A 57671-nucleotide genomic window follows, 5' to 3' on the forward strand; every position below is an offset into this window, starting at 1 on the left:
TCCGGCTTAAGTAAAGGTCTAATTTATGTTTATCAAAGCTGCGATTCCAAGATGCTGCATAAAGGTCTGCAGCATCCCACAAAGTCCCGTCCATATCAAAGATCAGGCTATCATATTTTGTTATTTCCATGTTCTAAAGAAAGGGTGAGCCTCTGTATTTAATACACACTTGTCCAGGTTAAACGCCTTATCCGGAGCAAAAAACAGGTAGCAATATTTCATCGTCTCGGCAAAGAAAAAGCTTTCTAGTGTATCCCATTTCTCCATGGTGTTTACGTCTTTAATCTGTACATATCCATTGTCTACCTGACAATATTTCTCTATAGCCTCAAACATGGTTTTACCTTGTTGGTAGTATTGCTCATCTTTGGTATTATGCCATAGGTAATAAGTAGCTTCAATCGCTTCAGGACGAATCATGTAATAAGGGGCTTTGATCTGCATGGTGCTGTAATCTATAGCCTCCGGCTCCAGACCTTTCAGTGTCCACATTTTATAAATAGAGGTTTGCAATTTCTTTGCAGTTTCCATGTCCTTATCCAGACAAAGCACCGCACCATAAAAACAATCCAATGCACCAAAGATGGTTGCTGTTCTCTTTCCTGAATCCATATCTGCATAACCATACCAGAATCCATTTGGAGTTTGATCGCCAAGATATTTGGTGATACCTACTTTACTTACATCCCACATGTTTTTAAGGTCTTGATCTCCAAAAAGTAACCAACCTTTGAGCAGGTATTCATAATAGGCATCAATGCGACCACTGATATGGGCACTTTTATTTAGCCATTCTCCCGTTTCCACATTAATCTCAGTACCTACCAGGTCAGTTTTACCTCTACGATCATAAACCGCTACAACGCCTTTTTTACATTTCTCGTAATAGGTCGGATTGTTGGTCAACTTGCTCAGCATTCCATATTCCAACAGCATAGATCCAATTTCGCAAGGGTTTGTAGTTACCCCGCTAACCTTACCGGTACGCAGATTTACCAGACGATAAGGCATTCCAGTTCGAGATTCAAAAACCGGCAACATCCTCTTACCCAGATCTTCTGCCAAACTTAGGAAACGTTTGTCGCCATCCAACTGATAGGCTGACAGCAGGCCACCCATAATACGTATGGCTATTTCAAATTGCTGAATCTCCATATCCTTATCAAAATTAAGCTTACTGAAGATAAGCGCTTTGGCTTCTGCCATTTCCTTTTTAAGCCCCATTACATGCATGGTACTAAATGCATCCACAGGGGTCATGAGTAAGGTTTCTGAATACCAGTTATGCCCTTTTTTTGCAATTGGATTAACCGCATCCATCCCTTTGGCATAGTCCATGTACGCTCTCCAACCTTTCTTAAAGGCTGTTTTTACGCGTTCAGCATATATTTTCTTCTCATTTGCTGTTGTTACTTTCTCCTGAGCGCTGCAAAGACCGAAAGTAAAGCAGAAAAGAAGGGTTAAAACTATTTTGTTCTTCATATTGTGTATATTGGTTAAAAAATATTCTTTAAGGATCATTTAAGTAAAGGATTAATTTGCACTTCTCTTGCGGGAATTGGAAATTTTAAGTTTTCTTCTTTAAATACCGCTCCACCTGGCATAACATGGCCAACCACATCACTAAAAGTACTTGTTGCCGGATCAAATATTTTTCGGGTCCGAACAACGTCAAACCAGATTTTACCTTCTGCACACAGCTCCCAATATCTTTCCTTCCAAACTTCGGTAGTGAAATCACTTTTGCTCATGCCACTTAATACTGTTAATCCGGCACGGGTTCTAATGCTGTTCAATGCATCGTAGGCTATTGCATCCGGCGCGCCATCTGCTTCATTCTGTGCTTCTGCATAGGTTAATAATACATCTGCATAGCGAATCATCGGAAAGTTCTTTGCAGAGTTTGGGGCAGTTGTCAAAATTCCCGGATCAAAGAACTTATAAATAGCCCATGGAAAATTGTACTCATTGCCTTTTACATTAATGCTATTAAAGAAAAAGCCCATGTTATGCATCCCTCTAAGGTCGTTGGTATGGTAAGATTTAATAAAATTTGTACTCGGGTAAAAGCCCCCAAACTGAAGTGCATTTACAAATTTCACTTCTTTAGGCAGAAAATAAACCGGAAGCGAACTATTGGCATTGTTTATTGCATAATTGGCCATCCAAATGTGCTCTTCCTTATTGTCGAAAGCAGGATTATTCAACTTGTTAAACCAGGTTAAATTGGCCTCGCTCTGAAACAATTTATGCTTCTGACTGCTGATGACCTCTCCTGCTTTAGTTTTAGCTAAAGTATACTTTTCAGTTTGTTTTAAAGTACCAGCCATACTTAAGTATACTTTGGCCAGCAGTGACTTTGCTGCCGCTACAGAAACCCTTCCGTTTCCTTCTGTAGTAGGATTTAGAGGCTGTGCTTCCGCATACTGAAGATCAGGAACAATCACTTTCTCATAAATATCCTTAACCGATGTTTTGGCAATATTGGCTTCTGAAGGTTTTGAAGTAGGTGTTATTTTCATAGGAACATCTCCAAAAATATTGACCAGGGTATAATAATAGTAAGCCCTCAAAAATCTAGCTTCACCAATTAACCTATTCTTGGTCTCCTCATTCATAGTGATTCCCGGGATATTTGCCATAGAAAGATTGGCAGCTTCAATCCCTTTATAACCTTGCTCCCACCATACCAGGAAATCAGGATTGGCAGCATCATACTTCAGGTTAATGTAATCCTGTCCGTATTGCCATTGCGCTTTACTATCGTAAATACCGGTTACCAGTTCAAGCATCGAATAAGGAACATCATCATAACCAAGTTTATTAAATGGCTGTTTAATGTAGTTGTAAATGCCTGCTACTGCTGCCTGCGCATCACCTTCGGTTTTAAAATACTGTTTGGTAATGATCGAAGATCTCGCATCTTCTAGAAGCTGATCTTTGCATGATATTGCCGATATGCTGATGGACAGGGCGGCAAATAAATATATTTTTATTGTTTTTTTCATGTCTCTGGTGCTTAAAAGGTAAGGTTTAGACCTAAAGTATAGGTACGTGCATTTGGATAACCAAAGTAGTCTACACCCTGACTAAAGGTGCTTCCTGCCGTTACACTGGATAATTCCGGATCATAGGCCCTGTAATCAGTAATCATAAAGAAGTTCTGTGCATTGGCAAATACTTTCAGTGATCTGATCTTGATTTTGCTTAGTGTTAGTTCAGGAAAAGTGTATCCAAGTGTCAGGTTTTTTCCACGGATAAAAGAGCCGTCTTCCACAAAATGACTATCGATGTAACCTGAAGGATAATCGCTATACATAGCATCTGCCTGCGTACGAATAGCAGGAACCATTGTGTTTTGATGTTGAGGTGTCCATGCATCAGCGATTAAGCTGGCATAACTATTTAGATAATATTGTCTGTCTTCAAGTTCGAAGCTGGATGCGTTAACCTGTTTGTTGCCCCTTCTCGTTTGTATGGTAGCGGTAAGGTCAAATTGCTTATAGCGCAACCCTAAATTAAAGTACAGCTCATACTTAGGGAAGATATTGCCAAGTAAGGTTACATCTTTCTGGTCATAAACATAATCCTTGTTTACATCTTCTCTCTTGATGTCGCCAGGTTTCCTGTTGTACTTTGCTGCCTCCGCAGCTTCATTTGTACCCCAGGTTCCTATTCGCTTATAACCAATCAGATCACCTACGGCGCCACCTACTCTTAACACATTGTATACAAGACCACCTGGTACTCTGCCAGGCAGGATGTCTGCATTTGTTTGTCCTAATGCAAGAATTTTGTTCTTATTGGTACTGAAAGCAATACCCAGGTTTACAGAGAAGTCTTTGCTTTCTACCACAGTTCCGTTAACCGAAATTTCAACACCACGGTTCCTTACACTTCCTATATTCTCGGTTACACTTCCGTATCCTGAAACAAAAGATACGGGATTGGCTAAAAGTAAATCTGTTGTCTTCTTTTCATACACATCAGCTGTAATTGTTAACCTGTTGTTGAACATGGCCAAATCTGCTCCGGTATTTAGCTGTGCTGTGCGCTCCCATTTCAAGTCGGGATTTGAGATATTCCCCATGGTAGTACCTACATTACGGATGCCGTTCAGGTAAACAATGGTATTGTTACTCAGCGTACCTAAAGATAAATAAGGGGAAATACCCGAATTACCGGTGATGCCATAACTTCCTCTTAATTTTAATGAAGATATCGCTTTAGCTGATTTAAGAAATTCTTCTTCTGAAACATTCCAGCCAAGTGCTACCGAAGGAAAGAAGGCATATTTATTTCCACTTCCAAATTTAGATGACCCATCGGTACGTCCGGTAACCGTTAGTAAGTATTTATCCTTCAGACTATAGTTAACACGAGCGTAATATGAATTCATGCGCTGACTTGCATAATTTGAACCAGGCGTTCCCGGAACTGATCCGGCTGAAAGGTTATAATATTTAAAGAAGTCAGTAGAGAAACCGGTTGAACCGACATTAAAGCCCTCGCTTGTTGTTCCTGTCCAACTGCTTCCCAATACCGCATTAATGCGGTGAACATCCAGCTGTTTGGTATAGGTTAAAAAGTTCTCTGATTGCCAGTAAAGCGTTCTGGAGTAATCGATGGAAGCTCTTCCACCCACATCTTTACCAATGTCCAGCAATTCCCTTGAAGCGTAAAACTGGTTGTTATTGTCGAAGAACTGCGTGCCAAAGGTGGTTTTAAATTCCAGATCCTTGGTGATTTTAATATTGGCATTAAAATTACCTAGAAATTGATGCTCTGTTCTGTTGTACAAGAGATCTTTAAGTAGCTGTACCGGATTGTTTGCAGTATAAATCCCTGTTTTATAGAAGCCAAGAAAATCATTGTTACTATTGTAATTATATCCGAATCCAAAATCCTGCATAGTACTATACCTGCCATCAGGAAATTTCACAGGCGCAATTGGGATCATTCCTGCCAGAAGTCGGGTTGCAGTCATAGAACCTACACCATAATCATCCGCCTGGTTCTTTTTATTATAATTGTAGGAAAGACTTCCGCCGATTGCCAACCAGGGTTTAAGATTGATATCGGTGGTATAGCGGATAGAGTGCTTTTTATAAAAACTCTCTTTTAAAATACCATTGTCATTGATTAGCCCGAGATATAAGCCTTGCTTGGCTTTTTCTGTACCCCCGGTAATGGAAAGATAGGTATTGTTGGATATCGCATTGCGACTAGACTCCTTTTGCCAGTCAGTATCATATATTGGTGATCCGTCTGCCTTAAAGAGTTCAGGATATAAAGTTCCAAGCTGATTGGTAGGGAAGCTACCTCTTTTAGGATCATATTCCCAGGAACGCTTCTGATACTCCATGTATTGAGCAGCATCTAGCATTTTAAGCGGGCGTGCCATGGTACCAACACCGGCATTGCTGCTAATGGAAACGGTAAAATCTCCAGCTTTTGCACGTTTTGTAGTCACAATAATTACCCCATTTGAGGCCTGAGAGCCATAAATGGCAGTAGCTGAAGCGTCTTTTAAAATATCAATAGATTCAATATCAGCAGGATTGATAGACTGAAATTCGGCACCTATCACACCATCTACCACAAACAAAGGTGAGTTGGAAGCATTGATGGAATTGATCCCCCTGATTGTAGCACTGAAACCACCACCTGGCCTGCCTGAATTGTTGCTGATGTTTAGTCCGGGCACTCTTGATCCTAATGCGGCTAAAGGGTTGGAAACCGGCATGGCTGCCAGATCACTGCCTTTAATAGAGGAAACAGATCCGGTAAGGTCTTTCTTTCGGATTGTTCCATATCCCATCACAACAACTTCATCAAGTCCCTGTTTTGCTTCATTTAAGGTAATGTTGATGGGGCCCGAAACATCAACTGAATATTGCTGTTCTTCAAAACCAATATAAGAGAACACCAGTATGGCGCCTTTATTTGGTACACTTAGTTCAAAGGAACCCTTCGTATCAGTGGTGGTACCGGTCTTTGTCCCCCTCAGGTAAACACTAACCCCAGTAAGTGGGGCCTTATCTTTATCCACAACAGTACCTGTTACCTTAAAGGCCTGTTGGGCAACAGCGTTAAAAGACAGCAGAACACCTGTAAGCAGACAGAGGAGCAGTCCGATTTTTTTTAATTTGATCATAATTTCTGATTAATAGTTGGTTAGTTTATACGCAATAAGCTTCCTGCACCTTTAAAAAAGGCGTATTCATGACTGCCTGCGTTTAGGACACAGGCTGACATTCATTGCAGAAAATGGTTAATTGATTGGTTTGTTTGTTAGTTTATAATTTGGTTCTATCCTTTAACAAATATATCACCCATCTTTAACATAAAAACGACAGAAGTTTAGCTATAAGAGTACATTGTTTATGTTTTAACGACTCAAGCAATAATCTGTGTGGTTTTGCGATATACCGAAGGCGGCTGGTGATAAATCTCTTTAAAGAGATTATAAAAGTGCCCTAGATTTGTAATCCCACAATCCATGCATATGGTTTTGATGGGAACATTAGTGATGGACAGCTGTTGTGCAGCGTAGTTCATTCTCAATTCATTAACCAAAGCAGACAGGGTTTTATTGAACAACCTTTTTACAGTTCTGTTTACATGATCGAGGTGCTTTTCGCATAAACGGGCAAAACCATTTGGACCTGTCTTAAATAATTCAGGCGAAGAAAACTCGTGAAGCGCCTTATTAAGCCATGCAGGAATCGATTCATTCTCTACTTTAACCTTATCGTAAAGACTAATGAAGCGAAAAACACTGAGCAGAATGCTATCTATATAAAGATTAGTTTTTGGGCCTTTCCAATAGTTTTCAGCACGTTTGGAAATCTGATGTATCGTATTCAGATCCATCAGCTTATGAAAGGGAACAACCTCGCTGGTCCAGAAGTAAGAATTGCTGTCGGGGAAATAACGGCTTCCCAGGTGCTCCATGGTTTCGGCCGAAAATGCCAGATTCATAATGGTAATTCCATTTTTATCTGAAGTAAAAGTGTGCTGATCCTGAGGACGGATCATCACCAAATGTCCCGGATGTAGCGCGATTTTGTGTCCATTTACCAAATGCTGCCCGTTACCCTTTTCTACCCAAAATATTTCTGCATAATCATGATCATGCAAAGAAAGATCATTACGGGAGTGAATTGTGGTACGGGCGATATGAAACTTGTCATTTTCCTTGACAAAATTTTCTAAAAGGAATCTTTTGGTTTTCATAAGCATATCAGTTTTAACGGGGTCACCTCACCAAATATAGCAGTATTTCTATATTCTGATTTATAGGTAAATTAATGGATTATTGCCTTTATTTTCGCCTCTGCAGTGGTAAATTTTATGATTTGCATTGTGGGGATGCTCTGGGTTAAGGATAAGATCTGTACTGAAATAGCGCATGGTATACCCGGTCCTCCTGGTGGTACTAGTGTTGGCGTTAGCACCATGTACAATACGCGAATCATGAAGGGAATAGTTACCCTGATTTAGTTCAAACCATACTACCTGACTCTCATCTAAAGTAGCAGAATCTTTAATCTGGATGGTAAAAATCTTATGATCCGTAGCGATCTGCTCGTATTCTGAAGTCTGGTTTTTATGCGTTCCCGGGAAAACGCCCATGCATCCGTTTTCTTTGCTGGCCTTATCTATAGCAAGCCATACGGTAACAATTCCCTCAAAGCTGTTGAAACGTCCCTCCCAATAAGCACTATCTTCATGCCAAGGGGTTTTATTCCCGCTACCAGGTTCCTTGCAAATGAAATGACTGCTCCATAGTCCGATGTTCGGACCAATAATGCCCTGCACAATATCCAAAACCTCATCGGCCATCAGGAATTCGAACAGCCTTTCATCATGCATATGAGGTACATCAAGTTCATCCGGCTTTAAAGCCCCACGGCCAGCCAGGTGTTCTTCAAAAATATCGAACAGTCTTTCAAATTTTACCTGTTCAAACATTGGGGTCTTCGGCAACAGGTAACCATTTTCATGATAAAAGGCAATCTCCTGCTGATTTAAGTTATTGTTAGTAGTTTTCATATGTTAAGTGGTCTTGTAAATAGTTTTTCATGAGTACGTTTAACTCCCATTGCGAGGCTACAGGCATATTGGTAAAAGGTAAACTGTGCATGTAAGGTGTAGAACCAAACTCGCAGGTTATGGTTAAGCGTTCGGCTTTCTTCTCGTTATGCGCTTTCAGAATTGCAGTCCACCAGCTTAGGTGCTGCTGAAGCTCCACCTGATATTCTGGAACAAAAGGATGAGGAACCTGAGGTCCCTGAGCATAGCCTACCCTGGCATGGATATGACTGCAATTGTTAATGGCTCTTAACAAGGTGGCTTGCTGTTGCTCCAAAAGAGACTCAGAAACAACACACCAATGTGAAAAATCGGCAGTTAGCTCCAACTCGGGGAAAGCATCTAAATAGCTGCTAATCATTGGGGCGCAAAAGCTAAACCTGCCCCTATGTATTTCATGTACTACACTAATCTCGGCTGCTTTTGAAAGCTGATTTGCTGCAACTAAAAATTTCAGGTTTTCCGCAAGGCTAAAGTAATCCCGTCCGGTATGGCAATTGACCATCAAAGGTCCGATATCAAGAATACGCTCCAATTTACTCAGGTAATCTGGCAGCATTTCATTTGCGGTATTACCCGTAGCATATGGATGTTGGGCAATCAGTTCCAACTGAAAATCGTCGCATTGCCTTTTAATGGTTTTTATATCCATCAGATCTGGGTTCAATGCGATTTCCACACCATGATAACCCTCTTTTTTGGCATTTTCCAAAAAGGTGGTTATAGGCATAGGGCGCATGCCCCAATAGGGACAGTAAAAGAGGAGTTTAGTCATTTTTTTAGTGAGTGTTCTACTCTGTAAAAATAGAATTTGACACTGATGTTAAAACGACTGAAGATTACTGGAAGTGGCAGTTTTTATTACGCTATAACGATGTTTTAGTGATATCTTTAGATCAGAACATATTTAAAGCCGCTAAACGAATATTTAAAATTGCTTTTATCGATGAAGTACTCCCTCTTTAAAAACAAAAAACCGTATACAGGCTTCCCAGTATACGGATAATTTATTCTTGATGTTATTCTTAAATATTTTCTGCTGCCTTAATGATCATTTCTGCAACAAGTTCTGGTTGAGACATGAATATTACATGACTTCCTTTAATTTCTTTAACAATGGTATTTGAACGACTGTACATTGCGTGTTGAATCTCAGGGGCAATACTCTTGTCTTCAGTTGCGATTAATCCATAAGCTGGTTTATGTCTCCATGCCGCATCTGTAATAGGGGTTACAAAACCTTTTGCATAAAAAGCACCTTGGGAAGCGTACATAAACTCAGCTTCTTCTTTATCTATATCAGCACAGAAACCTGCATGGAATTTATCTTTGTCGTAGTAAACGATTCCCTTATCATCCGGTGGCAAAACACCATTTTCCGGTGCCGGAGGAGCAGTTTGCAACCATTGCAAGGCCGATTCGCCATTATCAGGTTGGAATGCCGCGATGTAAACTAGTGCTGCCACATTTGGATGATTACCTGCTTGGGTAATTACTGCACCGCCCCATGAATGGCCCGCAAGGATAGCTGGCCCACCTACCCTGTCTAAAGCAACGTGGGTAGCCAGAACATCATCCTCTAATGAGGTCAGTGGGTTTTGTACTACCACTACATTGAATCCTTTTTTTGTCAATTCGTTATAAAGTGCTTTATAACCAGAACCATCAGCGAATGCACCATGTACCAAGACAACATTCTTAACATTTAAATTTTCCATCATTTTGATTTTTAATTGTTTAGGATTGATTTAACAATACAAAGATGGGGCTTAATGTAGGCTCAGGGAATGGGATGTCTTCCCAAAATATTGTAATTTTTTCCCTTTTTAACTTATTGCAATTGAATTCCTGATTTTGAGTAAGACTTTATTACTTAACCTTAAGCATATAACCAAGTCCATATACATTTTCAATGGAGATCTCATTTGATGTTTTAAACAACCTTCTAAGGCGGGAAATGAATACTTCAAGGCTTTTTCCATTAAAATAATCGTCGTTTCCCCAAAGCGCCATCAGAATATCCTTTTTCTTCACCACCTGATTCAGGTTACCAACCAAATAGTCCAATAACTCTGATTCTCTCAGGGTGAGAGATACCTCTGTGTGATCAGGTAACAGAACATACAATTGCTTTTTATTGTATTTGATATCTGCAATATTGATAAATTCAGGCTGGTCATTGGATCTATCAAGAGAAGTATTTGATAATTTATCGATAATATTTCCAATTCTCAATACCAATTCTTCAATCTCGAAGGGTTTGGCAATATAATCTATTGCCCCTATCTTAAGACCTCTGAGGCGATTATCTTTCTCGTTGTGTGCTGTTAGAAAGAAAAAGGCTTGGTTCTTATTGATTTTCATAATCTCGGTGGCTAAATCAAATCCATCCAGGTCTGGTAATTGAACGTCAATAATAATCAGCTTATTGGCCAATTGATTTGACAGATAATAGGCTAATGCCTCATTAGCAGTTTTAAACCATAGCACACTAAAGCCTCTTAATTTAAGGTATTCAGAAACAACGTTTCCTAAATCTATTTCATCCTCTATTATAACAATATCATAAACCATACAAAGGCCTTAAGCAAAAAATTACTGGTCTGTTTTTGATAAGTGCTTTGGAATATACACCATAAATTCAGAACCCTCACCTATTTTTGTTTTCATATCCATTCTCCAGCCGTGAATATCCAAACATTCCTTCACGTAATATAAACCAAGCCCAAGTCCGGGAATCGTATTGTCCTGATTTGATCGAAAGAACTTATCGAATATTTTCTCTTTAGCAGCATCTTCAATACCTGTTCCATTATCTACAACATGCAGTACGTAATCACCCTCTTGTTCGTCAATAAATACCTCTACATGCTTAAGCGCACTATTGTTATATTTAAAGGAGTTATCCAACATATTATTGAGCATCGTTGTAAAAACAAACGAATCAATCATAACCAGTATTTCAGCAGCATATGGATCAAAAGTAATATGGTCAGTTTTTTGAAGCTTTACCCTATAATCATTTATGAGTATCATAACAGAATAGTTTAAATCTGTTTCTACCAGATTCACTTTCTTTTTGATAACAGATATCTCCAACATTTGATTAATATGCGATTCCAGTCGGCGAGCCTGCCTTTCCACAATATGCACAAGCGCCTTTACACGATTTCTATCGTTCAGTACACTCTCATCATCCAGACTTTTACTAGCGACTAAAATAGTAGTAATTGGTGTATTGAATTCATGCTTAATACTATTTAGAAAATCAGATTTTATCTCCGCCTCCTTTTTCTGCTTCATCCAATTGATGTATGTATAATAATTAATGCCAACAGTGATAAGAATACATATGGCTACCAATGAAAATGTTGGTAGCATCTGATAAGCCACTTTTAACATGCGGTAAGGATGATCAGCAAACAAACTAAATGTAACCCTGTAATCATAATTCAAATTCCCGCTTACAGAAAGGTTAGTGATCCTATTTTGGGGAGTTGGGTTAGTGAGATTACCGGCTATTACAACACCATAATCAGTTTGATTATTTTCTTTAAGGAACGCGCTGTCCTTTTTACTATCAAAGATGGAAATGTCTCCAATACGGTTGTCGAAGTTTATTTCTATAGACTGAAAAGTTAGCAAATAATGCATATTCGTATCGAGAGCGTTCCGTGCAACGATCGATTTGAAAACGCTATCCATATTACTTTCTTTTCGTAAAACGGTAAAAAGTGTATCACTTATCCGCTTAGCTAATTGATCAAATGCTTTCCTGTCGTTAAGATAAGTATCTCGTAAATTGGGCATATTTCGACTTAAGATAGCGTCAATAATCTTTCCGCCCCCGGGATACACTTTATCAGCAGGAATGCTTCTTCCATATTCATCGTTGAGTAAGGTTTTCTCCTTTAAATTGAAGTCCCTATCCCGCAAAGTGTACGTGTTGTAAATTAACCTCAACTGCACAATGATCAAGATCAAAAAGCTGACTAAAACTATGCTCTTATAAAGGCGACTTGTCATTTCAATAATCCAATTTGCTTTAAAAGTAGGGTAAGTTTTTTTATTTTTCTCGCCATTAAGCTTTTGTTAAGCTTCTGTTATGCTTCTATTCGATAAGTTTACTCCTTACTCGCTTTAAATTTGTATTTGTACCTATTCAATAAATTGATATCAAAACAGAAAAAATGACTATTAGAAGAATTTTAGTTTTCATGTTATTGATTTCAGGGCTATCTAGCTTGAAATCAGTACAGGCGCAGCAAAAAGCGGCAAACAAGGCACTTCCTCAGCTTCAACAGGATTTTGTTGACCTTGGGTTTGGCATGTTCATTCATTATGGAATGCCTACTTTTATGAACCAGGATTGGTCAGACCCTGATGCAGCTCTTTCTCTCTTCAAATCGCCTAAATTTGATGCAGATCAATGGGCGAAAGCTGCAAAGGCAGCAAATATGACCTATGGTTGCTTAACGACCAAACACCACAGTGGATTTCCAATATGGAACACAAAAACTACTTCTTACAATGTAATGAACACCCCTTTTGGACGTGATGTAGTAAAAGAGTATGCCAATGCTTTCCGTAAAAATGGTTTAAAAGTAATGCTATACTATTCTATTTTGGATACCCATCATGGCATTCGCCCCAATCAGATAACGCCTGAACATATTCAAATGATTAAAGATCAAATCACTGAATTATTAACCAATTATGGTGAAATCACCGCTTTGGTTATTGATGGATGGGATGCACCATGGTCAAGAATTTCTTACGATGATGTACCTTTTGAGGATATATATTATCTAATAAAATCACTACAACCCAATTGTTTGGTAATGGATCTTAATGCAGCAAAATACCCTGCAGAAGCTCTTTTTTATACCGATATCAAATCCTACGAGCAAGGTGCAGGTCAGTTCATATCCAAAGAGCACAATAAACTTCCAGCTCTAGCTTGTCTTCCGTTACAGGAAAATTGGTTTTGGAAAACATCTTTTCCAGGAACACCTGTTAAAAATGTAAATGAGTTGGTAAATAAATTTATCGTTCCATACAACAATGCATACTGTAATTTCATACTGAATGTGGCACCAAACAAGGATGGATTGATTGATGATAATGCTGTAGAGGCTTTAAAAGAAATAGGAAAACTATATAAAAAGCCAGAAAAGCTACCAGAAGTTCCAGAGCATACAGCACCAATTATATCCAGTAACATAGCTAAACATGTTAAAAGTAATAGTAGCTGGAGTGACGACATGAACATTATGGACTTTGCTAACGATGATAATTTTGGGAGTTCATGGGTTTCTAATCCTGAAGTAAAATCTCCATGGTATGAACTAAACTTTGAAAAGGCCAAACCTTTTAATATGCTGGTAATTACCCAAGGTAGAAATACAAAAAGCGCATTTACACTCCAATACTTTGCCAATGGAAAATGGTATCCATTAGAGACAAAACAAGGAAACAAAGATAATAAGATCCAGATTTTCCGATTTGATCGGGTTTGGGCAGAAAAGGTAAAAATGACTATCCAATCTTTTGATGGGCCACCATCTATCGCCGAATTTGGTGTATACAACGAAATAAGATAGGATATTTTATTAATTCGGGTGTTCAAAAAGGTAAAATCGTCATTCTGAAATAAATTCAGAATGACGATGATTTATTAGATCAAATTCATATTCTCTGCAATCCGACATGCTTCAAGTGTGTTACTTACCCTCAGCTTTTCCAGTATATTCTGCCGATGCCTGTTTACCGTGTTTACACTGATAGATAATAAATCTGCCACTTCTTTACTCATTTTACCCTTTCGAACCAGTTGCAATACTTCTTTTTCACGAATAGATAATATTTGATCATACTCTTGCTGCTTGGGCGTTATCCTCTCCCCGGTTGCAGAGTTCAGAATTACACCATCTGAGGATTCCGTTATAGCTTCATCATGAGAAAAATTATAAAGACAAAGCGCTAACCATAAACTGCCATTTAATGCACTACGTACATAAAACATACGGTGTTCTACAGATATATAAACGCCAATTTTGTTGCGCATGCGAATTCTGCTTTTAACATGATAATCAGATCTTTCAACAATAGGCAGACTTTTCAGTCTGTTGAAAAATTTAAGCTCTGTCACATGTTTTTTCACAAGATCATCAGGATGTATTTTATTAAAAATAGCATCTTCCCATATAGAGTTTATTTCTTGCAGTAAATTACTTTCATGAAAACCCAACTCCTTCGCTACCCTTCCATTATAAATATAACTTTTATTAGCCTTCATATCGCTTAACACAGCTATAGCATTTTCTATTCGGGAATACATAAAAGCCATATGCTGATATTGAGAAAGAATTACAGCTGCATCCTGCTCTTCTTCAAATGTTTGCGCTAATAATCTTTCATTCAAGGTATTTTGGATACTCATTTCAATATGGTTATTAATCAGTATTGCAGTACTATTTACGGTGTTCTAACTTAGCAACGTAAATATAACGTATGGTTATCAACTCAAAACAGGAAATGAAAAAGATTATTTTAAGCGCAATTGCATTCGTCATTACACAAACAGGATTTGCTCAAAGTCTCGATAAGATGCAGTGGTTTAACGAACCACAAAAGTGGGAAATTAAAAACAATGCCTTAACCATGTTTGTAACACCCCAAAGCGATTATTGGAGGGTTTCTCATTATGGTTTTACTGTTGATGATGCGCCATTTTACTACAGCACCTATGGTGGAGAATTTGAAGTTAAAGTAAAAATTACGGGGAATTATAAAGCACGTTTCGATCAAATGGGTTTAATGTTGCGTACAGATCACGAGAATTACATTAAAGCCGGAATCGAATTTGTTGATGGCAAATACAATCTAAGTGCTGTAGTAACACATAAGACCAGTGATTGGAGCGTAACAACTCTCGATAAAGCACCAGATTTTATATGGATAAAAGCTGTTAGAAGACTTGATGCTGTTGAAATATTCTATTCTTATGACGACAAAACCTACACGATGATGCGAAACGCTTACCTACAGGACAATAGGCCCGTTATGGTTGGGTTTATGGCTGCCAGTCCGGACGGAAACGGTTTCAACGCCAAGTTTGAAGGTTTTACAGTAAAGCAATTACCTGATCAGCGAAGGCAAGAATGGTTGAAGAAAAATACGAATAAATAGAAAGATTTATAAAGACTTATGCATAAACAGGTAGTTCTGCCAAAAGATATGACAAACCTTTATCAGTGCCAATTGTTTTTATTTACTTGTCTAAGTTCGCCCGATATTCTTTTAATTAAACCTTTAACAAAATGAAAACAATTAAAATGATTTCAATGTCTTTGCTATTCGGATTTTTTATGATCCTAAGTGCAAATGTAAGCGCACAAGACCCAATGACAGCTGCTCCGAATTTGTATAAAAAAGTTCTCCTGGAAAATGATAAGATACGAGTAATGCAAGTTGAACTAGCTCCAGGAGATATCACACCATGGCATAGTCATCCCGATCACTTTGTTTATGCATTAACAGATGGAAAAATGGAGATTACTGACAAGGGTAAACAACCAGTTGTTATAGAAATTAAAGCAGGAGAAGCGATGTATTTGACTGCCACAACACACATGGCTAAAAACATTGGAGAGACCACACTAAAAATGGTTGTTACAGAACTAAAAGCAACTAAGACAAAAGATTAATTACCTCAGATTTTTACTGCAAAGATCGCTATACTGGAGATTCCGATAAATTCCACAACTGGTCAAAATAACGTAGAGTCAATGGCCTGCGTTGACGGAATCTCCAATATACCCATTACTATTTGACACATGTATTTAAAATACTGTCCAAATTAACCCCTAATATTGTCCATATTACACTCCGTCTAAATCCCCATCATTCCTTATTTTTGATTAAACAAAAAAATTATGGCGGATATCTTACACCGAATCGGAATCAAATCGTCATCTATGGATGATGTTTATCAAGCATTGACCACAAGAGACGGTCTTGCAGGGTGGTGGACAAGTAACACTCAGGGAAAAGGCAATCAAGTTGGCGATATCATCAGGTTCCGCTTTGGAGCGGGAGGTTTCGATATGAAAGTTGCGGATCTTAACCCACCATCTCTTGTAGTATGGGAGCTTACCGAAGGACCAGAAGAATGGATGAATACAACCATAAGTTTTGAACTGAAACAAGAAGACGACTACATTATCTTACTTTTCAAACACCTGAATTGGAAAGAACCAGTTGAGTTTATGCACCATTGCAGTACAAAATGGGCAATATTTCTAATGAGTCTGAAATCACTTATAGAAACCGGGAAAGGAGCTCCTGATCCGATTGATATGAAAATAGACAATTGGAATTAAGATTCAGTTTTAGGGGCTCATACAACTTTAGTCAAACGACAAAAGATCAATGCAATTGAAACAGGATAAAAAAGAAGGAATAAAACAATAGACAGGTTATGATGGCCATTGAACAATGAACTTATTTATTATCAAAGCGGAACCAATTAAAATCTGCATAACCTCCTACACCAGACTCCTCAGTACTATAATTAAATAAGGCAAAGCGATTGGCAGTCCAATCTAATCCTAGTCCCATATTTAAAGTATTTCCAATAGGCTGGAATTTTTTCCCATCTGTACTATAAGCAAAAGATGCAGTGTATCCAACATGAGTAGCGCTCGTCTTAACCCAGATCTTATTCCCGCTAAAAGGAATAGAAATAACTGTACTATCGGCATTTATCATAACAATTGATTTCTGTCCGCCTTTTTGCTGGACAGCTACAAAAGCATAAGGAAATTGAAAAATTCCGAAGCCGGCAAGGTTGCCATCTTTCAAATCACTAACCTCTATCTCGACAGTACCGCTTGACAGTGGCCCTTGTACTCTTTGTGTAAGGGTATTCCTAGCTTCTGAAAGTTTTGTGGCCTTACCTGCTTTCAAACGTAAGTAACCTTTACGCTCTTTAAGAGACCATTTTTGATCATCAGGATTGTGGTTCCATTGCCATTGTAAACCAAGCTTAGCAATGTTAAAGTCGTCAGATATAGCCGGAACACTAATAGGGTAAGTTTTTCCTACATTTGGTTTTTTATAGGTTTCTACTCCTTTTCCTTTTTCACCCAACATCGGCCAGCCGTCGACCCAGGTAACCGGCTCCAAATTAGGCACACGACCTATAGGACCACGATCCTGCATAATGATAAACCACCAGCTATCATCTTTTAATTGCACCATTCCCCCTTGATGTAAGCCATTGCCAGGATAAGTATGGTCATCGTTAATCACTTCCTTTGACTCATAAGGGCCATAAATATTGTCTGATCTTAAACAGATCTGCCTACCCTGTGTTCCTCCTGTAGAACCCATGATATAATACTTTCCATTAACTTTATATACATGTGATCCTTCCAGATAAGGAAAACTACGATTATTATAAATTTCCTTTTGAGGCGTTTTCACTGATAATGCATCTGCATTTAATTCCGTTATAAACAATCTTTCCTGTCCATGAGCAACATACACTTTACCATCATCATCAAAAAACAATCCCGGATCATACATATACTCTTTAAAAATGGTTCTGGTCCAAGGGCCTTTAGGATCTTTGGCAGTACATATTGAGAAATTCCCAGGTTCAGTACTAGAGCTGCGTGGCGTACAAAAGCCAACATAAAAAGTTCCATTATGGTAACGGATTGTATTTGCCCACGAGCCTCTTAAATACGCATTGCCACCCTTCATATCATAGCGTGGATCTTCATCATATCGCGGCACGGCATAACCTATCATCTCCCAGTTCACCAAATCTTTAGATTTAGCAATTGGACTACCAGGAACATAATGCATGCTGGTAGAGATAAAATAGAAATCATCGTCTACCCGGATAATATCAGGATCTGGCCAATCTCCCCACATCAGCGGATTTGTGAATGTTCCATTGCCATTATCAGGTGTATAAACTGATGGATTTCTTTTTTGGGCAACAAGAATATTGGAACCCATCATTAATAGAAAAAGTAAAAGGTGTTTCTTCATTTAAATTTAATAACTGTCTATTAGACTTTCTTTCTTCGGCTTTAATCAAAAAATAGAACCATATCAACTAAGGACAATTCTAAAAGCGGATAAGAGTATTTAACAGTAGGTATTGACCACATTCTCGGTAATAAGCGCTTTAAATTTGCTAAGAAAAAAAGTAATAGGCAAGGATCGCAAAGTAGCAATAGCACTCCTTATAAACTATTCAAATATTGATCAGAATTGATGTTTTTTTGATTGCTATTAAGGATATGTTACAACGTCTTTGTCTAGACGGTTAATTATTCAGGTTCTTTAAAGATCCTGAGCCCACTTTACGGTTTGTAAAACCGGCTCAGGAAAAAAAATGCACAGTTCTTAAATGAATTTATAAGTAATTAGATATAATATTTAGCATCAATAGCCATTGTAAATATTACCTGATCATCCGTTATAGGCCATAGCTTTGGATAGCTCTTCGTTGAGTAAGTAATCCTTTTTAAGCCTATCCAATTTGGTCATAGCACGATCATAAGCGTCATCCCCAAGCAAAAGGTAAAGTGGAGGGTTTTCTAAATGAGCTACCTCAATGATGGCTGCTGCTGCTTTTGCAGGGTCACCAATTTGCTTGCCATCTTTTTGCAGAAGCATCTTCTGAGCATTATGCATCTCAGTGTATTCAGGAATAGTATGCTGCGCGATATTGATTGAATCCTCATTTAGAAAATTAGTGCGAAATGCACCAGGCGCAATCACTGTTACTTTAACTCCGAATTCTACAACATCCTGTGCAAGAACCTCAGACAATCCTACAACTGAAAATTTTGTAGCTGCATAAACTGACCAACCACTTGTACCTGCTATACCGGCTATCGAAGATATATTAATAATATGTCCTGACATTTGACTGCGCATATAAGGCATTACCATTCGGATAACGTTCAGCGTTCCAAAGACATTTATTTCAAAGCTATTGCGGGTTTCACGATCACTTAATTCCTCAATACTTCCACCGATACCGTAGCCTGCATTATTTATTACAACGTCGATGCTCTTAAAGGCTGCATTTGTCTGATGGATGGCGCAACCAACACTATCTTCATTATTAAGTTCTACCTGCAGCGGTAGAAAGTTTGGTGCGGTAACACCAACGGCATCTACCAATGCCTTTAAATCGCGGGAAGTAGCTGCAACATTCTGCCCCGCCTGAAGTAATTGTTTTACCAGGCTTAATCCAAATCCTTTGGAAGCCCCTGTAATAAACCAAGTTCTGATTTTCTCCATATTTCGTTTGTTTTTACGATACAAAGATATAGGGAAACAACAGCTGAGCGTGTACGCTGATCAAACCGATCATTACAAAATTCAAACAATACGGAATGCTGATGGAGTAGTACTGGTCTGTTTTTTGAAAAAATTATTGAAATGTGTGGGTGCTTCGAAACCAAGACAATAGCTTATCTCAGAAACATTCCAGTTCGTATGACGCAAAAGTGCCCTAGCCTCGCTGGCTAGACGCTCCATAATATGATCCGTAGTTGTTTTTCCAGTTGTCTGCCGCACAGCCCGATTAAGATGATTAACATGTACCGATAATTGATCGGCAAAATCTTTAGCAGAGCGCAGGCCAAACCTTTGCGATGGAGATTCTATAGGAAACTGTCGCTCAAGAAGCTCTGTAAATATAGCTGTGATACGCGAATTGGCATCCGGATGTTGATAGAGGCGATTGGAAGGCTGTATCTTCAAAGCGTAATGAATCAACTCAGTAACGTAATTGCGAAGTAAGTCATATTTAAAAATGTAGTCGGAATTAAGTTCCACCAGCATCTTATCAAATAAAGCCAACACAATCGCTTCTTGCTCAGCGTTAAGCACATAAACAGGATTCGCTCCAGGAGAAAACATAGGCAATTGATGGATATTACTGCGCAGCATCTCGGTAAAAAAAGACTCCTTATAAATACAAAATCTGCCTGAATGCTTGTCATTTAGATTTTCAAAAGTATAAGGGACAACAGGGTTAAAGAAGACCAATGCAGTTCCATCCATTTCTATGCTTTTATCTGCATAATGAATAACCCCTTTACCCCTGAAAAGACTGATCTTGTAGAAATCCCGGCGACTGTACTGAACAGGCTTTGCACCAGGGACATGAAAGTCCTCGGATTTAAATACATTAAAGTGTCCAATATCCTGACTGAGATTATCAGGTAACCAATTAAACTTTTTCTTGTAGAAATCCTCTAGTGTCTCCGTTTGTGCCATAAAACAAAGTTACACAATTCAAACCAAATTCTAATAAAACACCATAAACCAAACATATTGTAGTTTAAATGCTAACCAACACAATCTTCAATATAAATATCCAGGAACAACAGGACTCAAATACAAACTATCTGAAAAAACAAACACTAAAAAAACTCTGGAAATAAAAAAATCCCATAAATTATTGACTTACAGGAATTGACGAGATAATAGTTTTACCCACAACAGCATTTTACGTCTTAAACGAGAATATTGCCACGAGCAATAGATTAAAGGCCGATTTAACAACTTAGCAGAGCTTTTTAAGTTAAAAAGCTCTGCTACTTTACAATGTAAATCATTTTTGGATAAGAACTATATCCAATGCTTTGTATCTGATTAAAGATCATACTCCAATGCTTTTTGTTTGATAAAAGCCAGACTACCCTTTGCCAACCCTTCCGCATTATGCCGGGAAGGGCGCCAAAGATTTACCTTCTCAGCCATCCCATTTATAGAAGAAGAAAAATTCTCCAGCACTAGGGCACCGTTATATTTAATGTTGGCCAAAGATTCAAAGAGATCATCCCAGTGAACATTTCCTTCACCCGGCATACCACGGTTACTCTCGGTAATGTGCAAATGTCTTAAATGACGACCGGCACTAATAACTGGATCACGAAAATTATCCTCTTCAATATTCATGTGAAAAGTATCCAGATGAAGTGCCAGAGCTGGAGAACCAATCAAATCAATCCATTCCAGCACCTCTGCAGCACTGGTACACACATAACTTTCATATCGATTGATCGGTTCCAAACACATGGTGATTCCAAACTTAGCCGCATACGCTGCAGAAGCCGACAAGACCTGAACAACAGTTTCCGTTTCCGAAGCCGTTCTCATCGAACCCGAAAAAACACCAATGCTACTATGAAGCACACCTGCCAGGATTTCCGACTCCAATTCGGAAGCTTTATGCAGTGCCGATTTCAAAGCATTATATGCCTTTTCCGGATAAAAAGGGATATGACAATCCGTAGGTAGATTAAAAGAACAGACCGCCTGAATATTGCTATCGGCCAACTGTTTTCTCACTGTGGCAGTGTCAATCTCCATTGAAGGAGGCAATAATATTTCCAGTAGGTCAAAGCCAGCAGCTGCTGTCTTTTGAATGGCATAAGCCCCTTCTTTTGCTTTCCATTCGGGCAATATCCAAGACAACAAAGAAGCTCCAAATTTCACCATATTAATATATTTAAGGTAAGACCACCACCCTAATGAATGTGATCACAGTACATAAATTTAATCATTTTTCTCACAATGAAAACTTGCTTATAACGGGATTTTTACATCTGCACTCTCATTGGCCTCCTTCTATTCTGTTGCATCACTCTTTTAGGTTTTAATACCTACCTTCCTGATCTTTTATATATCCTTTAGTTTTCCATATTTCTTCAATTTGAGACAATCTGTTACGAAAATCAAGATAATTTCCTTTCTTTTCCGGCGCTACCCAACCCGTCTCTGCAAAGGCTGCAATCCGAGGGAATGTCTGATAGTAAACGCGATCTGAAGTTGGTGTAAATTCACCCCACATCTGACAACCCAAACCCAATACTTTGTAGCTATCAGCCGCCGATATTCCGTTAGGTATGGGGTTAAAGGCATATGCTTTTTCAAATGAAGTAGTTTCGTAAGGATAATCAAGATACGTAAATAAGCGATCTGAATTAACTACATCATAACCTTTTTCTATAGCTTTATTTACCAGACTGACATCGCCATCCCAGAACTGAACAAGAGTACCTTTGGCTAGCTTCTCCGATTTTCCGGCTTCCACATGTGCTTCATTTCTAATGTTATCACCTGTAATCTCATTCCATCCGATCATACGATAACCCTTTGAGGAAATATACTTAGACATGCGATTGATTGCCCATACCTGCAAATCAGAATAAGTTGGTATATTATTAGCTTTCATAAATTCGTTGATCTCCTTTGATTCTTTCCAATGGGAATAATTTGCTTCATCCCCACCAATATGAATAATTTTACTGGGAAACAGGCTGATAATTTCATCCAGCACATCTTGAAGAAATTTTACGACCTTCGGATCGGTAATATCATACAAATCCCCCCTGATCCCTTCATTCTTTTTTCGGCTACTTGCACCTAACCATGGATAAGCGTAAATAGATGCTGATGCATGTCCCGGCACTTCAATTTCTGGAATTATACGAATACCACGATCAATTGCATAGGCTACAATTTCACGAATATCCGCCTGGGTATAAAATTGCCCCGGGCGGTTGTTGTAAAGGCTATCCCATTTTACAGGACTAATACCCTTACTCATATGTGTATGATCTCCCTTTGATCCTACTGAGGTAAGTCTTGGATATTTCTTGATTTCCACACGCCAGCCAGGATCATCTACCAAATGCCAATGAAAAGTATTCAATTTAAGTCGGGCCATCTCGTCAAGTAATTTTTTAACAACTATTTTTCCATGAAAATGACGACTTTCATCAAGCATATACGCTCTCCACCCAAATCTCGGTTTATCATTAATGGTGCAAAGAGGGAAACCTGTTTGTTGATCTTCCTTTACCGCCAACTGTCTGATGGTCTGCAAAGCGTTCAGTAATCCATTTTTACTTGGTGAGCTCGCAATAATAGCACCCTTCTCTTTTAAACTTATTTGTAGACTATACGATTCATCTATGACTTGTGATTTAGTTAATTTTAACACAACGACAGCATCCTTTTCTTTATTTCTCCAGACAGGTTGTATACCTATTTCCTGAAATAATTCTTTGGCATAAAGTTTACTAACACCTGAGCGGGGATCTATAAAAACACTTATCGCATCTTTAATCTTAACAAAACCGTTATGCATCTGAAGATCGGCTGGTTGGGGCACCAGTTTAATTGCACTTTGTTGTGCATAGGTTTCTGTAAAAGGGAGCATACAGAATAGTAATAAAAATTGGAATACACTTCTTTTCCGAATATCCCTGTCAACAAAATTAATTATCATAAATTCTTCTGCTTATTAAGTTTGGTTTCTATTATTACAATATGGATTGATTCGTATAGCGTAAATTTAATTTATCGATCATGCTACCGCAACCTGTACCGTGCTGTTAAAGTTTTACCCCTAAGTAAATGACCCATCCACTGTAATTCTTACAAAAAATGGGGCTTTTCCATTCTTAGCTTTGTCCCTTTTTTAGAAAAAAAGAAATACTGAAAGTGCTTGTACTTTTCATGCTTTAAATTGCTTTAGCCCTACTTATACCTTTTTACACCCTCTTCTTTTTTAGATAATCAGGCTTGTTAAAAAAAGGCATAAAAGGGTATTAAAATAAAAAACTCAAGAAGTTATTTTTACATTGACAATAATAGCTGAAAAAAAAGAGGGTATAAAAGGGTAAAAAACCTTGATTTGTGCCGTTTTTGTTTGATATGAAAAAAACGAAAAAACCCTCTAAATTGTGATATTTAGAGGGTTTTTGATAGAATTTGATTCTATGTGTGTCGGGGTGGCAGGATTCGAACCTACGACCTCCTGCTCCCAAAGCAGGCGCGATACCGGGCTACGCTACACCCCGAACTGGTATCTGTTTTTACTGGTCAATATTAAACTACTCATCTAAGTAGTTGTGTCGGGGTGGCAGGATTCGAACCTACGACCTCCTGCTCCCAAAGCAGGCGCGATACCGGGCTACGCTACACCCCGAACTGGTATCTGTTTTTACTGGTCAATATTAAACTACTCATCTAAGTAGTTGTGTCGGGGTGGCAGGATTCGAACCTACGACCTCCTGCTCCCAAAGCAGGCGCGATACCGGGCTACGCTACACCCCGAACTGGTATCTGTTTTTACTGGTCAATATTAAACTACTCATCTAAGTAGTTGTGTCGGGGTGGCAGGATTCGAACCTACGACCTCCTGCTCCCAAAGCAGGCGCGATACCGGGCTACGCTACACCCCGAACTGGTATCTGTTTTTACTGGTCAATATTAAACTACTCATCTAAGTAGTTGTGTCGGGGTGGCAGGATTCGAACCTACGACCTCCTGCTCCCAAAGCAGGCGCGATACCGGGCTACGCTACACCCCGAACTGGTATCTGTTTTTACTGGTCAATATTAAACTACTCATCTAAGTAGTTGTGTCGGGGTGGCAGGATTCGAACCTACGACCTCCTGCTCCCAAAGCAGGCGCGATACCGGGCTACGCTACACCCCGAACTGGTATCTGTTTTTACTGGTCAATATTAAACTACTCATCTAAGTAGTTGTGTCGGGGTGGCAGGATTCGAACCTACGACCTCCTGCTCCCAAAGCAGGCGCGATACCGGGCTACGCTACACCCCGAACTGGTATCTTCTTTTCCCTTTTTCGAAGGGATTGCAAAGTAACAACTTTATTTTCGTAAAAGCTAACTTTACTTTTTTTTATTCCCAGCTTCATCAGCCAAGGCTGCAAAAATAGAAATAATTCATTTCCTTGCAAACATTAAAACACTAATTCCTACTAAAAAACATCCTTTTTAAACCTATTAGATGGGTTCAACCTCAATATCAGCCACTTAAAAACCATAAAAAATTTAAGCTTTTTATGTAGCACCAACGAATTTGAGTTACAACACTAAAATACATCATCCCTCCTTGCTCAATAATTACCAAATCTTATCACTTTTCGTTGTATACATCAAGCTGCATAATGCACCAGGTATTTTCAAAACAAAACTATAATAGTACTTAAGAAGGAAGTATTTAGAGATAAAAGCAGTGAAATTTTACAGGTTATTTTTTAGAAAAAAATCGACTAAAAAAAGAAAGCGGGAATAAACCATGATGGTCACTCCCGCTTAAATTAACGCTCTCACAACAAAGATACAATTGTAAATTAGATTACCTACTAATTTTTTAAAAAAATAATTTACAACCTACATAAATCTTGTGTTAAGCTCTATTTTCTACAGATACATTATACAACTCATACCAATCCTGATGATCAAGTTCAATGGTAAAAGCATTTACAGCATTTCTTATTCTTTGTTCATTTGTAGTGCCAATAAGTGGTAATGCGCCTAGCTTAACCAACCATGCTACTGCTAATGACTCAATGTGAACATTATACTTAGAACTCAATTCTTCTAGCTTCTTACGCACTTTAACAGCCTGCACATCCATCCCTGCAGCAATCCTACCTTCTGCTAAAGGAGCATAGGCTAATGGGCGCATGTAACGTTGTTTGATATAGTCGATCTGACCGTTATCAAGTGCCTGCATATTTAAAAGATTCAATTCAATATGATTGGTTACTATAGGTTTCGTTAAATATGAAGTTAACAACTGGTGCTGAAAAACCGAGAAATTTGCTACACCAATATTTTTAATCTTACCAGATTCTTTTAACCTATCTAATGTTAATGCAGTTTCCTCCAAATTAGAAATTGGATCAAGTCTATCTAACAAAAAGATATCAATATAATCGGTCTTCAAATTCTTTAATGACCGCTCAACGCTGGCAATGATATGAGCAGATGAGGTATCATAATGCTTAACTCTAATATCCGGATTTTGAGCATGAGGAAGTCTTAATCCACATTTACTAAACAGAACAACTTCTTCTCTTTTAAAAGCCCCCTCTTTAAGTAGTTCACCAAACAAAGATTCACATCTCTCAGAGCCATGACTATCGCCATGCTCAAAGGTGTTAATACCTAACTCCATGCACAAATGAAAAATCTTTTTTAAAGTAGCATCGGCATCTTTAACGTCATCCCATCTATAAAAACCATAAACTGCTGGGGACACTTTTGGTCCCGCATCTCCCATATAAATCTTTTGCATATTCTCTTTCTATAATTCAAATCTAAGCATTACTTCAATCTATATAAATTTTAGCAAAAAAATACTTTCATTTTTAAAAAAATAGAGGTTGTAATACAATAAGTAAATTTAATAATTGCATACATAAATTGTATCTTTAGTATGAGCCTTAAAATAATAGAGATGAAATATTTACTTCCTTTAGCAATTATCACGACTACTTTCTTTTGCTTGGAGACTCAAGCCCAAGTGTCTTTTACTTCAAAAAAATCTAAACCTTCTTATTCAAAAGCACAAATTGGTGGGCCTTCAAAAAAGTCTCCCCTATATGTTATCAAAGGCGCAGGTAAAACTGTAGAATGGTGTGCTTCACAGGACTTGAAAACGGATTCAATCAAACCAGGCCTGATTAAAGTGTTAGAACAAAGTGACATCAAAGAAATAGAGGTTCTGAAAGATTCTGCAGCAATTAAAGCATATCCATTAAGAGGAACATATGGAGTGATTATCGTAACTGTTCTTGATGAACGTATGCCTGCAATCCTTACATTATTAAAAAACAAAGGATATATGGAGTAACAATGTCGCAGCTACTACAAACTATATCACACATTATAAGTTACGTTAGCATAGCAATCATTTGTTATGGAGCAGCCCTTGGTTTACTTAAATTTATCGGCAATGAATTTGGCCGACTCAACCATTCCTTCTCGTTAGAAAAAACTGTCCAGATTAAAATTGAGGTTGGATATTACCTACTATTAGGGCTGGAATTTTTAATCGCATCAGATATTATTGACACCATTCTCAACCCAACATTTGAGGATTTAGGAATACTTGCAGGCACAGTGCTCATAAGAACAGGCTTATCCTTTTTCCTGAATAAGGAAATTGAAAATATAGCTCAAAATCAGCCGCAGCAAGATAAATAATAACTTATTTGGATAGATTCGTTGTATGAAATTTACCCGCATTGACCCTCACCCCCAATTAGAACACCTTATAGAATGCTATTGGATGATGCAGGACGATGATCCGACCGCTAACATAGAAAAGATTATACCTGATGGATTTACAGAGCTTATATTCAATTACGGGAGCGTTTACAAAGCAAAAACCAATGGCGAGTGGTACGTGCAAACGCCAAATTTACTAGCCGGACAAATCAGCAGCTACTTTTATTTGGAAAACACAGGACCTACAGGCTCATTTGCCATCAAACTAAAGCCCGCAGCATTAACACAACTCTTTAACCTAAACATGGTCAATTATCTGGATAAAATTATTGATCTGGATACTTTTCCAAACCATGAACTGGCAACACTAAAAGAAAAACTATTACCATTTAAAGATGAGCACCACCTAAAACAGGTTTTAGATGGTTACTTTTTAGACCTTAATGAAAAAGTGACTATAAATCCACTAAAAGATACATTAGAGCTTATTTTCAGCTCAAATGGAATGGCTTCTGTTGCAGAACTAATTGCCGTTGCTCAAGTGAGTGAACGACAATTGGAACGATTGTTTAAAAAGTATATCGGCCTTTCTCCAAAGTACTATTCAAGGATTATTAGGTTCAATTACATCTTTCAACTGATCAAATCAAAAAAGAACAGCTGGACAGAAATCGTTTACCAATCTGGTTACTACGATCAATCGCATTTTATACGTAATTTCAAAGCCTTTACCGGAGAAGACCCTTCCTCCTATTTCTTTGAAGAGAAAAACATGGCCAACTTTTTCCTGAATAAATAAATAGCCTTGTCGGGTTTGTACAATACCAATCAAAACACTGCACTTATCTTTGGTTAAAAAAACATTATGAAAACAAGATTACTACTTCTTATTCCTGCACTTTTAATGATAACCTCTGCCTACGGACAGGAAAACAATCAGCAGAAATTTAAAAAACTAGATTGGTTGGTGGGCAAATGGATTCGCACAAACCCTCAGCCTGGAGAATCCGGTTACGAAACATGGACAAAAGCTTCTGCACTTAAATTGACCGGCAAGGGTGTTACACAAAAAGGTAAAAAAACCATTTTTGTAGAAAACCTGGAATTCAGTGTTAAAGGAAATGATATTTTCTATGTAGTTATGGTTACAGGCGAAAAACAACCAACCTACTTTAAACTAACAGAACTAAGTAATGATGGCTTTACATGCGAGAACCCACAACATGATTTCCCTAAAAAAATCAGTTACAAAAGAAAAGGTAAAAACATACAAGCTGTTATTTCAGGAAATGGCCAAAGTATAGATTACAATTTCGTTCCTGCTAAATAACTATTTATTTTCCATAAACGCCACTTCGCTTATCATTGCATTACTTCCAGCCTGAGATTCGATACGAATTGATAGTTTCCCATCATTTGTATCCTCTCTCATTACAAAAAGCTTTATCCATTTACCTTGTTTATCTAGTTTGCCTGTGGTAAATTCTCTGCCTTCTATCCAAATTTTTGCAAAACGTCCTTCATTATTCCAGTCGTCAAAGTGGATAAATAGTTCGCCTATCACACCTTGAGGCGGATTGATTTCTATTTCTAGTTTTTTGCCATACCAGGCCGCTTTATTATCCCAGCGCCAAATATCTTCAGAACCACGAAGCTCATATTTAGTATTTCGCTTTAAAATTATAGTTTCGGGTTCTGCTTTAACATATAGTAGTGCATCAGCAAATGCAGCCGGTATAGGCACTTTACTTTCAGCTTCTTTAATTAATGGAAAACTGCTTTTTAGAAGGGTGGTATCAACGCTAACTTTTGGCTCAAAAGCATAGCTCTCCATATACTTCAACATACTGTATTTTAACTGTTTTGCTACGGGGCTTTTACTTCCCTGTATATCGTAACCACAAATTACGAGCTTGCCCTTTCCAACACGACACTCAAACAGAGAACCCAATTTCTCATTAATATGGAAATCACTGATCGGCTGTGCAATAGGCTGAAGATCTTTTGGCCAATTTGCCAGTTTAAATGATCTACCCTTACTAATTGACTCCCATTGCCAATCTGTAAACCCTTGTGTTGGGAAATACTTATAAAGACCATGCTTTTCATCAATAGCAGCACCAAGCGTGGTATTCTCCTGACCCGGAAAAAAGACATTTGACCAAAATAAAGAAGTAAAAAACAATGGTCTAAAACTATCCGACTTACCCAATTTAGCGGCATAAAGCAATACCGTTTTACCTTCCTCTAATGCACTAAGCGTTTTGTCATCAAGCTGATCACTTTCTAAAACCTTAGCTGACGATAAATCAGGCAAAACTGAAGGATATATCCACAAATCCCATTCATTGCTGTAAGATGTGCCCGGCAAACTGACAACAAGTTTTGCTTTGGTAGCCTTACTTACGTTACTTAATGAAACATTGATTTCTGAAACCGTCTTAACTTCTCCCCTTTTAACTGAAGCAGCTTTTACAACACCTTGTCCAATTTTGTTATTCTCGCCATCTATAAGTTCCCATTTTACATCATTCTTTAAATCTCCTTTACCATAATTAGCTACTTCTAATGAAGCGGTAAGACTTTCTGTATTTTCCCATACAAATTTCTCAAGCCTTGCCAGTGGAACTACATGATTGTTGTATTGCTTAAAATACTCAGGAGAAGTTGTGCCTTTGCTGTCATAAAACACATCAAGCCAACCTACCAAAGCCTCCCCTTGTCCCTGATAATCTTGCAGGCTTAGCATTTGAAAACCGGCACAAGAAGGTGTACGGTAAAAATTCTCAATTAAGCTCTTATACAGTACCTTTTGTAGAGCTCCACTAGCATTATGGAATGCCACATCTTTATTTTCCAATCCTGAAGCAACGGCCGATTCCTTACAAACTTCCAGGTTACGTGCTTTTAAAACTCCTGTATATTTGTTTATCTCCGACCACAATGGATAAACCGGAAACTGACCAACCTCGTGCGCAATAATTGGAATACTGCTTTTAGAGTAATTTTTTTCCAGGTCATAATCTGAACGAGCACCCTGCAAACCATAAGTGCCACCAACATTTGGAATATTATGGGTTACAGAATAATCATCAACAGGCATTATAGTTCTTGCTGTAGATAAAGCGTATAGTCTCCTATCGTCTTTTACCTTTATCTTTTTCATCCATTCCTGCATTTGATTGAAATCTGAATTGCCTAATTCATTACCAGTACATAACATTACAAATGAGGGGTGATTTCCATATGCATCTACCATCCGCTGAAGTTCTGCCTGCACATATTTATCTGCCGATGGATTTTTCCCAAGACCATTAGGAAGCCCTTCAGTTTTCATATCAGGTCTATCCTTAGGTGGTTCGGTCATCCACCAATCAATCCATATGGTTTCGGCCTGTATATAAATACCCAATTTATCTGCCGCTTCAAAAGCTGCCTCAGGTGGGCACCAGGAATGAAAACGAACATGATTAAGTCCGTATGATTTATAAATCTTAAAGATTCTTTCCCATTCTTTTACATCGCAAGAAGGGTATCCAGTAAGCGGAAAATGGACACAATCTAAGTTTCCACGCATAAATACAGGCGCATCATTTACAAGTATTTTTGAAGTAGAATGGCTAATGCTACGAAATCCGAAATCAACTACCGTTAGGTTTCCATTTTGAAGTTTAGCAGAAATCTTATACCGATTGGGAGTAAACTCATCCCATAATTTAATAGGGAAATTTAATTTTAGAGTATGCTTCTGTTGAGTATCCTTTGATAAGGCTTGGTCTGCTTTAAAAACTTGCTTACCGGTTTGCAAATCAACAATGGCATAAGTAACTTTCATTGGAACAGGATTGTTCACTTTTAAGTCGAGAGCTACAGTTTTACTTTTTGCATCCGCAAACACCTGAAAATCTACAATCTGAGTTGATTTGCTTGGCCTTAGTTCAATTTTGCCCACAACACCATTCCAAATACTTTGGGTGTATTCGGTGTAGGCGTGCCCTTTATCTCCAATATTATGAATTAAGCTGTTATCTATAAGCAAGGTCAGGCGATGCTTCCCTGGCGTTAACCTACCCAATGAGTGTACATGTGGCACACCCAGTGCATCCTTAACGCTTATTTGTTTGTCATCAACCCATACTTTAGATTCCCACATTACCCTTTCCAGAAAAAGATCTACGTCCATTTCTTTCCATTCTGCCGGAATATCTATTTCCTTACTATACCATGCTGCACCTATATATTTATAGGCTCTGGATAGAATACCATAATCGGCACCAGTGGTTTTTAACCCTTTTTTCCCTTCGTCCGTTGTACCGGGTAGCTGAATATTGTCTCCAAGTTGCTTTTGATACCATTGCTCTTTTTCACCCTTTTTATCAGGGTCTAATTGAAATTTCCATGAACCTGCAACTGAAAGGTTCTGTTGTGAAAAACCAGATTGAATAATTAAAAGGAAGGCACAAAAAGTAAATAAAGGCTTTAAATTCATGATGATCTATAACTTGGCAATAAAAGCAAACTTACATGAACTAAAGCTTCAACGAATGGACATTTTATTTTAATTGATGGACTTTCTTACTTTTTATACATCAGCTTCCGGCTTAGTTTCTTCTTTAGGATGAATCTCCACGGATGGCTGCATAAAAGGTTTCAACAGATCAATCGGAACAGGGAAAATAGTAGTCGAATTATTCTCTGTAGCAATTTCACGAAGTGTTTGCAAGTAACGTAGTGTTAATGCGCTTGGCTGTTCACTTAAAATTTTCGCAGCGTCAGATAAACGTTGTGAGGCCTGGTATTCACCTTCAGCAGAAATTACTTTTGACCGCCTTTCACGTTCTGCCTCGGCTTGTTTAGCCATTGCACGTTGCATTTCCTGAGGTAGATCTATTTGTTTTACCTCAACTGTGGTAACTTTTATTCCCCATGGCTCTGTTTTTAGATCAATGATCTGTTGCAAATGCAGGTTTATCTTATCACGCTGAGAAAGTAAGTCATCCAACTCAGACTGCCCAAGCACACTACGCAATGTGGTTTGCGAAAACTGCGAAGTAGCAATTAAAAAGTTCTCTACTTCTACAACAGCTTTTTGAGGATCTACTACCCTAAAATAGATTACCGCATTAACCTTTATAGAAACATTATCTCTAGTGATCACATCCTGAGGTGGCACATCCATCACTACAATACGTAGAGATATCCTTACCATTTTATCAATAAAAGGAATTAAAAGAATCAGTCCCGGTCCTTTTGCACCCCTATCGAGCACACGACCTAAACGAAAAACAACTCCACGCTCATATTCACGAAGTATACGAATTGCACTTGAAAGCACCAGAATAACAAAAAAAATGAGCACCAGAATAAACACATTGTAAAACATAAAATCCTCCTTTTATTTAAATATAAAATTAAACGACATGGTTTATTGGCTCCACAAACAGCGTAAGCCCTTTAACCTTTATTACTTTTACTAATTCACCTTTACTAATTTTTCCCTTTATTGATTCAGCTATCCACACCTCGCCATTTACCTGTAATTGTCCCTGAGGATCAAGCATACTCAATGTCTCTCCGGTTTGTCCAAGCAAAATATTAATTCCTGTTACTGTTTTTAATTTCTGAGCCTTTAGCCCTAAGCCAATTACGAAGAGAAAGAAAACAGTGCTAATTACAGTAACCGAAACAACAATCCCTACAGATACTTTGATCATATCCAATGAAGAACTTGACTTAAATAGCATTACGGAGCCCAGAAAAAGGGAAACTACGCCACCGATTGCCAATACCCCATGACTAACGACTTTAATTTCTAATAAAAATAAAACCAAAGAAAAGATGATTAACATTAATCCTGCATAATTAACAGGTAAAGTATTCATGGCATAAAAGGCAAGAATCAGACTAATTACCCCAACTACTCCTGGCAACACTGACCCTGGATTGAACAATTCAAAGTATATTCCAACCATGCCTAGCATTAGTAAGAGATAAGCAATATCAGGACTACTGATAAAGTCAAGCAATTTCTCAGAAGCACTCATCTCCACATATTCAATTTTGGCTCCTTTTGTATGCAATACCACATTACCTGAATTAAGTGTTACAGTGCGGCCATTTATCTGGTTAAGCAAAGTGTTTTCATCAGGCGCGATATAATCAATCACATTTTTTTTGAGTGCTTCATTTTCAGTGATAGATAGGCTATTCCTTACTGCATCTTCTGACCATTCTAGATTCCGTTTTCGTTTTTCAGCGATACTTCTGATAAATGCGGCGGCATCATTGGTGGCTTTCATATTCATTACAGAATCTGTTTTACCAACAAGATTAACCGGATGTGCAGCACCGATATTGGTTCCGGGTGCCATAGCGGCAATATGCGCTGCAAGTGTAACAAAAACTCCGGCAGAGCCGGCATGTGAGCCAGATGGAGAAACATAAACAACTATAGGAACCGGAGACATCAAAATATCACTAACAATGGCTCTGGTAGATTGCAACAAGCCCCCTGGCGTATTTAGCTGAATAAAAAGACATACTGCTTTTTCCTTATAAGCCTTTTCAATTCCATCGTGAATAAAGGAAGCCGAAACCGGATTAATTGCACCATCAATCTTTATCAACACAACCTTTTGTGCTTCCAATACCAGTGGAAAAAAGGCAAGAAAAAACAAGAATAACAGCTTACTCTTCATGCTTACTTTTTTATGTTGTATTATGGAAAACATTTGAATCACTTTTATGTTGTAGATTCACTAGAAAGATCATATAAATATACTGAAAATCAACGACAAACAATGTAAAAAATAGAGACATCTATGTGCACAATTAATAAACTATTATTCTTTTATTAGCGAATTTTAAGTTAACTTTAATATGACCAACCTATTGACAGGATACAATCCAAATCTGCTACAGAAAGGAGTTCAATTATGGGAAAAGTTAGAAACATCTTACAAGGAAAAACCAATTCCTCCATCTTTGTAAGCCCAGACACTACAGTCTTTGAAGCGCTGGAATTAATGTTTGAAAAAAACATCGGGTCGCTTCTGGTTATGGATCAGGAAAAATTCGTAGGAATTTTTACGGAAAGAGATTACGCCCGAAAGGTAATTCTAAAAGGAAAATCTTCAAAAGAAATCCCGATCAGCGAAATCATGTCTGAAAATCCACTTACAGTATGTTCTGATACTAGTATAGAAGAATGTATGTGGCTAATGACAAATAAATTTATCCGACACTTACCGGTAATAGACGATGGTAAGCTAACAGGCATTATTTCCATTGGCGATGTGGTGAAATACATCATTGAGGAGCAACAGTTCATTATCGGAAATCTGGAACATTACATCACGAGTAGCTAATACTGTCATTCTTTTATTGTGGTTGTTATTTATAGTAAGGTAAGTTATGAACTCATCAAGTACACCAAACACCCTATTGTGGCCGTTTCTTGTTTACGGAGTTTTTGTTGTGCTCTTATTGACTCTCATTATTTCACTTTCCTTTTTTTTAGGTCAGCGACGTAAAGATAGGGCCACCGGCCAACCATACGAATCAGGAATATTAGCTACAGGATCAGCAAGACTTCGCTTTTCAGCACAGTTTTATCTGGTAGCCATGATATTTGTAATTTTTGATATCGAGGTCGTGTTTATTGTTCTATGGGCCTTAGCCTTTAAAGAATTAGGCTGGCCAGGCTACCTCAGTATTTGTGTTTTTATTGGATTACTCGTTGCAGTATTAATTTATGAATGGAGCATTGGCGCTCTTGATTTTGGCCCCAATGGTAAAAAAATACTGAAGGCCTACCACAAATTCACTTTAAAGAGACCTGTATCATGAAATGGTGGCTCACTAATCCGGCTGAACCGGCAAATGCAATAAAAGGAACTGGTTCTTTTGAAGAATCTGTTGGTCAGAGTGTGATGTTAACTACTGTTCAGGGCTTACTTGCATGGGGGAGAAAAAACTCGATGTGGCCCTTTCATTTTGGACTTTCCTGTTGTTTCGTTGAAATGGCCACCAGCCTCACCAGTAAATACGATGTAGCCCGTTTTGGAGCTGAAGTGATACGTGGCACTCCCCGGGAGGCCGATGTGATGGTAATAGCCGGAACCGTTTTTGTGAAAATGGCACCAATCATTAAGCGCCTTCATGAACAAATGATGGAACCAAAATGGGTCATATCCATGGGCTCTTGCGCCAACTCAGGTGGCATGTACGACATATATAGCGTAGTACAAGGTGTAGATAAGTTTTTACCGGTAGATGTTTACGTACCCGGATGTCCACCCCGGCCTGATGCCTTTATGCAAGGACTAATGCTCCTTGCCGATTCAGTTGGCAAGGAACAAAGACCTTTAAGCTGGGCCATTGGCCCCCAGGGAGTCATCAAACCGGAACAAGTATCAATGAAAGAACAAAAAAGACAGGAACGTAAAAAGATGATCAATTTTCGTACGCCTGATCAGATTTAATTAAAACAACCCAATAAAACTAAAGGCATGAACAACGATTCAGGCTTAACCGACGAATTGGTCGCCAAATTCGGTGCTCATTTCTTCACTCCCCAGCTTACTGCTGACGAGGTGACTACTTTATGGGTTGCAAAAGAAAATATACTGAAGGTGCTTAGGTTCCTCAAGCAAGATATTCCTCAGCGTTTTGAATTATTGTACGACCTCTGCGCAATTGACGAGCGCAGTCGTGCTAAAAAAAATGGATCTCCTGCATCCGATTTTGCTATTGTTTATCACCTATTATCACTCCAACGAAACTGCTTTATCCGTTTAAAGATTGCCTTACATGGCGATTACCCTACTCTCCCATCCATTACAGACTTATGGAAAAATGCCAATTGGTATGAGCGCGAAGTTTATGATATGTTCGGCATAAAATTCGAAGGACATCCTCATTTGCGCCGCATACTAATGCCACTTACCTGGGAAGGTCATCCTTTAAGAAAGGAACACCCAGCCAGAGCTACTGAAATGGGTCCCTTTAAGCTATGGGATGAAAAGCAGGATCAGGAACAAGAGGCCTTACAATTCCATCCGGAAGACTGGGGACTGAAAAAACAAAGTGAAGATGCAGACTTCATGTTCCTAAACCTTGGTCCACAACACCCTGGCACACACGGGGTGTTACGTATCATTCTTCAGCTGGATGGCGAAGACATTGTGGATGCAGTTCCTGATATTGGATTTCATCATCGGGGAGCAGAGAAAATGGGAGAACGTCAGTCATGGCACACCTATATCCCCTACACCGATCGTGTGGATTATCTGGGTGGGGTAATGAACAACCTTGCTTACCTATTAGCCGTCGAAAAACTAGCTGGAATTACGGTACCTGAACGCGTTAAAGTAATGCGTGTTATGCTTTGTGAGTTCTTCCGCATTGCAAGCCACCTGGTATGGTATGGCACTTTTGCGCAGGATTTAGGCCAGCTTTCGCCAGTATTTTACATGTTTACCGATAGGGAGAAAATATTCGACATTGTAGAGGCTATCTGCGGAGCAAGGATGCACCCCAACTGGTTTAGAATTGGTGGAGTTTCTCAGGATTTACCTATTGGCTGGGATAAACTGGTAAGTCATTTTGTTGCTTACTTCCCTAAACAGCTAAAAGAATATCACCAGATGGTGATGCGCAATAGTATTTTCAAAGCCCGCACAGTAGGTATTGGAATTTACACTTTGGAAGAAGCTTTGGAATGGGGTGTAACAGGCCCCGGTTTGCGCGCATGCGGACTGGAATGGGATTTCAGAAAAAAACAACCTTATTCAGGTTACGAAAACTTCGATTTTGACATACCAACCTCACAAAATGGTGATTGCTATGATAGAGCTCTGGTACGAGTAGATGAGATGTGGCAAAGCCTCCGCATTATTGATCAATGCCTGAAAAATATGCCCGAAGGAAGTTATAAATCAGACCATCCTTTAACTACTCCTCCCCTTAAAAAAAACACGATGAAGGATATTGAAACCCTCATTACCCACTTTTTAAATGTAAGCTGGGGACCCGTGATTCCTTCTGGTGAAACCATGAGTTGTATTGAAGCTACAAAAGGAGCGAACAGCTACTACCTTACCAGTGATGGCAATACTTCTCCTTACAGAGTCAGGATACGTACCCCTTCATTTCCACACATGCAGATGCTCCCCTATATCAGTAAAGGGTACACTATTGCCGACTTACTCTCCATTTTAGGAAGTATGGATTATGTACTCGCAGATATCGATAGATAAAACAAAAAGAAGATGTTATCAAAAGAAGAAATAAGAAGTATAGATCATGAGATTGCACTTGTTCCGGTGCGAAGGGCGGCCTGTATTGAAGCCCTCAAAATTGTGCAACACCATCGCGGATGGATTTCAGATGAGAGTCTACATGCCATTGCAGCGCACATGGAAATGTCTGCGGAAGAGCTGGATAGTGTAGCTACTTTCTACAACCTTATTTTTCGTAAACCTGTAGGCAGAAATATTATTTTACTATGTGATAGCATCAGCTGCTATGTGATGGGCTATGAGAAAATTTATGAGCATCTGCAGACCCTACTACACATCAAATTTGGAGAAACAACTCCAGATTACAGGTTTACCCTTTTACCAAATCCCTGTTTAGGCAGTTGTGACCATGCCCCTACATTAATGATCAATCAGGATACTTATAGAGACTTAACAAACGAAAAACTAGATGATATTTTAAAAGAATACAAATAACATGGAAAGGCCTTTAACCCAACACATCAATTTCAACCGCACATCACTTAATCTAAAGGATTATGTAAGTGTTGGTGGTTATCAGGCTGTGCACAAGGCGCTAAAATCTATGGCCCCACAGGACGTTACAAAGATGGTACAGGAGGCTGATCTTAAAGGCCGCGGAGGGGCAGGTTTCAACACAGGGATGAAATGGAGTTTTGTTCCTATGAACGAGGTTGGACAAATAAAATACCTGATAGCAAATGCTGATGAGATGGAGCCTGGAACTTTTAAAGACCGTATGTTGCTGGAGGGCAATCCTCACCAGTTGATTGAAGGTATGATTGTTTCTGCCTTTGCCATACAGGCTAACATTTCTTACGTTTTTTTACGCTGGGCCTATAAAAAAGCAGCCTGGCTCATTGAGCATGCGATAGCAGAAGCCTATGCTGCCGGTTACCTTGGCAAAAACATCTTAGGCTCTCGCTTTAACCTCGAAATGCACTTACATACCGGAATTGGCAGGTACATGTGCGGAGAAGAAACGGCTTTATTAAATGCACTAGAGGGAAAAAGAGCCACACCGCGTGCTAAACCGCCTTTTCCACAAGTAAGTGGCTTATTTGGTAAACCCACTATCGTTAACAACGTAGAAACGTTAAGTAACATTCCACATATCATTAACAACGGGCCTGATTGGTTTAAAGCATTGAGTCTAACCTCTGATGCTGGCACAAAACTATATGGCATTAGCGGTAAGGTAAATAAACCGGGATTATGGGAACTACCTATGGGTACAACTATAAGGGAACTCATTGAAGAACATGCGGGAGGTATGAAAAAAGGTTTCAAATTTAGAGGTGCCCTTCCGGGAGGTGCTTCTACTGATTTTCTGGTAGAAGAGCACCTTGATGTTAAAATGGATTATAAATCTGTTTCCGCAGCAGGGAGCCGACTGGGAACTGGCACAATGATTATTCTAGACGACCACACCTGTCCGGTTGGCTTTGTACATAATCTGGAACATTTCTTTGCACAAGAATCCTGTGGATGGTGCACTCCATGTAGGGAAGGCTTACCATGGACAGAAAGAATTTTGCTTTCCATTGAAAATGGAGAAGGCCGAATGGAGGATCTGGACTTGCTTGAAATGCATACACATCATCTAGGTCCTGGAAATACTTTTTGTGCTTTGGCTCCTGGAGCAATGGAGCCTCTTCAAAGTGGTTTAAAATATTTCAGAGAAGACTTTGAAAAACATATAAATGAAAAAAAATGTCCCTGGAGGTGAAAAAAATGGCAATCATATATATTGATCATAAAGCTTACGAAGTAACGCCAGGCAAAAATGTGCTGGAAACCTGCCTTACGCTAGGTTTTAACCTGCCCTATTTTTGCTGGCATCCAGCTATGGGGTCTGTAGGTGCTTGTCGTCAATGTGCCATTAAACTTTTTAAAGATGAGGACGATACCAGAGGACGTTTGGTAATGTCGTGCATGGAAATGGTGAAAGACAATATGTATTTGTCGATTGATGACCCAACAGCCAAAGCTTTTCGTGCGCAGGTGATTGAATGGTTAATGACCAACCACCCGCATGATTGTGCTGTTTGTGATGAAGGAGGCGCTTGTCACCTTCAGGACATGACTGTTATGACGGGCCATACCTACCGTCGTTTTAACTACCCTAAACGCAGCTATAAGAACCAATACCTCGGCCCCTTCATCAATCATGAAATGAACCGCTGTATTCAATGCTATCGCTGTGTCCGCTTTTATAAAGATTATGCCGGCGGAAAAGATTTGGATGTATTTGCTGCTCATAACCATGTTTATTTTGGAAGAGCTGAAGATGGCATTCTGGAGAATGAATTTAGTGGCAACCTTGCTGAAATTTGTCCTACAGGGGTTTTTACTGACAGAACCCTAAAGGCGCACTATACCCGAAAATGGGACATGACTACGGCTCCATCCATTTGTCAACATTGCAGTCTGGGTTGTAATATCATTGCCGGAGAGCGGTATGGAGAACTCCGCCAAATTACCAGCCGCTTTAACGGGGAGGTAAACGGATATTTTCTTTGCGATCGTGGACGGTTTGGTTATGAATTTGTAAACAGTACCAATCGGGTTCAGCAACCATTAATACGCTCAAAAAGCTCTGATGCGACGGATAAACAGAGCTTGTATCATTACCTTAAAAACATCTTAGCTACTGATAAAATAATCGGTATCGCCTCACCAAGGGCATCACTTGAAGCTAACTTTGCACTAAGGAAACTGGTTGGAAAAGAGAATTTTTATCAAGGCATTCCAGAAATGGAAGCTCTCCTTATGCGTTGTATACTCTACATACTAAACACAGGGCATGTCCATTCTTCATCACTCAAAGAAATGGAATCTGCCGATGTAGTTTTAATACTTGGAGAAGACCCAACCAATGCAGCTCCCTTAATGGCCTTAGCCATTAGACAGGCGGTACGTAGAGAGCCAATCCAAAAAGGAGAAATGTATATAGCCCATCCTACGCAAACTAAATTAGATGAGTTGGCTAGTAATGCTGCACACCTATCACCTGATGAAATTGCACGACTAGGATATGCCATAGCCAATGCACTTAATAAAAATGCTCCTTTACCGGAAAACCTTAACGCGAATACCTTAAAGCTTGCCAAACGCATTGCCCGCATCTTAAAAAAAGCCACAAAACCATTAATTATTAGCGGAACAAGCTTAGGAAGCGAATCAATCATTAAAGCAGCTGCAAATGTTGCCTTTGCCTTGAGTACTGATGATAAAAAAGCAAGTCTATCTTTTATCGTACCCGAGTGCAATTCAATGGGGCTGGCGATGATGAAAGCTCCATCCTTAATGCACGCTAAAGAAACAATAGAAAATGGCAAAGCAAACACCATTATTGTGTTAGAAAATGACCTTTACCGCCGCAGTGCAAAAAAAGAAATAGACACTCTTTTTAACCTATGCAAAGAGGTTATTGTATTAGATCATCTCCACAATGAAACTACCGGTAAAGCAAGTGTATTAATACCTGTTGCCACCTTTGCAGAAGCAGAAGGTACAATGGTAAACAATGAAGGCAGAGCACAGCGTTTCTTTCAGGTATTTAGTCCTAAAAATGAGAACTTTAGAGAAAGCTGGAGGTGGCTTGACGAGTTCAGGCAGTTTAAAGATGGCATAAACCCTGAAGAGCTAAAAGTACCCGACGATTTGATGACAGAGATGGTAGCATCAATGCCTCAGTTTAAAGGCGCAGAAGCTGTGACTCCAGACGCAGATTTCCGTATGTTCGGACAAAAAATACCTCGCGAGCCACATCGTTACAGTGGTCGCACAGCTATGCTGGCGAACATTAATGTTAGTGAGCCTAAACCTCATGAAGATTCTATTTCAGCGTTATCATTTACAATGGAAGGCTACAAAGGCATGCCTCCAGCTCCCTTAATTCCATTTTTCTGGGCACCGGGTTGGAACTCTGTACAATCCATCAATAAGTATCAAGAGGAAGTGGGTGGCTCTTTGCGCGGTGGCGACCCTGGTAAAAGATTGTTCCCAAAAATGCCTGTCTTAGAAAAAATATTCATGAATCATATCCCCCCAGTTTTTTCACCATTACCAGGGGAATGGCAGATCCTTTCTTTACCACAAATTTTTGGCACGGAAGAACTCAGCATTTACACTCCGGGTGTCGCAGAACGTGCTCCAAAACCATACATCGCCATCAATAAAAAGGATGCAAAAAGCTTAAATATTATAGAGAATGAAAGTCTGCAAGTGCAGATACAGGATCAGAATTATACGCTTCCGGTAAGGATAAAAAAAGAACTCCCTGATGGTTTGGCTGGCATTCCATATAACATTCCCGGAATGTGCGGAATAGGCTGGCCAGCAAAAGGAACATTAAAGAAAGGAAAAACATGAGCACTGTACTTCAATATATCGTAATGATTGTAATTGTGTTATTTGTTTTAACCACAATTGCAGCCTGGCTAATCTGGCTGGAACGACGAATGCTGGCTGTTTGGCAAAATAGATGTGGCCCAAATCGTGCCGGTCCTTTTGGGCTGTTCATTGTGGTTGCAGATACCATCAAACTGTTTTTCAAAGAAGATTGGATTCCACCATTTGCGGATAAAACCATATTTGTAATTGCCCCGGCAATTGTTGCTGCCACGGTATTGATGAGTTTTGTAATTATCCCTTATGCACCAGGTATTCTTATCGCTGATCTGAATGTCGGTTTGCTTTTCTTCCTTGCCATGTCCTCTTTAGGTGTATACAGCATTGTGCTTGGTGGTTGGGCGTCTAACAATAAATACTCCCTTTTAGGAGCATTACGTGGTGCTTCGCAAATGATCAGTTATGAAGTATTTATGGCCCTCTCCCTTATGGGAGTAGTGATGATCTCAGGCTCCTTCAGGTTGTCAGATATCGTAATGGCTCAAAAAGATTGCTGGTTTATCATTACCCAACCCACGGCTTTTGTGGTTTTCATGATTGCGGGCATTGCCGAAACACATCGGCTTCCTTTTGATATTCCGGAAGCAGAAAGTGAGCTCGTGGCAGGTTTCCATTCAGAATATTCGGGTATGAAATTCGGGATGTTCTTTATTGGCGAATACCTGGGAATCACCCTCATTTCGGCAATGGTGGTAACGCTGTTTTTTGGAGGCTGGTTAGGCCCGGCATTCCTCCCTCCATTGGTTTGGTTTATACTTAAAACTTTTGTTTTCATTTTGTTTTTCATTTTACTGAGGGCTTCACTGCCAAGACCCAGATATGATCAACTGATGGAATATGGATGGAAAATATTATTACCTGTGGCTTTATTAAACTTATTAATTACCGGAGCAATTGTATTGATGATGAACAAATGATGACCTCTTAAAGTGGTAATCATGACATAAAAACGAAAGCAATGATTAGTCTGCTAAGAACGATTGGACTCACTTTTCTGCACATGTTCAGAAAAAGAGAAACGATACAGTATCCTGAGGAAAAGGTGTCATTGCACCCTCGTTGGCGTGGACGAATCGTTTTAACCAGAGACCCAGATATGGGTGAGCGCTGTGTGGGCTGTTATTTATGCGCTGCCGCTTGTCCGGTTGATTGTATTTCATTACAAGCCACCGAAGATGAAAATGGCCGAAGATACCCCGAGTTCTTTCGCATCAATTTCTCACGTTGTATTTTTTGTGGCTACTGCGAGGAAGCCTGCCCCACTTACGCAATACAGCTTATCCCCGACTTTGAGATGGCAGAATACAACCGTCAGGATTTGGTTTATGAGAAAGAAGATTTATTAATCGATAGTCAGGGTAAATACCCCGGTTACAATTATTACAAAGTTGCCGGATTGGATTCCGGTGTAAAAGGAAAAGGAGAAGGCCACAACGAAGATCCTCCTATTGACGTACATAGTTTATTACCCTAAAAATGGACATTATATTCTATATCACTGCTTTTGTGACCCTAAGTTCTACCCTTATGGTTGTTACCCGGCACAACCCTGTACATGCCTTACTATATCTTGTTATTTCTCTGTTATCATTGTCTGTGATCTTCTTTTTGCTGGGTGCACCATTTGCAGCATTGCTTGAAATTATCATCTATGCAGGTGCAATTATGGTACTTTTTATATTTGTAATTATGCTTTTAAACCTTGGCAAGGAAACAGCAAAACAAGAGAAAGAATGGCTCAAACCCAAGGTTTGGGCAGGACCAACCATCTTATCGGCCATCCTTTTAGCAGAACTGCTTTTTCTAATCACCCTGCCTAACAACACCACATCCAGTCAACAAACTGTGGATGCTAAAGCGGTGGCCATTTCATTATTCGGGCCATATCTTATTGGCGTAGAGCTGGCCGCCATGTTATTAATGGCCGGCGTAGTAGGCGCAGCACATATTGGGCAACATAAAAAAACTGTATTACACCGATTTTTAAAAGAGGAGGAACCATCATGAACCCATCTGTATCTATAGAAATGATTCTGTTACTGGCCGGTTTACTTTTCGTATTGGGCATTGTCGGAGTTATTATCCGCAAGAATATCATTTTTATGCTGCTCTCCATTGAAATAATGTTGAATGCTGCCGGTCTTGCATTTGTTGCTGCCGGATCACACTGGGGGCAACCCGATGGACAAATAATGTTCATTTTTATTTTGGCAATGGCTGCTGCAGAAGTTTCTATTGGGCTAGCATTAATACTACAGACTTATCATCAACATAAATCACTGGATATTGACACTTTGAAAGAAATGAAAGGATAATCATGAATAACCTATTGTGGCTCATACCTGCTTTGCCTCTTGCCGGCTTTTTTCTATTAGCACTGGCAGGCAAACGTATGCCATTAATTTGGGTGGCCATAATTGGCGCAGGAAGTGTAAGCCTTTCGGCTATTGTGATGTTTATTATTGGTATCAACTTTCTTTTGCTACCACCTACAAGTGGCCATTACGCTTTAACTTTATGGACATGGATGGATGTAGCAGGCTTTACCCCAAAGATTACTCTTTACTTAGATGCTTTATCTCTTGTTTTTGTATTTGTGATCACCTTTATCGGAGCCCTCATACACATTTATTCTATCGCCTTTATGGCCACCGACAAAGACTATTCGCGCTTTTTTGCTTGCATGAATCTGTTTGTATTTTCAATGCTCTTGCTGGTTCTTGCAGATAATTTATTGCTGTTATATTTGGGATGGGAAGGTGTTGGCCTCTGCAGCTATTTGCTTATTGGCTTTTGGTATGAAAATCCAAATAATGGCTATGCTGCCAGAAAAGCCTTTATCATTACAAGGATTGGGGATACAGCAATGGCTATCGGACTTTTTGTAATCTTTTACCAGTTTGGCACCCTCTTGATTCCTGAAATTCTGGCAAAAGCCCCTGCCCTATGGCAATCCGGAGCCTCAATAGCCACCATTACCGCCCTCTTGCTACTAGCCGGAGGGTTAGGAAAATCAGCTCAAATGCCACTGCAAACATGGTTGCCTGATGCCATGGCTGGCCCATCTCCGGTAAGTGCACTGATTCATGCAGCTACCATGGTAACAGCGGGAGTTTACCTCATTGCAAGGATGCACGTTATTTTTCAACTGTCGCCAATGGCTCAACTGATCGTCGCCATAATTGGAGCAGCAACCTTATTTATTGCCGGTTTTAGTGCACTTACACAATATGACATTAAACGGGTGCTTGCATACTCAACCATCAGCCAAATTGGTTATATGTTTCTTGCATTAGGATTGGGTGCATGGACAGCCGCTATTTTCCATTTCATGATCCATGCTTTTTTTAAAGCGCTTTTGTTCCTTGCAGCAGGTGCAGTGATAGAGGCGCTAGACCATGAACACAATATGTTCAAAATGGGTGGCCTTAAAAATAAACTTCCTGTGGTTTTCTGGACTTTTCTTATCGGCGCTGCCTCGTTAGCAGCCTTGCCTTTAATAAGCGCCGGATTTTACAGTAAAGATCAGATTTTATGGTATGCCTGGGCAGGGCAAAATGGTACTCCATTATTGTGGTTTATTGCTATTTTAGGTGCGTTCATTACTGCTGCTTACACTGCAAGAATGGTAATACTCACCTTTTTTGGTGAGGCTAAAACAGCTGTTGGGCATATACCCGACAAGTTAATGACCATTCCATTAATCATACTTGCTTTTTTTTCACTTTGTGCAGGCTTTATTGAACTGCCCCATAACTTTGGCAAGCTCACCCTTTTTTCAGACTTCCTGCATCAGGTATTGCCTGAAACTATTTTAAAATCTGCCGCCAGCGGAGAATTGCTATTTCAACTTCTTGCATCCCTGGCCACTTTTGCAGGGATATACACTGCTTATATATTATGGCGCAAAGAACCTGAACGTATTCAAAAATTTAAACAGTCGGATTTTATGATGAGGCTTTACAGTTTCTGGCATGATGGCTGGGGCTTTGATAAATTATACAATACGCTGTTTGTAAGGCCCATTATTTTTATAGCCAACATCAACAAAAATGATGTGATTGATAGAATTTATCAGGGCATCACCTTTGTAACTGTCGGCATCTACAAGTCGTTATCATTAATGCAATCGGGATCTCTAAGGTGGTACATTATGGGACTTGTTATAGGTGCAATTATCATATTAGGTTTACAAATTATGTTATGATACTAGTGTGGCTCATCGGCTTATTAATGGGAGGAGGCTTATTGGCACTCCTAGTTGGGAAATGGAACAAAACCTTACCCCGATGGATTTCACTATACACCCTGGTTATCGGTTTTATTGCACTGATATCCTTTTGGTTTGACAATTATAACACGGTAAACATCCAACCATCAAACTCATGGCTGGTAGATTTTCAACAGGAATGGATTCCTTCTTTTGGCATCAGCTTCCATTTGGCAATCGACGGCCTCAGCCTGGTATTGCTGACACTGGCCTTTTTTCTTGGAATTTTGGCCGTACTGTGTTCATGGAAAGAAATAACAGAACGAGTTGGCTTTTATCATTTCAATTTACTTTGGATACTGGCTGGTATATCGGGGGTATTTATGGCTATGGACTTGTTTCTGTTTTACTTTTTCTGGGAAGTGATGCTCATTCCTATGTATTTCCTAATCGGTATATGGGGAAGTAAAAATCGGGAATATGCAGCCTACAAGTTTTTCATTTTCACCCAGGCAAGTGGTCTGTTGATGTTCTTGGCTATTCTGGGTCTATATTTTGTTCATGGTAAGACAAGCGGAAACTATACTTTTAACTACTTCGAATTACTGGGGACCACTATTTCTCCTCAGCTTGCCTTTTGGCTGATGATGGGTTTTATGATTGCTTTTGTAGTAAAACTACCCCTTATTCCTTTCCATTCCTGGCTCCCCGATGCACATAGTGAAGCACCAACTGCTGGAAGCTTAATTTTAGCTGGATTGCTATTAAAAACCGGGGCATATGGTATATTAAGATTTGTACTTCCCTTATTTCCAGAAGCCTCAATAGAATTGGCGCCATGGGCAATGTTTCTGGGGGTGATTGGAATTATTTACGGAGCTATTCTTGCCTATGCGCAAACCGATCTTAAGCGCCTGATCGCCTATACAAGTGTGAGCCATATGGGATTTGTGGTATTGGGTATTTTTGCGTTCAATGCTTTGGCTTTTCAGGGAGTTGTTATGCAACTGGTAGCTCATGCAATCAGTACAGGCGCATTGTTTATTATTGCCGGAATGCTAAAAGAGCGCCTGCATACCCGAGAGATTGACCAAATGGGTGGACTTTGGTTGCAGATGCCAAAAATGGGCGCTATAGCCACCTTACTTGCCATGGCCTCCTTAGGTTTACCAGGATTAGGAAATTTTGTTGCAGAATTTCTCATTTTACTAGGAGCCTTTAAGGCTAGTGCCTGGTTTACTGTACTGGCAACAATCGGGCTTATCTTCTCTGCCATTTACTCCTTAAGAATTCTACAAAAAGTATTTTTAGGTCCAACAGAAAGAACTGAGTCCATTAAAGATTTTTCAAAGAGAGAATTAGCAATAATGACAGTATTAACCATTTCAATTATATGGCTTGGTCTGTTTCCACAACTGATAATTGATACCGCTAAACCTATGATCAATAAACTGGAGCAATTATTCCCTGCTGGCAATGACAACAATAAACAACCTATAAAGCCAATAACAATAGAAAATGATGACAAGTAACGACTTCTTCGCGCTTACCCCATTACTATTACTTGCCGGATCTTCCGTGCTGATCATGCTTCTTATTGCCATAAAATTAAGTCACCGCAGCATCCAAATCAGTAGCCTCTTACTATTTTTAATCTCTTTTTCTTCTCTATTTGCTATTCAAAAAATACTCCCTTATCGTATAGAACCCCTACTTGTAATTGATGATTTTTCGGTATTCATTATGGGACTGATTATTTTTTCCAGTCTTGTAGTCAATATCATTTCTTACATCTACTTTGAAGAAAAGGAAGAAAGCCCGAAGGAATATTACGTACTGCTTTTTCTATGTACTCTTGGTGCTTGTGTGCTTGCAACAAGCCAGCATTTTGCTTCTTTATTTTTAGGCCTCGAAATTCTTACGGTTGGTCTTTACGCCCTTATCGCTTATTTTCGGGGTCGTCACCACAATATTGAAGCAGGAATTAAATACCTGATTTTAGCGGCATTCTCTTCAGCATTTCTCCTTTTTGGTATGGCACTCATATACTTCCAAACCGGAACCCTGGAGTTTTCAGCGATTGCCCGTAGCCTGAGTACGCACACTTCATTACCTCCCCTGTTTCTTACCGGTTTCGGGCTAATGCTTGTTGGTATAGGATTTAAACTTGCTGTGGTTCCATTCCATATGTGGACTGCCGATGTATATCAGGGAGCGCCTACACCAGTCACCGCATTTATTGCTACAGCTTCTAAAGGAGGTGTATTTGCTGTGCTTATCCGTTTTTTTATAGCTATTGATGGCTTCAGGTATCAAACGGTTATGTTTGTGTTTATAAGCATTGCTATCGCATCTATGATTATTGGTAATCTGCTTGCCCTACAGCAAAAAAATGTAAAACGGATCCTGGCCTATTCATCTATTGCTCACCTTGGCTATTTACTAGTTGCCTTTATTCCTGGAGGCTCAATGAGCATACAATCTATTAGTTTTTATTTAGCCGCCTATTTTGTAACCACACTGTGTGCTTTTGGAGTGATCACTGTACTATCAAACAAAGAAAAGGATTTAGAGAATATAAACAATTTTAAAGCCTTATTTTGGGATCACCCTGTGCTGGCCTGTATTTTTAGTGCAGCACTACTTTCGCTCGCAGGAATACCACTCACGGCAGGCTTTATCGGTAAATTTTATATACTGGCGACTGGTATACAAAGCGGTTTTTGGGCACTGACATTAATACTAGTTATTAGCAGTGTTTTTGGCTTATACTATTATTTAAGAATCATCACCACCATGTTTTCCGGACAGCAAAATACCTCCCCACAGAAAAGCTTAGCACATCCTGTTTTTTACCTCATCAGCAGCGTCGTTTTATGTGTCTTAACTTTGTTGATTATCTGGTTTGGAGTCTATCCATCAGGCTTGATGCAACTTATCGAGCATTTTCAAATTAGATAACAAATACCTTCTTTATCAATAATATTTCTTTGCAGTAATACGGTTGTGATAATCTTACACCAATAAAAAATTATCTGCAAAAGGAATTGCAAAAAAGGAAGAAAAGCAGATAACTTTTTTTTATTTTCGGCCCACATCTGCTTTTAAAAATTCATGAAGACTGCCTTTACCTGTTTGTATTACCTGGAAAATGACTCTAATTGCTTATTGGAGATTAAACGCAATGATTTGCCTGTTAATGCTGACATTTCTGATGTCTTCAGGTGGCTACACTTGAACAAACAGACATCTGAATTTTCACCATTAACTTTCCGCTCCATGGACTCATCTGACGAGGTACAAGAACGTTTCTTTGATGAAGGCTATTTAAAGTTTAATGACCAAACAGGCACCTATATTGAAAAATTCAATTCAGCACAGCACCAGCTTGAAAATAAAAAGGGAACAGCCATTTCTCCTGAATTAAAGAAAGCAATAAGCCAATATCTTGGCTGCTAATTGTTAGCAGTAAACAAATGATCGTAGATGGAATCTATTTGAAACCATACAAGTCCTGTTGATTTCAATTTATCTGCCTGTACTTTGGCCTCTTGCATAGCATCACTTGATTTCAATGCCCATGAATTTATAACGCCCACAGCTAAAATATTATGCTGATGTGCCCATTCAAAATCAGCTTTTGAGATACTATCCGAGAACAAAAAATAATTAGACGAACGATAGTTAGGTTTAAGCATGTTTTCTTCCAACTGCTGACGGGTACAACTAAGTTTTATCTTTCCTGTGAAAAACGCTGTAGACTCATCCGTACCAATCATTAATGCGTGATCATACAAATCGTACTTCTTTAACAAGTCTATCACTTTTGTAAACAGTACAGTATCATTTCCATCTATTTTATTATCAATCATAATCCGCAATTTGCCCTTGCAGTAATTAAGGACATCTTCAAACCTCAGTATTTTGTTGCCCTTAGTGCCTTTGAGATTACTCATCTGCTTCCAAGTCATAGATGAAACATCCGCATCTACCCCAAAAGATCTTTTTAAATTACGGTCGTGATTTGTGATCAATACACCGTCTTTGGTTAACCTTAGATCTATTTCTACCATGCTGTATCCCCTTTTAACTGCTTTTTTTAATGCATCAAGGCTATTCTCAGCGGTAACACTGTCTACCACACCACCTCTATGAGCAATCAGTTTATAGTCGAAAGGGGCTACACGCTCTTTCAAATCCTGACATAAGCCAGCTGAATGTTCAAAAATCAACAACAAGCAGCCTACTATAGCTTTGGTAAATTTCATAATCTCTGTTTAAGCAAAATTCCCAGCCAATATGCTTATTATTCTATAAAAGAAGGAAGGTAACCTGCTTTAAATGTATTGACTATTGATTTTGGTGTTAGTACCGATAGTTTTTCTTGGGGTAGTAATTTTGCTCTTCCGTATCCCTCTGCTGACCAGGGATGCATCATTCCATTTTTTATTAAATACGGTTCGTTTCTGAATGCCACAAATGTACCATCGGGCAAGGTGACTGGATCGCCCTGAAAGGTCACTTTTTTATAATGCTGGTCGATCCGTTCCTTTTGAAGAATCTCATCTATTACTTTTATTGAGGTTTTAGAATTGAATCCATATTCAGGATTCCCCCTCAGCCAAAAGGTTTTAAATGCACTGGCTTCCAATCTGCGACATTCAAAACATGGTCTATGACCTGCTGCAAATGAAGTTGCCTCATCCATAAAAAACAACTCGGTATATTGCCCAGGTGCCATAACCGGCCTTCTTCTGTCTTTAAATTCAAGCACACAGGTAATCCAGGCATTGAGCTTAAAAGGACGTCTGATTTCCTGTTTTTCATTATGCAGCAAACCCCTATTCCCCATTAGCCTGCCCCTTGCAGACGTTTTAATAATGCTTCCAAATGGATTGACTCTGTTCTGTAACATTACTATTAAGCTGTTTCTGTAACATCGATCAGAAAATTGATTGTTGTTTTTATCATTTCTATTTGGCTTTAGGGTGCTTAGACTACAGTAACTAAATATACACAAAGCGCATTATGTAATCAAAGCAAATGAGCTATCTCCTATTAATTTCTTTGCCATACATTATATAAATTCTGGTGATTATTTAGGCAAAAACAGAAAAAAACTAGAACCAACTCCCTCAATGGATTCAACCCTAATGCTGCCATTTAATCTTTCAACCTGCGACTTTACTGTCCCAAGTCCGATACCATTTCCCATATTACTGAAACGATCAGAAAGGCCAGAACAATAACCATGTTCAAAAATACGATGTTGAACACCCAAAGGGATACCGATTCCATTATCACGCACAATAAAATGATATCCTTCAATAGTTTGTTCAAAACTCAATTCAATTTCAGGTTTAACCTTGTCGTTATACCTAACCGCATTACTCAAAAGATTCAATAGTATTTGTTCTAAGGCGATCCTGGAAGAACAAATTTCAGCATCTTTCGGGAGATCTAGCTCATAATGATCGGGTATAGTTAGCATACCTAAGACTTCCTCCAGCAAATTAGTTAAGAAAAACCTTTCTTTCTCTTCCCCAACCCCCACTTGCGCTTTTGAATCCCACAGCAATTGATTTACATAATCTAAGAGCTTCCTGGCCGAATTTAATGAAATATCTATAAAACGGTAATAATCTACATGACCTGCCTTTTCCGCTTTACTTTTTAGCGCTTGGGTAGTCAGCATAATATTACCCAATGGATTTTTAATATCATGAGCCACGCGTTCTGCAAATTTTCGCACTAAACCATTGGATACTTCCAATGCCTTATTTAATTCTTCGTATTCAAATACTTTTTTACGCAATTCTATCAACTGTAGTGCCTGCCGTCCCAGAATCTTCAATGCGCTGATCTGGTTATCATTAAGTTGCTTCTTTTCATTACCAATTACGCAAATACTACCTAATGCATATCCCTCTGGATTTACCAATGGAACACCCGCATAAAAAACTATCTTATGTTCTGTAACCATTGGATTATCAAAAAAACGCGAATCTTTAGTGGCATCGCTAACAATCATAATCTCCTGGTCATCCAGAATCGCATGGCTGCAAAAAGTATAGTCGCGATGATTTTCGGTCAGCTCAGTACCATAACGCGACTTAAACCACTGACGTTGCTCCCCGATAAATGTAATTAGAGCCACGGGAGTCTGACATATTTCTGCTGCCAGCATTGCCAGATCATCATAATCCTGCTCTTGAGCACTGTCCATTAGCTTGTAGGAAGCAAGAGCAGAGAGTCTGTCGGATTCATTTTTTGGTAGTGGAGCAACTTTCATAAGCAAATATACATTGGCAATAAAGATAACATAATCCGATAAATTGCCCCACTTCCAATTATATCCATCTATTTTTTACTATTGATAGTATCATTGGTACATTTTATTATCTTGCATTTATGTTGATTATCTAGGCACTCACCTACTGGTATCATCAAAGGGGATTTTAAAAAACTAATATTTAAGCATTTATGGAGAATATTTTTGGGAGAGACATCATTCCTTCGAATGAGTTTGAGCGCATTGCTGCGTTAAAACGTTATCATTTAATACATACACCTCCTGAGCCTGTCCTAGATCAAATTGTACAACTAGCTGCAACAACATTCGACATACCCATGGCTTTAATTACGCTGGTTGATGTGGATCATGTTTTCTTTAAAGCTAGTATAGGTGTTCAGGGATTGAGTGGCATGTCAAGGGGAAAAAGTCTTTGCTCTATTGCTATTTTGGACACTGCCCCCCTGATAATACACTATGCTGAAGAAAAAAAATGTTTATTAAACAATCCTATCATTGCTGCTGAGTTTGGTCTTAAATTTTATGCAAGTGCCCCTCTGATAACACCAGACGGCTTTGCGATTGGCGTCTTAGCCATAGTTGATACAAAACCAAGAGAGTTTACCTCCGAACAGATTCAATCTTTAAAAGATATGGCAGATATGGTTATGAAGGAAATAGAGAACAGAAATATCTTAGATGCTTTTTAATCCAGTTGCCTGACTATACTCAGCCCTACGTGCTGCACTATTACAGGAAGCTCTGTAAGCCAGCATTTTTTGTGCTGTTGCAATATTCTGATCCTCTCCTTTCCAAATATCAAGTGCGGGTTGTTGTATCGCTCTTGAAAAAGAGAATGATAAAGGCCAGGGCATCACTGGCCCAAAGCGCAAGTGCATCATATTTAAGCGTTCTGAAGCCAATTCATAGGATTGGCCTCCAGATAAAAAGGCAATGCCGCCTACGGCTGCCGGAATCACTTTTAAGAAACAAGAAATTGTTGCTTCGGCAATATCTTCTGCCTTTTGTTGTATCTTACAGTTCAGACCTGGAACAACCATATTAGGCTTCAAAATCATTCCTTCCAGACAAACGCGCTGTTCGTACAATTCATTAAAAACTTCCTTTAAAACATCTTGAGTTACCTCTGCACATCGTTCAAGAGTATGATCCCCGTCCATCAATACTTCAGGCTCAACAACGGGTACCAAGCCTATCTCCTGACAAAGTGTAGCATAACGTGCCAATGTTAAGGCGTTAGCTTTAATGCAAGCTTTTGTAGGGATGTCTTCGTCTATCTTAATTACTGCGCGCCATTTCGCAAACCGAATTCCTAAGGCATAGTACGATTCCAAACGCTGACGCAAACCATCTAGACCCTCAGTAATTTTCTCATCCGGAAAAGCAGCCAAAGGTACTGCCCCCTGATCAACTTTTATTCCGGTAATAATGCCTTTATGTTCCAGCAAGCTTAAAAATGACACCCCATCTTCGGTTTTTTGATAAACAGTTTCGTCAAAAAGAATAGCGCCGCTTATACTTTCTTCCAATTGAGGTGTGGTTACAATCAATTGCCGATACTTTCTCCTGTACTCTTCAGTTTGGGGAATTCCAAGTGCTTCAAATCTTTTGTTACAGGTACCCAAACTTTCATCCATAGCCAATAATCCTTTGTCATCAGCCATTAACCTTTGAGCAGTATTTTTAAGTCCGTGTATGTCCATTGCGTTTATCAAAATATACAAATTGATAACAATTCTGGATTACGATAGTTTGACTTAATCAGATTCTTTATTCCTGAATTACCATTTTATTTTTATCAGTACTAAGTTTAGGTTCCGGTTCATTTTGTACAATCGCGTGTTCCATTTTCAAAAACTCATTTCTTGCTATGGTTGCTGTTTTATGATCGCCAGTATGGCTCCATCCGGGTGGCATAAAAATGTATAGAAATTTATTTTTTAGGCCCGGAGCTTTGTAAACATCCTTTAACAAACAGACAAACTCACCAAAGTAACTATCTAAAAAACTGTTAGGCTTCATTTCTCTGGTAATACCATATTCGATAGAAAGATGCTCTTTCTCTGGTTGGTAAGTTCCAAAAACACGGTCCCAGATATTTAACAGGTTACAAAAATTCGTATCCATATACAATGGATTTTTAGCATGATGCACTCTATGATGTGACGGAGTTAGAATGTATTTATACAGGAAACCCAATTTACCATCTTTCATCATCTGTTCCCCAATGTGTATAAAGCCCCCGTAAAAACCATCAATAAACATGATTACAAATAGCATTGGCGGGTTAACACCCAATAGAATACAAACCGTAGTTCTAATAACATCTGCATATGGTCCTTCTAAAAAAAAGTGAGCATAGGATACCGAAAGGTTCATAGCCTGTGGCGCATGGTGAGTAGAGTGCAGGCACCAAAACAAGCGAACCTTATGACCTAGATAATGATAAATAAAATGTCCAAATTCCCAAACTATATACCCATAAATAAACCAGTACCAGGTAAAAGTGGTTTTAAAAATGGCATACTTTTCAAAAAGGCCTATACAAAATACAATTGCTGCTATAGATATAAATCGTCCGATAAAAGCATTCAAAACATACGAGAAGAAAGATATCTTATAATCTATAGCCTTGAACTTCTTTAATAATAAAGCCATTAACACCTCTAACACTAAAACGATCGGAAAAAGTGGACCTATAATAGATATGAATCCATCATAGGTTAAAAATGAACTATAATCGCCAGAACTAATGATCTTGATAAAATTACCAATACCAAAGAAACCGATAATCCAATCATAAATTGCCTGAAAAAAATTTACCATAATACTTAATATTTTATTTTACTAATTAGTTAGAATTATTCATTGAAGGTAAACCTGCAATACCCCACTGTTTATTTGGCTTAGCTCCTAGCCAAATCTGTAACTCGCCTCCATTAACAAAGTCGGCATGCCTAAACCAAAACCGATTTAAAGGTTTTCCATTTAAAGTTACCTTTTGTATGTAACAATTTTTAACAGAATTGTTATGAGTTTTAATCACGAATTGTTTTCCCTTGTAATATCTCGGATCAAGCTTTATAGTTATTTCATCAAAAACAGGACTTGTGATATCATAAACAGGATCTTTAGTTACGTTACCTTGTAAATTAAACAAACCTATTCCCATCAAAGCGCTTAAAGCTCCCATTTGTCCCTGATCTTCATCTTGCCCACCATATCCCAGGTCAGGACTAACTCCTCCGTAAGATTGTTCTTTTACTATTCGTACCCAGCGCTGCGTTAACCATGGTTTTCCAGCATAGTTAAATACATGGGCATCTGATAAACCGGGTTGATTGCCATAACTAATGTATCCTTGGCCATACTCCGCTACAAAATCACTCTCCAATGCTTTTTCAAATGCATAATTAAGTTTATCACAGAGCATATTATTTCCACCCATAAGTTTTGCCAGCCCGCTAATGTCATGAGAAATACCCCATGTTGCCTGCCAGGAGTTAGCTTCTATCCAACCAGCCGGACTTAATGGATCGGTTGTCATGAATTTACCATCCTTGTCTTTTGGAAATAGCAATTTTTGCTTAGGCTCATAAAGTTTTTTCCAACCTTCAGAGCGCTTCATAAAGAATTTGTAATCTTCCTTTCTGTTAAGCTTGTCTGCCATCTGTGCAATGGCGTAATCCTGAAACACAGCTTCAACAGTTACTCCTGCACTACCTGGAAAATATCCGTTTTTAGTGTAAAATTCAATATTTTCTTTAGTATCAAGTACACCGCCTGGTAAATGGTTCCTCCGTATAATATCAAATGCATGGGCAGGATTTGTTTTTGTTAATAAACCTTTCATATAGGTTCCAACAATGAGATTTGTAACAGGAGAGCTCGTCATAATAAAAGTATCGCCTCCACCTACAGGACCTCGTGGTAACAAGTCGCCATCATCAGCAAACTGAAGCATTGCTGCCGACATATCATCTTGTACTTCCGGCCATCCTAGTCCCCATAACACATTAAGATTCCATTGGGTAAGCCACCATGCATCTGTATTGTACATATCATGTTTAAGTACACCATTAGCAGTCTTTGGCACAGTCTTAATTCTAAAAGCAGTATCACTCAATATCGGTTCTCCCTTTTTATTTGTACGATCGGGATAATCTCCAGAAACATCTGTTATTTTATGGCGTCCCAAAAGCACATGCCACAAATCAGTATAAAATTTTCGCTGTTGATCTATACTTCCGCCTTTAACATCAATTTTACCAAGCCACTCGTTCCATACATTTTTAGACTCATTTCTTACAGAATTAAAGTTCCAACCGGCACATTCCGTTTTTAAATTATTCCTGGCATTTTCGAGGCTGGTATATGAAATTGCAATCTTCATCTGTATCTGATCTCCAGCCGCAACATCATATTGCGGTGCAACCCCCACACTATCTCCACTTAATTTACTAACGCTTTCAAAACGCTTCTTCCCTTTCCAGCCTGCAAGAGATTTAAATTGTTTATCAAACTGAACAACAAAAAATATTCTTACATCTTTAGGCCCACCCCACAAGCGGCCAACTGAACTAAAGGACCCCTCATACGAACTACCTGAAACCTGATCTACATTAGCGTTTACCATAGTTGTGCCCCCAATAAGTCCGCCCAAATTGGTAATTACCTGAGCTTTCATATCCTGAGTATAAGTAAAACGATAAAAGCTTACCCTATCAGTAGAAGTTAGTTCTGTCCATATTTTATGGTCTCGCAAAAAAACACGCTGGTATCCAGGCTGCACAATTTCGTCGTCATGACTATATTCAGATTTCCAGGCTGGCTCACCTTTTACCGGATCTACACTTGCCACAGTTGGCATAATTTCTAGTCCTGATAAACTCCAGTCATGGATTTGCCCAAAACCAAGTATTTGATTCTCATTGTAATTATATCCACCTCCCCATTGGTTTTTATTTCTGGTATGCGGTGCAGCACTCATCATTCCAAAAGGTCTACACCCTGTTATAAAATAAAAATATCGTCCTCTGTTTGTTTCAATATATGGATCTACAAGTGAGGTATAGTCGGGGTTATTTTCAGGTGATCTGAACACTTCAATTTCAGAGAGACCAAGATTATTACCATCACCATCAGTTACCACAAACCGCACCCACTTAATTTTTTTTGTTTTAAAAGTAACAGCTTTAGCAGTACCATTATTTGGGATCGAATTAACCCATTCAACAGATCCATCACTGAATATCAG

The 57671-nt window shown here is 38.9% G+C and carries 50 protein-coding genes and 7 tRNA genes (2 of these 57 running past the window's edge); 24 read left to right on the forward strand and 33 right to left on the reverse strand.

What is annotated here, in order from left to right; genetic code table 11:
- The 10 genes from J1905_RS13640 to J1905_RS13685 form a co-directional block, all read right to left on the reverse strand.
- A protein-coding gene (locus J1905_RS13640; RefSeq protein WP_214227833.1) for an HAD family hydrolase crosses the window boundary here: on the reverse strand, positions 1 to 130 show its 5' portion. The gene continues 509 nt to the left of window position 1, outside the view; 130 of the gene's 639 nt are visible here — the first part of the coding sequence; the start codon lies at positions 128 to 130; its stop codon lies off the left edge, out of view.
- On the reverse strand, positions 121 to 1482 hold the full coding sequence (locus J1905_RS13645; RefSeq protein WP_214227834.1) for a glycoside hydrolase family 47 protein: 1362 nt from the start codon (positions 1480 to 1482) through the stop codon (positions 121 to 123). Before J1905_RS13645 ends, J1905_RS13640 begins: the two co-directional genes overlap by 10 nt.
- Positions 1483 to 1517: 35 nt before the next feature.
- Entirely contained in the window at positions 1518 to 3008 is a 1491-nt protein-coding gene (locus tag J1905_RS13650; protein WP_214227835.1) for a RagB/SusD family nutrient uptake outer membrane protein, read from the reverse strand.
- Positions 3009 to 3019: 11 nt separating this feature from the next.
- Entirely contained in the window at positions 3020 to 6157 is a 3138-nt protein-coding gene (locus J1905_RS13655; RefSeq protein WP_214227836.1) for a SusC/RagA family TonB-linked outer membrane protein, read from the reverse strand.
- A 242-nt stretch (positions 6158 to 6399) separates the two neighbouring features.
- Positions 6400 to 7239, reverse strand: coding sequence for an AraC family transcriptional regulator (locus J1905_RS13660; RefSeq protein ID WP_214227837.1), 840 nt, complete (start codon positions 7237 to 7239; stop codon positions 6400 to 6402).
- Positions 7240 to 7299: 60 nt separating this feature from the next.
- On the reverse strand, positions 7300 to 8058 hold the full coding sequence (locus J1905_RS13665; protein WP_214227838.1) for a phytanoyl-CoA dioxygenase family protein: 759 nt from the start codon (positions 8056 to 8058) through the stop codon (positions 7300 to 7302).
- Positions 8045 to 8872 carry a sugar phosphate isomerase/epimerase family protein gene (locus J1905_RS13670; RefSeq protein WP_214227839.1) on the reverse strand — a complete coding sequence of 276 codons (828 nt, stop codon included), beginning with the start codon at positions 8870 to 8872 and terminating at the stop codon, positions 8045 to 8047. Before J1905_RS13670 ends, J1905_RS13665 begins: the two co-directional genes overlap by 14 nt.
- A gap of 250 nt (positions 8873 to 9122) precedes the next feature.
- Positions 9123 to 9818, reverse strand: a complete 696-nt coding sequence (locus J1905_RS13675; RefSeq protein WP_173090756.1) for an alpha/beta hydrolase — start codon at positions 9816 to 9818, stop codon at positions 9123 to 9125.
- 148 nt (positions 9819 to 9966) lie between these two features.
- Positions 9967 to 10671: a response regulator transcription factor gene (locus J1905_RS13680; protein ID WP_173090755.1), complete on the reverse strand. Its 705-nt coding sequence runs from the start codon at positions 10669 to 10671 to the stop codon at positions 9967 to 9969.
- A 21-nt stretch (positions 10672 to 10692) separates the two neighbouring features.
- Positions 10693 to 12123 (reverse strand): sensor histidine kinase, encoded by a 1431-nt coding sequence (locus J1905_RS13685; RefSeq protein WP_214227840.1) that lies wholly within the window; start codon positions 12121 to 12123, stop codon positions 10693 to 10695.
- A 164-nt stretch (positions 12124 to 12287) separates the two neighbouring features.
- Between J1905_RS13685 and J1905_RS13690 the strand changes: the two genes are divergently transcribed.
- Complete coding sequence (locus tag J1905_RS13690) at positions 12288 to 13700, forward strand: alpha-L-fucosidase (protein WP_214227841.1); 1413 nt, start codon at positions 12288 to 12290, stop codon at positions 13698 to 13700.
- A gap of 74 nt (positions 13701 to 13774) precedes the next feature.
- Here J1905_RS13690 and J1905_RS13695 read toward each other — a convergent pair whose 3' ends face one another.
- Positions 13775 to 14539, reverse strand: a complete 765-nt coding sequence (locus J1905_RS13695) for a response regulator transcription factor (protein ID WP_214227842.1) — start codon at positions 14537 to 14539, stop codon at positions 13775 to 13777.
- A gap of 95 nt (positions 14540 to 14634) precedes the next feature.
- Between J1905_RS13695 and J1905_RS13700 the strand changes: the two genes are divergently transcribed.
- The 3 genes from J1905_RS13700 to J1905_RS13710 all read left to right on the forward strand — a co-directional run bounded on the left by J1905_RS13700 (position 14635) and on the right by J1905_RS13710 (position 16481).
- Complete coding sequence (locus J1905_RS13700; RefSeq protein WP_214227843.1) at positions 14635 to 15288, forward strand: DUF1349 domain-containing protein; 654 nt, start codon at positions 14635 to 14637, stop codon at positions 15286 to 15288.
- 131 nt (positions 15289 to 15419) lie between these two features.
- Positions 15420 to 15806, forward strand: coding sequence for a cupin domain-containing protein (locus J1905_RS13705; RefSeq protein ID WP_214227844.1), 387 nt, complete (start codon positions 15420 to 15422; stop codon positions 15804 to 15806).
- 228 nt (positions 15807 to 16034) lie between these two features.
- Positions 16035 to 16481, forward strand: a complete 447-nt coding sequence (locus J1905_RS13710) for an SRPBCC family protein (RefSeq protein WP_214227845.1) — start codon at positions 16035 to 16037, stop codon at positions 16479 to 16481.
- 121 nt (positions 16482 to 16602) lie between these two features.
- Here J1905_RS13710 and J1905_RS13715 read toward each other — a convergent pair whose 3' ends face one another.
- The 13 genes from J1905_RS13715 to J1905_RS13775 all read right to left on the reverse strand — a co-directional run bounded on the left by J1905_RS13715 (position 16603) and on the right by J1905_RS13775 (position 26260).
- Positions 16603 to 18162, reverse strand: a complete 1560-nt coding sequence (locus J1905_RS13715) for a glycoside hydrolase family 43 protein (RefSeq protein WP_214227846.1) — start codon at positions 18160 to 18162, stop codon at positions 16603 to 16605.
- A 426-nt stretch (positions 18163 to 18588) separates the two neighbouring features.
- Positions 18589 to 19428, reverse strand: coding sequence for an SDR family NAD(P)-dependent oxidoreductase (locus J1905_RS13720; RefSeq protein ID WP_214227847.1), 840 nt, complete (start codon positions 19426 to 19428; stop codon positions 18589 to 18591).
- Between the two features lie 81 nt (positions 19429 to 19509).
- Positions 19510 to 20412, reverse strand: coding sequence for a helix-turn-helix domain-containing protein (locus J1905_RS13725; protein ID WP_214227848.1), 903 nt, complete (start codon positions 20410 to 20412; stop codon positions 19510 to 19512).
- Between the two features lie 378 nt (positions 20413 to 20790).
- Entirely contained in the window at positions 20791 to 21639 is an 849-nt protein-coding gene (locus J1905_RS13730; RefSeq protein WP_214227849.1) for a sugar phosphate isomerase/epimerase family protein, read from the reverse strand.
- 157 nt (positions 21640 to 21796) lie between these two features.
- Positions 21797 to 23365: a beta-N-acetylhexosaminidase gene (locus J1905_RS13735; protein WP_214227850.1), complete on the reverse strand. Its 1569-nt coding sequence runs from the start codon at positions 23363 to 23365 to the stop codon at positions 21797 to 21799.
- A gap of 569 nt (positions 23366 to 23934) precedes the next feature.
- Positions 23935 to 24008: transfer RNA gene (locus J1905_RS13740), tRNA-Pro, on the reverse strand.
- A 54-nt stretch (positions 24009 to 24062) separates the two neighbouring features.
- Positions 24063 to 24136 (reverse strand) — tRNA-Pro (locus J1905_RS13745).
- Positions 24137 to 24190: 54 nt separating this feature from the next.
- Positions 24191 to 24264: transfer RNA gene (locus J1905_RS13750), tRNA-Pro, on the reverse strand.
- A gap of 54 nt (positions 24265 to 24318) precedes the next feature.
- A tRNA-Pro gene (locus J1905_RS13755) sits at positions 24319 to 24392 on the reverse strand.
- Positions 24393 to 24446: 54 nt separating this feature from the next.
- Positions 24447 to 24520: transfer RNA gene (locus J1905_RS13760), tRNA-Pro, on the reverse strand.
- Between the two features lie 54 nt (positions 24521 to 24574).
- Positions 24575 to 24648 (reverse strand) — tRNA-Pro (locus J1905_RS13765).
- Positions 24649 to 24702: 54 nt separating this feature from the next.
- A tRNA-Pro gene (locus tag J1905_RS13770) sits at positions 24703 to 24776 on the reverse strand.
- A gap of 590 nt (positions 24777 to 25366) precedes the next feature.
- Positions 25367 to 26260, reverse strand: coding sequence for an aldo/keto reductase (locus J1905_RS13775; protein WP_214227851.1), 894 nt, complete (start codon positions 26258 to 26260; stop codon positions 25367 to 25369).
- A gap of 162 nt (positions 26261 to 26422) precedes the next feature.
- On the opposite strand from J1905_RS13775, the gene J1905_RS13780 reads away from it, so the two are divergent.
- From J1905_RS13780 to J1905_RS13795, 4 genes are all read left to right on the forward strand, one after another.
- Entirely contained in the window at positions 26423 to 26818 is a 396-nt protein-coding gene (locus J1905_RS13780; protein ID WP_214227852.1) for a hypothetical protein, read from the forward strand.
- 2 nt (positions 26819 to 26820) lie between these two features.
- On the forward strand, positions 26821 to 27171 hold the full coding sequence (locus tag J1905_RS13785; protein ID WP_214227853.1) for a DUF1622 domain-containing protein: 351 nt from the start codon (positions 26821 to 26823) through the stop codon (positions 27169 to 27171).
- Positions 27172 to 27196: 25 nt separating this feature from the next.
- Positions 27197 to 27994 carry a helix-turn-helix domain-containing protein gene (locus J1905_RS13790; RefSeq protein WP_214227854.1) on the forward strand — a complete coding sequence of 266 codons (798 nt, stop codon included), beginning with the start codon at positions 27197 to 27199 and terminating at the stop codon, positions 27992 to 27994.
- Between the two features lie 66 nt (positions 27995 to 28060).
- The gene (locus J1905_RS13795; protein WP_214227855.1) at positions 28061 to 28525 is read left to right on the forward strand and encodes a DUF6265 family protein; all 465 of its coding nucleotides are present in this window, start codon (positions 28061 to 28063) and stop codon (positions 28523 to 28525) included.
- Here the strand turns inward: J1905_RS13795 and J1905_RS13800 are convergent, their stop codons facing one another.
- From J1905_RS13800 to J1905_RS13810, 3 genes are all read right to left on the reverse strand, one after another.
- The gene (locus tag J1905_RS13800; protein ID WP_214227856.1) at positions 28526 to 31684 is read right to left on the reverse strand and encodes a DUF8487 domain-containing protein; all 3159 of its coding nucleotides are present in this window, start codon (positions 31682 to 31684) and stop codon (positions 28526 to 28528) included.
- Positions 31685 to 31777: 93 nt separating this feature from the next.
- Entirely contained in the window at positions 31778 to 32578 is an 801-nt protein-coding gene (locus tag J1905_RS13805; RefSeq protein WP_214227857.1) for a slipin family protein, read from the reverse strand.
- 28 nt (positions 32579 to 32606) lie between these two features.
- A complete protein-coding gene (locus tag J1905_RS13810; protein ID WP_214227858.1) occupies positions 32607 to 33893 on the reverse strand; it encodes an NfeD family protein in 1287 nt (428 codons plus the stop codon).
- A gap of 237 nt (positions 33894 to 34130) precedes the next feature.
- On the opposite strand from J1905_RS13810, the gene J1905_RS13815 reads away from it, so the two are divergent.
- The 15 genes from J1905_RS13815 (at position 34131) to J1905_RS13885 (ending at position 49560) form a co-directional block, all read left to right on the forward strand.
- On the forward strand, positions 34131 to 34562 hold the full coding sequence (locus tag J1905_RS13815; RefSeq protein WP_214227859.1) for a CBS domain-containing protein: 432 nt from the start codon (positions 34131 to 34133) through the stop codon (positions 34560 to 34562).
- A gap of 46 nt (positions 34563 to 34608) precedes the next feature.
- Positions 34609 to 35043 (forward strand): NADH-quinone oxidoreductase subunit A, encoded by a 435-nt coding sequence (locus tag J1905_RS13820; RefSeq protein ID WP_214227860.1) that lies wholly within the window; start codon positions 34609 to 34611, stop codon positions 35041 to 35043.
- The gene (gene nuoB / locus J1905_RS13825) at positions 35040 to 35678 is read left to right on the forward strand and encodes an NADH-quinone oxidoreductase subunit NuoB (RefSeq protein ID WP_214227861.1); all 639 of its coding nucleotides are present in this window, start codon (positions 35040 to 35042) and stop codon (positions 35676 to 35678) included. The genes J1905_RS13820 and nuoB overlap by 4 nt, the downstream gene beginning before the upstream one ends.
- A 27-nt stretch (positions 35679 to 35705) precedes the next feature.
- Positions 35706 to 37454: an NADH-quinone oxidoreductase subunit C/D gene (nuoC, locus tag J1905_RS13830; RefSeq protein ID WP_214227862.1), complete on the forward strand. Its 1749-nt coding sequence runs from the start codon at positions 35706 to 35708 to the stop codon at positions 37452 to 37454.
- Between the two features lie 12 nt (positions 37455 to 37466).
- Positions 37467 to 37931: an NADH-quinone oxidoreductase subunit NuoE gene (gene nuoE, locus J1905_RS13835; RefSeq protein ID WP_214227863.1), complete on the forward strand. Its 465-nt coding sequence runs from the start codon at positions 37467 to 37469 to the stop codon at positions 37929 to 37931.
- 1 nt (position 37932) lies between these two features.
- Positions 37933 to 39204 carry an NADH-quinone oxidoreductase subunit NuoF gene (gene nuoF, locus J1905_RS13840; RefSeq protein WP_214227864.1) on the forward strand — a complete coding sequence of 424 codons (1272 nt, stop codon included), beginning with the start codon at positions 37933 to 37935 and terminating at the stop codon, positions 39202 to 39204.
- Positions 39205 to 39209: 5 nt separating this feature from the next.
- Complete coding sequence (gene nuoG, locus J1905_RS13845; protein ID WP_214227865.1) at positions 39210 to 41852, forward strand: NADH-quinone oxidoreductase subunit NuoG; 2643 nt, start codon at positions 39210 to 39212, stop codon at positions 41850 to 41852.
- Positions 41849 to 42808, forward strand: coding sequence for an NADH-quinone oxidoreductase subunit NuoH (gene nuoH / locus J1905_RS13850; RefSeq protein ID WP_214227866.1), 960 nt, complete (start codon positions 41849 to 41851; stop codon positions 42806 to 42808). The genes nuoG and nuoH overlap by 4 nt, the downstream gene beginning before the upstream one ends.
- Before the next feature lie 41 nt (positions 42809 to 42849).
- A complete protein-coding gene (gene nuoI, locus J1905_RS13855; protein WP_214227867.1) occupies positions 42850 to 43365 on the forward strand; it encodes an NADH-quinone oxidoreductase subunit NuoI in 516 nt (171 codons plus the stop codon).
- A 2-nt stretch (positions 43366 to 43367) separates the two neighbouring features.
- Complete coding sequence (gene nuoJ / locus J1905_RS13860; protein ID WP_214227868.1) at positions 43368 to 43898, forward strand: NADH-quinone oxidoreductase subunit J; 531 nt, start codon at positions 43368 to 43370, stop codon at positions 43896 to 43898.
- Positions 43895 to 44206, forward strand: coding sequence for an NADH-quinone oxidoreductase subunit NuoK (gene nuoK, locus J1905_RS13865; RefSeq protein WP_214227869.1), 312 nt, complete (start codon positions 43895 to 43897; stop codon positions 44204 to 44206). Before nuoJ ends, nuoK begins: the two co-directional genes overlap by 4 nt.
- A 2-nt stretch (positions 44207 to 44208) precedes the next feature.
- Entirely contained in the window at positions 44209 to 46098 is a 1890-nt protein-coding gene (gene nuoL, locus J1905_RS13870) for an NADH-quinone oxidoreductase subunit L (protein WP_214227870.1), read from the forward strand.
- Positions 46095 to 47633: an NADH-quinone oxidoreductase subunit M gene (gene nuoM, locus J1905_RS13875; protein ID WP_214227871.1), complete on the forward strand. Its 1539-nt coding sequence runs from the start codon at positions 46095 to 46097 to the stop codon at positions 47631 to 47633. Before nuoL ends, nuoM begins: the two co-directional genes overlap by 4 nt.
- The gene (locus tag J1905_RS13880; protein WP_250318095.1) at positions 47620 to 49062 is read left to right on the forward strand and encodes an NADH-quinone oxidoreductase subunit N; all 1443 of its coding nucleotides are present in this window, start codon (positions 47620 to 47622) and stop codon (positions 49060 to 49062) included. Before nuoM ends, J1905_RS13880 begins: the two co-directional genes overlap by 14 nt.
- 153 nt (positions 49063 to 49215) lie before the next feature.
- The gene (locus J1905_RS13885; RefSeq protein ID WP_214227872.1) at positions 49216 to 49560 is read left to right on the forward strand and encodes a hypothetical protein; all 345 of its coding nucleotides are present in this window, start codon (positions 49216 to 49218) and stop codon (positions 49558 to 49560) included.
- Here the strand turns inward: J1905_RS13885 and J1905_RS13890 are convergent.
- The 3 genes from J1905_RS13890 to J1905_RS13900 form a co-directional block, all read right to left on the reverse strand.
- The gene (locus tag J1905_RS13890) at positions 49557 to 50369 is read right to left on the reverse strand and encodes a glycerophosphodiester phosphodiesterase (protein ID WP_214227873.1); all 813 of its coding nucleotides are present in this window, start codon (positions 50367 to 50369) and stop codon (positions 49557 to 49559) included. The genes J1905_RS13885 and J1905_RS13890 overlap by 4 nt on opposite strands.
- Before the next feature lie 38 nt (positions 50370 to 50407).
- Complete coding sequence (locus J1905_RS13895; RefSeq protein ID WP_214227874.1) at positions 50408 to 51016, reverse strand: hypothetical protein; 609 nt, start codon at positions 51014 to 51016, stop codon at positions 50408 to 50410.
- A 180-nt stretch (positions 51017 to 51196) separates the two neighbouring features.
- Positions 51197 to 52393: a sensor histidine kinase gene (locus tag J1905_RS13900; RefSeq protein WP_214227875.1), complete on the reverse strand. Its 1197-nt coding sequence runs from the start codon at positions 52391 to 52393 to the stop codon at positions 51197 to 51199.
- A gap of 191 nt (positions 52394 to 52584) precedes the next feature.
- Between J1905_RS13900 and J1905_RS13905 the strand changes: the two genes are divergently transcribed.
- The gene (locus J1905_RS13905; protein WP_214227876.1) at positions 52585 to 53103 is read left to right on the forward strand and encodes a GAF domain-containing protein; all 519 of its coding nucleotides are present in this window, start codon (positions 52585 to 52587) and stop codon (positions 53101 to 53103) included.
- Here J1905_RS13905 and J1905_RS13910 read toward each other — a convergent pair.
- From J1905_RS13910 to J1905_RS13920, 3 genes are all read right to left on the reverse strand, one after another.
- Positions 53089 to 54117, reverse strand: a complete 1029-nt coding sequence (locus J1905_RS13910) for a class I fructose-bisphosphate aldolase (RefSeq protein WP_214227877.1) — start codon at positions 54115 to 54117, stop codon at positions 53089 to 53091. The genes J1905_RS13905 and J1905_RS13910 overlap by 15 nt on opposite strands.
- A gap of 67 nt (positions 54118 to 54184) precedes the next feature.
- Positions 54185 to 55240, reverse strand: a complete 1056-nt coding sequence (locus J1905_RS13915; RefSeq protein ID WP_214227878.1) for a sterol desaturase family protein — start codon at positions 55238 to 55240, stop codon at positions 54185 to 54187.
- Positions 55241 to 55265: 25 nt separating this feature from the next.
- On the reverse strand, positions 55266 to 57671 hold the 3' portion of the coding sequence (locus J1905_RS13920) for a GH92 family glycosyl hydrolase (protein ID WP_214227879.1). 309 nt of this gene lie beyond the right edge of the window; only the last 2406 of its 2715 coding nucleotides appear in the window; its start codon lies off the right edge, out of view; the stop codon is at positions 55266 to 55268.

It is taken from the genome of Pedobacter sp. B4-66 (genome assembly GCF_018492665.1).
In the GTDB taxonomy this organism is placed as follows: Bacteria; Bacteroidota; Bacteroidia; order Sphingobacteriales; family Sphingobacteriaceae; genus Pedobacter.

Excerpts from the sequence above, each read along its gene's own strand:
- J1905_RS13645 (WP_214227834.1), bottom strand. The coding sequence starts at position 1,482 with ATGAAGAACAAAATAGTTTTAACCCTTCTTTTCTGCTTTACTTTCGGT.
- J1905_RS13650 (WP_214227835.1), bottom strand. The coding sequence starts at position 3,008 with ATGAAAAAAACAATAAAAATATATTTATTTGCCGCCCTGTCCATCAGC.
- J1905_RS13655 (WP_214227836.1), bottom strand. The coding sequence starts at position 6,157 with ATGATCAAATTAAAAAAAATCGGACTGCTCCTCTGTCTGCTTACAGGT.
- J1905_RS13660 (WP_214227837.1), bottom strand. The coding sequence starts at position 7,239 with ATGAAAACCAAAAGATTCCTTTTAGAAAATTTTGTCAAGGAAAATGAC.
- J1905_RS13665 (WP_214227838.1), bottom strand. The coding sequence starts at position 8,058 with ATGAAAACTACTAACAATAACTTAAATCAGCAGGAGATTGCCTTTTAT.
- J1905_RS13670 (WP_214227839.1), bottom strand. The coding sequence starts at position 8,872 with ATGACTAAACTCCTCTTTTACTGTCCCTATTGGGGCATGCGCCCTATG.
- J1905_RS13675 (WP_173090756.1), bottom strand. The coding sequence starts at position 9,818 with ATGATGGAAAATTTAAATGTTAAGAATGTTGTCTTGGTACATGGTGCA.
- J1905_RS13680 (WP_173090755.1), bottom strand. The coding sequence starts at position 10,671 with ATGGTTTATGATATTGTTATAATAGAGGATGAAATAGATTTAGGAAAC.
- J1905_RS13685 (WP_214227840.1), bottom strand. The coding sequence starts at position 12,123 with ATGACAAGTCGCCTTTATAAGAGCATAGTTTTAGTCAGCTTTTTGATC.
- J1905_RS13690 (WP_214227841.1), top strand. The coding sequence starts at position 12,288 with ATGACTATTAGAAGAATTTTAGTTTTCATGTTATTGATTTCAGGGCTA.
- J1905_RS13695 (WP_214227842.1), bottom strand. The coding sequence starts at position 14,539 with ATGAGTATCCAAAATACCTTGAATGAAAGATTATTAGCGCAAACATTT.
- J1905_RS13700 (WP_214227843.1), top strand. The coding sequence starts at position 14,635 with ATGAAAAAGATTATTTTAAGCGCAATTGCATTCGTCATTACACAAACA.
- J1905_RS13705 (WP_214227844.1), top strand. The coding sequence starts at position 15,420 with ATGAAAACAATTAAAATGATTTCAATGTCTTTGCTATTCGGATTTTTT.
- J1905_RS13710 (WP_214227845.1), top strand. The coding sequence starts at position 16,035 with ATGGCGGATATCTTACACCGAATCGGAATCAAATCGTCATCTATGGAT.
- J1905_RS13715 (WP_214227846.1), bottom strand. The coding sequence starts at position 18,162 with ATGAAGAAACACCTTTTACTTTTTCTATTAATGATGGGTTCCAATATT.
- J1905_RS13720 (WP_214227847.1), bottom strand. The coding sequence starts at position 19,428 with ATGGAGAAAATCAGAACTTGGTTTATTACAGGGGCTTCCAAAGGATTT.
- J1905_RS13725 (WP_214227848.1), bottom strand. The coding sequence starts at position 20,412 with ATGGCACAAACGGAGACACTAGAGGATTTCTACAAGAAAAAGTTTAAT.
- J1905_RS13730 (WP_214227849.1), bottom strand. The coding sequence starts at position 21,639 with ATGGTGAAATTTGGAGCTTCTTTGTTGTCTTGGATATTGCCCGAATGG.
- J1905_RS13735 (WP_214227850.1), bottom strand. The coding sequence starts at position 23,365 with ATGCTCCCTTTTACAGAAACCTATGCACAACAAAGTGCAATTAAACTG.
- J1905_RS13775 (WP_214227851.1), bottom strand. The coding sequence starts at position 26,260 with ATGCAAAAGATTTATATGGGAGATGCGGGACCAAAAGTGTCCCCAGCA.
- J1905_RS13780 (WP_214227852.1), top strand. The coding sequence starts at position 26,423 with ATGAAATATTTACTTCCTTTAGCAATTATCACGACTACTTTCTTTTGC.
- J1905_RS13785 (WP_214227853.1), top strand. The coding sequence starts at position 26,821 with ATGTCGCAGCTACTACAAACTATATCACACATTATAAGTTACGTTAGC.
- J1905_RS13790 (WP_214227854.1), top strand. The coding sequence starts at position 27,197 with ATGAAATTTACCCGCATTGACCCTCACCCCCAATTAGAACACCTTATA.
- J1905_RS13795 (WP_214227855.1), top strand. The coding sequence starts at position 28,061 with ATGAAAACAAGATTACTACTTCTTATTCCTGCACTTTTAATGATAACC.
- J1905_RS13800 (WP_214227856.1), bottom strand. The coding sequence starts at position 31,684 with ATGAATTTAAAGCCTTTATTTACTTTTTGTGCCTTCCTTTTAATTATT.
- J1905_RS13805 (WP_214227857.1), bottom strand. The coding sequence starts at position 32,578 with ATGTTTTACAATGTGTTTATTCTGGTGCTCATTTTTTTTGTTATTCTG.
- J1905_RS13810 (WP_214227858.1), bottom strand. The coding sequence starts at position 33,893 with ATGAAGAGTAAGCTGTTATTCTTGTTTTTTCTTGCCTTTTTTCCACTG.
- J1905_RS13815 (WP_214227859.1), top strand. The coding sequence starts at position 34,131 with ATGGGAAAAGTTAGAAACATCTTACAAGGAAAAACCAATTCCTCCATC.
- J1905_RS13820 (WP_214227860.1), top strand. The coding sequence starts at position 34,609 with ATGAACTCATCAAGTACACCAAACACCCTATTGTGGCCGTTTCTTGTT.
- nuoB (WP_214227861.1), top strand. The coding sequence starts at position 35,040 with ATGAAATGGTGGCTCACTAATCCGGCTGAACCGGCAAATGCAATAAAA.
- nuoC (WP_214227862.1), top strand. The coding sequence starts at position 35,706 with ATGAACAACGATTCAGGCTTAACCGACGAATTGGTCGCCAAATTCGGT.
- nuoE (WP_214227863.1), top strand. The coding sequence starts at position 37,467 with ATGTTATCAAAAGAAGAAATAAGAAGTATAGATCATGAGATTGCACTT.
- nuoF (WP_214227864.1), top strand. The coding sequence starts at position 37,933 with ATGGAAAGGCCTTTAACCCAACACATCAATTTCAACCGCACATCACTT.
- nuoG (WP_214227865.1), top strand. The coding sequence starts at position 39,210 with ATGGCAATCATATATATTGATCATAAAGCTTACGAAGTAACGCCAGGC.
- nuoH (WP_214227866.1), top strand. The coding sequence starts at position 41,849 with ATGAGCACTGTACTTCAATATATCGTAATGATTGTAATTGTGTTATTT.
- nuoI (WP_214227867.1), top strand. The coding sequence starts at position 42,850 with ATGATTAGTCTGCTAAGAACGATTGGACTCACTTTTCTGCACATGTTC.
- nuoJ (WP_214227868.1), top strand. The coding sequence starts at position 43,368 with ATGGACATTATATTCTATATCACTGCTTTTGTGACCCTAAGTTCTACC.
- nuoK (WP_214227869.1), top strand. The coding sequence starts at position 43,895 with ATGAACCCATCTGTATCTATAGAAATGATTCTGTTACTGGCCGGTTTA.
- nuoL (WP_214227870.1), top strand. The coding sequence starts at position 44,209 with ATGAATAACCTATTGTGGCTCATACCTGCTTTGCCTCTTGCCGGCTTT.
- nuoM (WP_214227871.1), top strand. The coding sequence starts at position 46,095 with ATGATACTAGTGTGGCTCATCGGCTTATTAATGGGAGGAGGCTTATTG.
- J1905_RS13880 (WP_250318095.1), top strand. The coding sequence starts at position 47,620 with ATGATGACAAGTAACGACTTCTTCGCGCTTACCCCATTACTATTACTT.
- J1905_RS13885 (WP_214227872.1), top strand. The coding sequence starts at position 49,216 with ATGAAGACTGCCTTTACCTGTTTGTATTACCTGGAAAATGACTCTAAT.
- J1905_RS13890 (WP_214227873.1), bottom strand. The coding sequence starts at position 50,369 with ATGAAATTTACCAAAGCTATAGTAGGCTGCTTGTTGTTGATTTTTGAA.
- J1905_RS13895 (WP_214227874.1), bottom strand. The coding sequence starts at position 51,016 with ATGTTACAGAACAGAGTCAATCCATTTGGAAGCATTATTAAAACGTCT.
- J1905_RS13900 (WP_214227875.1), bottom strand. The coding sequence starts at position 52,393 with ATGAAAGTTGCTCCACTACCAAAAAATGAATCCGACAGACTCTCTGCT.
- J1905_RS13905 (WP_214227876.1), top strand. The coding sequence starts at position 52,585 with ATGGAGAATATTTTTGGGAGAGACATCATTCCTTCGAATGAGTTTGAG.
- J1905_RS13910 (WP_214227877.1), bottom strand. The coding sequence starts at position 54,117 with ATGGACATACACGGACTTAAAAATACTGCTCAAAGGTTAATGGCTGAT.
- J1905_RS13915 (WP_214227878.1), bottom strand. The coding sequence starts at position 55,240 with ATGGTAAATTTTTTTCAGGCAATTTATGATTGGATTATCGGTTTCTTT.